A 57,671-nucleotide genomic window follows, 5' to 3' on the forward strand; every position below is an offset into this window, starting at 1 on the left:
AGCCTCCCGTTATGCTTCGAAATGGTGCGGTTTATCCCCCGGCACCTTTCATCATGCTATACATGGGTATTAGGCCTCGTCAATGGTGTTTAGACCATAAAGTCTAGTTCAACCTATCTCAATGGATAGGTTTAGGCTTTCAATAAGGGCTGTGAGGTCGTCGGGGAGGGGGGCTGTCGTCGAAATAAACGTACCTGTGTTTGGGTGCACAAACCCAAGGGTTCTGGCATGTAGGGCTTGTTTATTGAATGCGTTCAAAATTTCTTGCGTTTCGAAGTTGAACTTCTGTGAATGTTTATTTCTACCGTAAACAGGATCACACACAAGTGAGTGTCCGATATGGCTCATATGAACGCGGATTTGGTGGGTTCTACCGGTCGCGAGGCGGCATTCAACCAGTGATGCCAGCGAGTCGTCGCGTTTTTGCAGTAATTTGTATCTGGTAAGTGCGTATTTCCCCCCAGATTTCAAGACCGTCATCTTCTTGCGATTACGCGGACTACGCCCGATGTTTCCTTCGATTTCGCCGTCGCTTTTGGCCGGAACGCCCCACACAACCGCAAGGTATGCCCGGTCGATATTGTCTTTATCTTCGGAAAACAGGGTCGAAAGCCCACGGTGTGCAGCATCGTTCTTGGCAACCACCATCGCCCCGCTGGTGTCTTTATCAAGTCGATGGACGATCCCCGGGCGTCTAACCCCGCCAATCCCCGACAGGCTGTCGCCACAATGCGCGAGCAAGGCGTTTACCAGTGTGCCGCTTTCATTGCCTGCGGCCGGATGGACGACCATGCCTGCAGGCTTGTTGATCACCAGAAGGTCATCGTCCTCATAAAGGACATCAAGCTTGATATCTTCGGCTTCGGGCAGGGCTGGCTCAGCAGGCGGGATCGTAAGGACGAATTTATCGCCGCCTTTGACCTTTCCCGACATTTTCAGAACGGTTTGATCATTTTGCAAAAGATGCCCGTCTTCAATCAGGGACTTGATCCGGGAACGCGATTGTTCCGGCCATGCACCAGCCAGAACCTTGTCAAGGCGTGCACCTTCGTCCGCGGACGTGGCGGTATGTTCAAGGATCTCTGTACTCTGATCGGTTTCGTTCATCTGCCAAGTGTGTGTTGTTATGCCATGCAAGGCGACATCGTTATGACGTCAGGGCAGGCGTGATACCTTTGTTTTGCAGGTTTTAGCGCGTCTGACGTGTAATGCAATCAAATGAAATGTGGTGACAGACTTTTAATCATGCTTGATCCTCATCACAATCACGGATCAATCGCATTTTGGGAACTTGCAATTCGTTGATCATGGCGCTATGGCGTTGACATACGTTTTGCGTGATCGGTTTCACAAGGTCGAAAATGCAGCGATCACACAGTTTTATCGGTTGGAATTACGATGCGTATCGTTAAGGTTTTAGTTCTTTTTATGGGCGTGCTCATTGTTGTCGGCATTGGTCTGGTGGCCTATGGGCTGTCCCTTGACAAGAATGCAGATGATCCAAAAACGACATCGGTTTCACCCGTAAACCCGTCTGTTCCTTTGGCGGGGGATGTTGTGTCATCAAATGCGGCACCAATGATGCCCTCTGCTTCGCTGTCTGCATTTGGCGATATTGCGGTTGATATAGCCCCCGGCGAGAAACTTGTTAGCTATTCACGTCAGGGCAACGATGTGACCTTGCATATCGAGGGGGATGAGGGCAACGCTTCACGCCTTGTCATCGTATCGATTGAGAAAAAAAAGGTTCTGGGGCGTATCCTGCTTGGATCATCCGTGCAGTAGGCGGCCATACGGGCCAATCAAAAGGAAAATAATGCATGGGGGGGCAGGGCAGTGAAAAGAACCGGCAGAACCAAAACCGGGTTTACTTTTCGGCACGCCTGCATGGAGAAATTCGGGATCTTTGCGCCCTGCATTGGCCGGAGGAAACCTGTGGCCTTCTGATCGCTTCAAAGGCCGTTCCTGATCGCATTCAGCGCGTGGTTGTTGCCCGAAATGTTGCCGATGAACCGCAAAAGACCTTTGAAATTGATCCGCAAACCTTGATTGATACCCACCGGACCGTCAGGGAAACCGGCGAGGAAATTGTCGGATGTTTCCATTCCCATCCGAACGGCAACGCCTTACCATCCAATACCGACCGGGACCGGGCCGATGAACACGCATTCTTGTGGTTGATCATCGCGACCAACCACACCGGCGCACTGGCCAGTGGCATGTATCGGATCATGCATCAAAAAATGATCGATGCCGATAGTGGCGAAAACATCCGCTATTTCCAGCGCTGCAAACTGATTGAACAAGATATCTGATCAAGGAAACGCAGGCGATTTGATCGGTGTGCGCATGGGGCGGGGGATTGTCCTAGGCTTTCAGCGCGCCAGAATTTTTCGCATGCTCTGCCGGTGTCCAATGCTGGGTCATCACATGTGCAAGTACACGAACAAGAGCCCGCTCAACTTTACCGTCATCGGCCATCTTCATCAGAATGGAGGTGGATCTTTCGATGCTAAAAGGTGGCTTGTAGGACCGGTCTTCGAGCAAGGCGCCCATGATGTCACATATGGTTAAAATGCGCGTTAAATCGGGAATTTCGGGCGCAGACAGGCCATCGGGATAGCCACTGCCATTGAGATATTCATGATGATGCCGCACACCATGCAGGATCAACGGATCAATATTGCCCTGTGAGGACAGTTTGTTATAGCCATCCATCGGGTGACGCTTGACGATGTCAAACTCCTCAGCAGTCAGCTTTCCGGGTTTGTCGAGAATCTCCTCGGGTATCCAAACCTTGCCGATATCATGTAAGAGACCCGCTTGGGTCAGCTTGGCAATGTCTGAATTGCTCATGCCGGTGTTTTGCGCAAATGCACAGGCAATGCCGGTCACCAGCAGGATATGCTGGAATGTGGATTGGTGATAAACCCGGACTGTGCTGAGCCATTCTGAAATACCCAGATCAGCAATAGATGCCGCAATGTTCTTACCAGCTTCGCTTATTTTATCGGTATTGACCGGTGTATCGCCTTTGGCTTCGTCAAAACTGTCCTGAATGGCTTGTGCGCCGGCTTGTGCGGCGGTAATGGCTGTTTGCCCGGTCAGGCCCAAGGCAACGCGGCGTTCTTCAATATGTTTGGCCAATACTTTTTCGTTGATTGGCTTGGTAATGGTCTTTCTGGCTCCCAACGCGGTTGCCTGTAGTTCGTCTTGTAAATCGTTTTTGCCAATGGCAAAGATCTGATCCGAACCACGTTGCGTTACTTTGCGAAATTCGCGCAGTCGGGCGACCATTTCAGGATTCCGAAGGTCGACATCTACCATCAAAATCATTGTGCTGCCCGGGATTGGCTTGTGCGGATCAAGCAAACGCACCCCGAACCCCATAAGCGCTGATGGCAACATATGGCGGTGTTCTTCGTCGCAGAGGACATGGATAATGTTCTGTCTGTCGTTCACTGCGGCCCGTTATTTAAAGTGTTATCTTTGTTATTCCTGTCGACTTATACCTGTATGAGATGAAATTCAACTATAAGCATTTTTTCATGTTATCGAGACAATGCGGAAATAACTTGATCTCGGTCAATCAATCCCACCCGATTGTCATCTCGATCCATTACTGAAATGGTCTGTCCGGTTTTGAGTGATATGCTCACGATATCCTCAAGCCGTGTGTCGTCGCGAATGACAGGCGCATTACTGTCATCCTCAGATCGGTCTGACCCGGGTGTTAAACGCTGCATGACGCTTCGGGCCCGCAGCACACGCCCCCGGTTCACATCACGGGTAAAGTCTTGCACGTAATCATCGGCGGGATGAAGGATGATTTCCTCGGGTCGTCCGACTTGTACCAGTTTGCCATCTTTCAAAATTGCGATCCGGTCGCCGAGTTTAAGTGCCTCGTCTAGATCATGGGTAATAAACACAATGGTTTTATGAAGCTCTGCCTGAAGCTTCATCAACTCGTCTTGCATGTCGCTGCGAATAAGCGGATCAAGGGCCGAGAAAGCCTCGTCCATCAAAAGAACTTCCGGGTCGGTCGCAAGCGCGCGCGCAAGACCAACACGCTGTTGCATGCCTCCTGACAGCTGATCGGGGAATTTGGCTTCGTATCCGGCAAGTCCAACTCGCTCAATCCATTTTGATGCGGCGGCCTCACGGGATTTACGATCTGTACCCTGAATTTCGAGGCCATAGGCAACGTTATCCATCACATTGCGATGGGGCAACAATCCAAACCTCTGAAACACCATGCCAAGCCGTTTGCGCCGAAACGCATTCAAGGCCGGAATATCCATCGCAAGGATATCCTCACCGCCAAAAGAAACGCTTCCCGCCGTTGGGTCAATCAGGCGGTTTAAGTGTCGGATCAGGGTTGATTTCCCCGACCCGGAAAGACCCATGACGACAAAGGTTTCCCCCTGTTCAATCGACAGGGAAACATCATGCAGGCCAACCGTATGGCCTGTTTTGGCAAGGATTTCATCCTTATCAGAACCGGCCCTTGCCAGTTCAAGTGCCCCCTCGGGATCAGGGCCAAAGATTTTGAAAATATTGCGGATTTCGATGTAGCTCATCACACGTCCTCCGCATGGCTGCGTTGTGATCGTTTGCCATAAGCCTGTCCGATCCGGTCAAACACAACCGCCAGCAACACAATCGCAATTCCGGCTTCCATGCCGGCCCCAACGTCCAAACGTTGAATGCCCATCAATACTTGCTCGCCAAGGCCACGTGCCCCAATCATCGATGCGATCACGACCATTGAAATCGACATCATCGTGGTTTGATTGATCCCGGCCATGATATTGGGAAGCGCTAATGGCAACTGTACGCCAAACAGGATTTGTTTGCGGCTGGCGCCAAACGAGCGCGATGCTTCGAGAACTTCCTGATCGACAAGGCGAATGCCCAAATCGGTTAGTCGGATGACCGGTGGTGCGGCATAAATAACCGTGGCCAGAATGGCCGGAACCTTGCCCAAGCCAAACAGCATTAGGGCAGGGATCAGGTACACAAAGCTCGGCATGGTTTGCATGGTATCAAGCACGGGCAACATGATGGCCCTTAGGCGGTTTGACATCGCCATGGCAATGCCGACCGGTACCCCAATAATCACTGAAAGCGACGTGGCAACAATCATAAGGGCCAAGGTCTGCATCGCCTTGTCCCAAAGGCCAAGTGTGCCAATGGCAAACATCGCAATCACAAGGCCTGTCGCCAGTTTCCAGTTCTTGCTGGCATGCCACGTGATCGCGGCAATCGCAATCAGGACAACCCACCACGGGGCGCCGCGCAAAACTTGTTCTAGCGCGACCAGCACCGTTAGCAGGCTATCGGCAAAGGCCTCAAACGCCGCACCATAATTGATCACCAGCCAATCAACGAACTGATTGACCCATTTGCCCAACGGCACATTCAACTGTTCTGGAAACATGATGGCGCTTTGCCCGATTTGCTCAATAAATCAACGAGCGGAAGAGCCTAACAAGATCAATCTCGTAACACACGGTTAAAATGACCCGAGCACGGTGCTCCTGCCAGACGCTCCTGACATTCAGACCCTAGTGAAGCGTTGGGGAATGCAAATCTGCAATCAAGAGGCAGAAAGCGAATTTATCGAAATAATTTTAATTGATATCTGTGTGGCAATTCCCACGTCCAAACTTGTTTGTATTCATTGATGAATGCAGCCCACCTGTCGAACGTTGAAATGATCCGGGAGAGTATGATGTCACTGAAATTGGTAACGATAACGACGGCATGCGCACTAACACTTATGTCGTTTGTTAGTGTAGGTACCGTGCATGCCAATGAATATGAGGCCGAATTGAAAAGCTTCGCCGAGGACGTCAAAGGGTGGATCGGTGATCCGGTGGTGATTGATGCGGTCAAGATGCAGAACGAAAAGAATGCGTCACTCGGCCAGGCCGACATTGACGAGCTGGACAAACAGTGGCGGGCAGAAACATCCGCTGCAAGTCAGCCCATGATCGATGAGGTTCTTGGTCGTGATCTGTCGAGCTTCCTGAAACAGAAATCCGAAGAATCCGAAGGCCTGATTACTGAAATATTCGTCATGGATAACAAGGGCCTGAACGTCGGGCAAAGTGGCATCACCAGTGACTACTGGCAGGGTGATGAAGCCAAATGGCAAGAAACATACAGTGCCGGAAAAGATGCCATTCATCTTGGCGATGTCGAACTTGATGAATCGACCCAGACCTATCAGTCGCAATTAAGTCTTCCGGTGGTTGATGCCGCTGATGGCAGCGTCATCGGGGCGGTCACAGTCGGCATTAACGTCGAACTCTTGCAATAGAACCCTGATCAAAACAAATGCCGGATGGATATGCCCATGTCTCATCCGGCATATAAATTTTGCAATATGACCGGAGTGATGAGATGAGCCTGGCAGCGCAAAGTTCCAGTATCCCGGACTTTAAAAAAAGCGGGTGGTCGATCCGGGGGAAGTTGTTGGCAGTGGTCGCTGCCGTCGTGACAGTGGCGTTTTTGGCAGTGATCTATCTGGGGATCGCGTTCTCTGTTGACTCGGCCCGTACAAAACTGTCTGAAAGCAACCGGGTCGTTACGAACCTGATTGCCTCGCAGATTGGTGGCGCGGTCAAATTTCGCAAGGAAGATGCGATTGTTGCCAGCTTCGGCTCATTGATCGAAAATAGTGACAGTGGTCTGGCATCTGCGATTGTGTTTGATATTGCGGGCGAAGAAATAACCAGATTTCTCCAGCCTGATGAAGCCGCCCCTGACGTCGCAGAAGTTCAAAAAATGGTTGCTGCTGTGCTCGCCGGTGGCGCGCCGCAGGAAAAAATGATCGCCGGAAAGCAAGTTGTTGCATCGCCATCGTTTTTTGGTAAATCGGATGCGCCCAACGGTGTGATTGTATCGGGCTGGGGGTTTGATGCCCTTGAAGCGGACATGCGTGATAACGCATTTCGCCTTGCCGCAATTGCCTTTGTACTACTGGCGGTACTGTTGATTGTGCTGGTTGTTATCATTCAAAAGATCGTGGCAAGCCCCTTACAGTTGATGTCCGGGGTCATGACCGATCTTGCCGATGGTCATCTTGAGGTTGATATTCCGGCCTCAGGCCGCGGAGATGAAATCGGTGAAATGGCGCACGCGCTTAGTATTTTTAAGGCCAATGCCATTCGGGTCGAGCATATGCGTAAAGAACGCGATGAACTCGAAGAACGCAACCGTTCGGAAAATAAACAGCGGCTTGCAGACACGTCCGTGTCGTTCCGAAACACCATCGGGCAAATTGTCGATAGCGTCCGTAACGCGGCAAGCGCTCTGAGCGGCAATGCGCAAACACTGTTTACAACAACAGATGACTCTCGCCAGAAAACTGAAAAAGTCCTTGAACGGGTCGCAGAGGCGACCGCCGATGTGCGCTCAATCACCGAAGCCGCCGGAACGTTACGCATCGCACTCGAAGAGGTATCTCAGCAGGTGTTTGGCGCACGGGCGGTAATTGAAACGGCAGTTGATCAAACCCGCCACACGGATGAAACGGTCGCGAACCTTTCATCAGAAGCTGAAAAGATTGGCGATGTTGTAAAACTCATTCAGGACATTGCTGAACAAACCAACCTTCTTGCCTTGAACGCAACGATTGAGGCAGCCCGTGCGGGCGACGCTGGCAAGGGCTTTGCCGTTGTGGCCAACGAGGTCAAGACACTGGCAAACCAAACCGCCAAGGCGACGGAGGACATCACCCGTCAGATTGCATCTGTCCAGTCCATTTCGGGACAAACCGCCGATGCGATTTCCGAAATCCGCGAATGTATAGATCAGGTGCAGAGCGTTTCAATCGAGATTTCAAACGCGGTTGAACGGCAATCAAGTGCAGCAAACGATATCACAACAACAATTGAACACGCCGATACCACCATCCACCGGGTGAGCCGCGATATCGAAGACGTCTCAAGCTCAATCCATCACGCCAGCGAAATCACCGAAGAGGTCCGTCGGTCTTCGTCTGACTTAACCGGCGAGGCGGATCGCCTGCACCAAAATGCCAACAAGTTTATTGAAAACATTCACTAAACCTGTGTGAAAGGCAAAAGGGCCCGTGACGAACACCTCAGATAAGTCAAACACCCCGCAAGATGTCTCCTGCGGGGTGTTTAGTGATTGGCGATCAGGTTAAATCCTGATCGCGGTAGTCAATTGGATTACTTCGCCGCAGCGCGGGCTTCTTCGAGCCAGCCGTCGAAGGTTGCGCGATGGCCTTTGATCCAGGCATCGGCATGACGTGCGATGTCTTCGGCGGATTTTTCACCGTCGCGCATGGCAAGGTTTTCAGCCGAGATATCATTGGCCGACAGTTCCATGATTGCAAACAGCTTCGCCGCCGCTGGATTTTCATCGGTCCATGCTTTGTTGGCGATGATCTGCTGGTTGTTGACCTGGAAACCATAGTTGCTGCCGTCTGGAAGGGCGGTATCGGCATCCTTGTTTTCACCCGGAAGCGATGAGAACGGAACCTGCAACCAGGTCACGTCTTTACCCGGGACCAGAACGCCCGACACCCAATACGGGGTCCATGTGTAATACAGGACCGATTCACCGGCTTTGTAACGGGTGATCGTATCGGCGATGATGGCCGAATAGGAACCCTGATTGTGGGTAACGGTGTCGCGCAGGCCATAGGCATCAAGGTGGTTTTCAATCACACCTTCACAGCCCCAGCCCGGGTTGCAGCCCGAAAGGTCGGCTTTGCCATCGTCATTGGTATCAAACAATGCCGCGATTTTCGGGTCTTTAAGCTGTTCGATATTGGTAATGTTATATTCATCAGCCGTTTTTTTATCGATCAGATAACCCTGAAGCGCCCCCGGTGAATAAACACCTTCGCGATAGATTTTTTCAACACCGCCGGCGGCCTTGTAGAAATCGGCATGCAGCGGATTCCAGTGATCGGCCATAAAGGTCGCATCACCATTGCCAATGGCAACATGGCCAGCCGCATATTCGATTTCCTGGATGTCTTTAACGTCGTAACCAAGCTCTTCAAGAGCCTTCATAACCACAACGGTCTGAAAGGTTTCTTCAGCGATGGAGCTTTTAAGCGGCTGAACTTCAACGCCTTCACCCGGCATCATGTTGTCAGCAAACGCAGTGCCGGTCATCAGCATTGAGCCGGTAACGGCAATAGCAGCACCCGCAGAAAGTTTCTTCAGGAACGTCATGAACTTCTCCTTGTTGATAGATTGAGGTCGTATTGGTTGACCCCGTTCTCCAAACTGACGGAACCGCAAAAGGTTCCGCCCGCTATCTCGTTTATGTGTATTATTTTTTGCCCAGAACTGATCGCACAAGTGCCGCAGGACCAGCTTCATACCAGTGCCGTGTGCCTTTGGACCGCTGGTCCTTGCCCAGCGCCTGGGTCATGCGATCGAGAACGATGGCCAGCAGAACAATGCCAACCCCGCCAATCGTTGCCAGCCCCATATCAAGTCGGCCAATACCGCGCAGAACCATCTGACCAAGACCGCCAACCGCAATCATCGATGCAATCACAACCATCGAAAGGGCAAGCATCAGGGTTTGGTTGACGCCGGCCATGATGGTCGGCATCGCAAGCGGCAACTGCACACGAAACAGAAGCTGTTTCGGGCTGGCCCCAAATGAACGGGCGGCTTCAACCAGATCGCTTGGGACCTGACGGATGCCAAGGATGGTCAGGCGGATCAGGGGTGGCAGGGCAAAGATAATGGTCACCACAACACCCGGCACATTGCCGATACCAAACAGCATCACAATCGGCACCAGATAAACAAACGCCGGGGTGGTCTGCATTGCATCAAGGATTGGACGGACTGCATTCGATGCACGTTCGTTACGCGCCAGCCAAATGCCAGTCGGAAGACCAATCACAATACAGAAAAATACCGATGTCAGAACAAGCGACAATGTCACCATTGCTTCCGACCATGCGCCAATAAGGCCAACAACAATCATGGAAATCATGGTGCCAATGGCAAGGCGGCGTCCGGCCAGTTGCCATGCAATCAGTGCCATAACAATGATGACGATGATGGCTGGTGTTGCCTGAAGTCCGGTTTCAACGCCGGTCAGAACCGCATCAATTGGCCAGCGGATGGCCTGGAAAACACTGCGGAAGTGCGTGACAATCCAATCAAGACCATCATTGACCCAGCCATCCAGCGGGATCACGGCATCCTGAAAGGGATGCAGGATATCAAAATGCTTTTCCGGGGCAGGGGCGGCATTAGACAACCAATCGGTTGATGATGCCGCGTCGCCAGTGCCGCCGCCCGGACCAGATGGGGCCGCGGTGCCAGTAGCGCCACCCGGGCCAGATGCACCAGTTGATGCAGCCCCTGATGCGCTATCAGTACGTTCGGTAGTGGCGTTGGTCTGGCCCCAAGGATTACTGTTATCAGCCATTGGTGCCATCTCCTTCACGGTCGAGTGTTGCCAGCAGGTTGGCTTTCTTGATCACGCCCATATATTTTCCGTCATCACCAACAACAGGCACACCGCACGGGGCGTGCGCTACAGTTCCGATCAGTTCGGAAAGCTGTGTGTCATGGGAAACCGGTTCAACACCGGGTAAAAAGGCGGCTGAAAGTTTATCCGCGCCCGATTTAATGGCGGCATCAAGGGTATCGATCGAAATCACACCGTGGAAATCAAGCTTGTCGCCAACGATATAGGCGTATTCGCGGTCTTCCTTATTCAAACGGCTGAGCGCGGTTTTAAGGCCAACACCTTCGCGTTCGATCACGGTGACTTCGCGTTTTGACGCAATGTCCTTTGCGCTGAGGATGGTGGAAACATCAACCCCGCGGAAAAACGATTTGACATAATCATTGGCCGGATTGTTCAGAATTTCTTCTGGAGTGCCGACCTGAACGACAATGCCGCCTTCCATAATTGCGATACGATCACCGATCCGCATGGCTTCATCAAGATCGTGCGAGATAAAGATGATCGTGCGTTTATGTTCGCGCTGAAGGGTCAGGAGTTCATCCTGCATTTCCGTACGGATCAAAGGGTCCAGTGCGGAAAAGGCTTCATCCATCAACATCACAGCCGGATCATTGGCCAACGCACGCGCAAGGCCAACACGTTGCTGCATGCCGCCCGACAGTTCATCGGGATATGAATTGGCATGTGCGGGAAGGCCAACTTGCTCAAGTGCGACAAGGGCGCGTTTGTGGCGCTCTTTTTCATCCATACCCGCCAGCTCAAGACCAAACGATGCATTATCGATGACCGAAAGATGCGGCATCAGGGCAAAGGATTGAAACACCATCGCCATGTCGCGGCGGCGCAGGTCGCGCAATTCTTCGTCGGACATCGCGGCAATATCAACGCCATCATATAAAACCTGACCCGATGTCGGTTCAATCAGGCGGTTCAATAGTCGCACAAGGGTCGATTTTCCCGAGCCAGACAGCCCCATGACGACAAATATTTCACCTTGTTTGACGGTGAAGTTTGCCCCGCAAACACCAACGGTCTGTCCAGTTTTGTCAAAGATTTCGTCTTTGTCGACCCCGTCATTGATCATTTGCATTGCCTGATCAGGACGGTCGCCAAAGACTTTATAAAGGTCTTTTACAACGATTTTTTCGGTCATGAGTCCTTGTCGATTTTTGGCGACAAACAACGCACATCACGCAGGCAAACAGCCTTTGCGCGGCAAACATCGTTCATCAGTCTGTTTTTATGTCGATGGTGGCATAAGAGGCCAAAAGCCCCGCAGGTTTCCCCAAGCCATGTCTGAATTTGTCGGCAGATGGTTACAGGTCAAAACATTTGATGTCAAATTATAATCACGTTACGCTTCCGACGATTGGGGAACGAGGAGACGTGGTGTTATGGTTGAAAAACAACAAAAAAAGCGGGAATTTCTGGATGTTCTTGTTGCGTTGCGGCAGATTATCCGGGCAACAGACCTTCATTCAAAATATGTTATGAAAGTTTGTGGTCTTACTGTTCCGCAGCTTGTTGTTCTACTCGCGATTGAGGAGCTCGGAGCTGTGACGGTGCGGCAGATTTCCCACCACGTGTCGCTCAGCCAAGCAACGGTAACGACAATCCTGAACCGGCTTGAAACCCGTGATTTCATCAAGCGCACGCGCAATGCCACGGACAAACGCGTTGTGAACAGTTGTCTGACCGATAAGGGGCGTGAAATTCTTGTGGATACGCCGCCCTTGATGGACGGGCACTTCATGCGCCGCTATCAGATGCTTGATGTCGCCAAGCGCGGAGAAATTCTTGAGACACTTCAGCATGTCGCACACCTGATGGCGTCCGATGACGTCGACACCTGCCCATCGGTCAGTGATGATGAACTTGATCCGATATTATCGTCATTCCCAATCCATCTTGAACCCAGCCAAGATCGATGAACGCGCAAATAGTGTGATCAAAAGCTGACAAGGCGCAGATATTTCACTGCGCCTTGTTTGGAAAGTCTATTGGTATCAAGGGCCTTAAAGCGCGCTTTCAACCTTTTGCGCAACACTTTCAGGAACCCATGATTTCCAGATATCAGGTTTCTGTTTCAGGAAATAACGCGCAGCCCCATCTGGCTTTTCATCATTTTCCTGCATGTAGGCCAGCATTTCAGAAACCAGCGCATTGCTTGTTTCATAGTTGGTCAGGAACGTGATCAGATTGGGGGCTGCTTCCTTGAAATCATTATTCACACCCACTGTTACCGTGCTTTGCGGATAGGCTGTTGCTTTGGTCGGTGTGGCATCGGTTTTCAGCGCATCAAAGATTTCCTTGTCATACGCCGGTTCTTCAAGACGATAGCTGTCATAAAGACCCATCACCCACGTCGGCCCCCAGTAGTAATAAAGGGCTGGCTTGCCGCGTTTGTGTGCCGATGCGATGGCGGCTGAAAGTGCCGCCCCGGTACCAGGACGGAAATTGGTGAAGCTGTCATCAAGGCCATAGGCCGCAAGCTTACCCGAATTGACCTTTTCACAGACCCAGCCCGACGGGCAGTTGTAAAAACGTCCTTTTCCGGGTTCTTCAGCATCAGCAAACAGGTCGGTGTATTTGGGCAGATCATCGACCGATTTCAGATCAGGGGCCATCGGTTCGATACCACGTTCGGCATCGCCTTCAATAACATAGCGCGGGACAAACCAGCCTTCAACGGCGTCATCGAAATTAACCCCGATTTGGCTGACATTCCCGGCGGCCTCGGCCTTTTTCCAGGCGTCAGCAACATTGTCGCGCCAGATTTCCATGACGACATCAACATCGCCCTTGCCAGCCCCTGTCAAGAGCGGGATGACATCGCCGGGCAGGGCATCGGTTTTACAGCCGTAGCCTTTTTCTATGATGAAACGGGCCACGGCATTATGGAACAGGGCGCTGTCATAGTTCAGTCCGGCGAACATCACCGGCCGATCTATTTCACAGGATGCGTCCTGTGCCTGTGCTGTGGTTGCGAATGTGGTAAATGCGAGGCCAGCGGCCATCAACATTGCGGCTCCGGTAGGCAGGGTGTTCATCCTTCTGTCCCTTCGTTGTTGCGGTCCGGAATCGCATCAAATGCAATGTCTTGCAGGTTCGTGCCGTGATCTCGCGGGTTCAAACCAGACCTTGCCCCTGATACAGGTGATGTGAGTTTAACCGTGGGTTCAAAAGTCATGCAACCCTGCGCATTGGTATTTATCGCAAAGAATGCCGGACACGGTTTGAATGATCATCGCAGAAGGCTCCTGACATTCATGGCAGGAGCTGTCAGTGGAATGCATTTTTATGTGGCGATAATTCCGTGAGTTTAACGGGTTTTATCGTTATGTTGGGCAAAACAAACCTGTGGGGCCTGTCATGATGCATACCAGTCTGTTCGTCTTTGATATCGAAACCGTTCCCGATATCGACGTCTTGCCGCAATTGACAGGTGAAACCGCCCCGGACCCGGAAACCGGGCGCAAGATGCTTGAAGACTATCACCTTGAAATCACCAATGGACGCAATGGCTTTCCCCGTCAGCCGTTTCACAAGGTTGTCGCCATCAGTTTTCTACGCGCCACCATCCAGCGCGATGACAATCTTGAAATGTACGAAATCGAAGAACTGCGGTCGGGCGGTGATCTAACATCCGAGGAAAAGGATTTGGTCAACGGGTTCTTTGCCTATTGCGGGAAACTGTTCCCGCGTCTTGTCAGTTTCAATGGGCGGGGGTTTGATCTACCGGTTTTAAAATACCGCGCGATGAAGCACGGTGTGACGGCGCGCTGGCTGCATCAATCGACCAACAAGTGGGAAAACTATACCTCGCGTTATGCACCGAACTGGCATTGTGACCTGGCCGAAGTTCTGTCTGATTACGGGGCATCGGCGCGAACCAAAATGAACGAAGTCTGTGCCGCCCTTGATCTGCCGGGGAAAACCGGGGTCGATGGCAGTAAGGTGTCGGGCATGTTCGACAACGGCGAGATTGACGGCATTCGACGCTATTGCGAAACCGATGTGCTCAACACCTATCTTTTGTATTTGCGTCATGCGCTGCATACCGGGCTAACCGACCATGACAGCTATAACCATGCGATCAATCTAACAGTGTCGTGGCTTGAAGAACGCGCTGGTGATATTCCTGCCTATCAGGAATTCCTTGATGGATGGCGCGCATCAAGCGGTGGATCATTTAATGTTCTGTGATTACATCAGCCCGATTTGAGACAGTCTGATCAGCCTTTCCAAACTTATACGCTGTTCTGTGTATTAAGTGAAAAAGTTCACGTTCCCGGGTTGAATGAGCAGTTTCTTGTTGAAATTATTGGTGATGAGACTTAATTGCAGCAGGTGACTGCAACTGAGTTGCAGCCTCAAAGATCAGATACAAGGCAATTGAACTTCAAAAGGGAACGGTCTGATGGAAATCGGGAAACTTATCGGCGGTGCAGTCTTTGGCGCAGCAGCATTTGGTGCGGTGGCGGCATCCGCACAGGAAGTGAATGTTTATTCTTTGCGCCAGGCATTTTTAGTCGAACCATTGTTTGAAAAATTCACGGAGCAGAGTGGCGTAAAGGTCAATGTGATCTTTGCGGAAAAAGGTCTGGTTGAACGTATCAAGCAGGAAGGTGCCAACAGCCCGGCCGATATCCTGATGACAGTTGATATCAGCCGTATTCAGCAGGCGGTCGATGCCGGTGTCACCGAAGCCGTTTCGAACGACACCCTTGCTGCCAATATTCCGGCACATCTGCGTGACCCCGAAGGGCACTGGTTTGCCCTGACCCAGCGTGGTCGTGCGATCTATGCCTCCAAGGACCGGGTTGCAGAAGGCGAAATCACATCCTACGAAGATCTTGCCGATCCGAAATGGGAAGGCCGCATATGTACCCGTTCGGGCACCCATGTTTACAACGTTGCCTTGTTTGCTTCGATGATTGCCGTTCACGGTGAAGAAAAAGCCAAGACATGGCTTGAAGGCCTGAAATCAAACCTTGCACGCAAACCGCAGGGCAATGACCGCGCACAGGTCAAGGCGATCAAGGAAGGCGAATGTGATCTTGCCATTGGTAATACGTATTACTATGGCAAGATGCTTGAGAATGAAGAACAGCGTCCGTGGGCGGAAGCGGTCAATATCGTCTTCCCCAATCAGGACGGTCGCGGCATGTCGATGAATATTTCCGGCATGAGTCTGATCAAGGGTGCCCCTAATCAGGAGAATGCGGTCAAGCTGATGGAGTTCCTAAGCGACGACGTGGCACAGAAAATCTATGCCGAGGTAAATTACGAGTATCCTGTCAAATCGGGTGTCGAGTGGGCCGAAAACGTTAAATCATGGGGCACGTTCAAAGCTGATACCGTATCATTGGCCGAGATTGCCCGTCTAACGCCCGCGGCGATCAAGATGGTCGACGAAATCGGGTACAACGAATAGTCAGACAATTTGAGACTGCGTTGTTTTGCAAAGGGGATGGTCATATGCCATCCCCTTTCTACGTTCGTGATCACGTTATTTTGACAGAGTTTCGGCACGTGAGCATTGCTCATATGTGGTTTTGGGACTTGCAAAATGGGGGGCGAGGTCGTTAATTTCGGCCAAAGCAAATACAAATCATTCCTAATTGCTGCAAACCCGCGTGGCACACCCAAGAGAGGCATTCATGATTTCACTGCGCAAAACGGTCTTTGGTCTTGTCGCGGTCGCAATGGGCATATCGTTGAACCAGCCGGCCACTGCAGCAGAAGAAGTGAATGTCTATTCCTTACGCCAGCCATTTTTGATCGAACCGATGTTCAAACGCTTTACCGAGGAAACCGGTATTCGCGTCAATACGCTGTTTTCACAAAGTGGACTGGTTGAACGGATCAAACACGAAGGGCGTAACAGCCCGGCGGATTTGCTTTTAACCGTTGATATTGGCCGCATCCAGGATGCGGTTGATGCCGATATTGCCCAACCCCTTCAAAGCGATATAATCCGTAGCAACATCCCAGGTCAGTTCCGTGACGAGAATAATCTCTGGGTCGGGCTGACAACCCGCGCACGTGTCATTTACACCTCACTTGATCGTGTTGCCCCCGATGAAATCGCCACCTACGAAGACCTTGCAGACCCAAAATGGAAAGGCCGCATTTGTATCCGGTCGGGCATGCATGTTTATAACATTGCGTTGATCGCATCGATGATTGCCAATCATGACGAAGCATATACCAAAAAATGGCTGACAGCCCTTAAGGACAATCTTGCACGCAAGCCTCAGGGGGCCGATATCGACCAGATTGAAGCCGTGTCACAGGGCGTATGTGATATCGCGATTGGTAATTCGTATTATTACGGCAAGATGCTTGATGATCCCAACAAGGCACCGGCAGCCAAAGACGTGCGCATTGTCTTCCCCAACCAGGGGGATCGCGGTACACACGTCAATATTTCCGGCGTTGCCCTGATGAAGCATTCCCCCAATCAGGAAAACGCCATCAAGCTGGTGGAATTCCTGTCGGGTGATGAAGCACAACACATGTATGCCGATGTCAACTTTGAATATCCCGTCAAACCGGGCGTGGCCTGGTCGGAAATGGTGCGTTCATGGGGCACGTTCAAACACGACGATTTGTCGTTGAATGTCGTTGCCGCAAAACGTGGGGATGCGATCCGCATGATTGATGAAGTCGGATTTAACGAATAGACCCAGCGCATTAATCATATCGTCCGTCGTGTTGGGCGTATGTGTGGTCGAAATGTCGTGCAATGGTGCATTTACCGGGGTGGGTTGCGTCTGAACGTTTGCCTTTAAGCGCCATTGCAGGCTATCACGATGTGGCCTTCGACCAAGAAGACGAGAACGATATTGAACACCGCACGCCAAACAAGCCGCAAAATGAAAAGGGACGAAGATATTCGTCCGACCGTCGCCACGGAAACGTTTGATCCGATGCGGACACCAACCGGAAGCGTTGCCATGCGCTGGTTGCCGCGTGGGCAATCTGCGATCTGGTTGTTTGGCGCGTTTGTGATCGCCATTCTGGTGGCAGCCCCGATTGTCGCGGTGATTTATATCGCGCTCTTTCCGACCGAAAACATCTGGCCGCACTTGGCATCGACGATGCTGCCCCGATACCTCAAAAATACAGGCATTTTGATGCTTGGCGTCGGGGTCGGGGTGACATTGATCGGGGTTTCAAGCGCGTGGGTTGTCACCATGTGCAAGCTGCCGGGCAAGCGGTTCTTTGAATGGGCGATGCTGCTGCCGATGGCGGTTCCGGCCTATATCGTTGCCTATGTTTATACCGATCTTCTTGAATATGCCGGGCCGTTGCAGCGAATGTTGCGTGATGTCTTCGGCTGGCAATCCGCGCGCGATTACTGGTTTCCCGATATTCGTACCAAGGGCGGGGCGATTGTGGTGCTCAGCCTGACGCTTTATCCTTACGTCTATATGCTGGCGCGGGCCGCCTTTTTGGCGCAATCGATCTGTGTGCTCGAAGCCGCCCGCATACTGGGACGCAGTTCTTGGAATTCATTCATCACGGTGGCCTTGCCCTTGGCCCGTCCGGCGATTGTGGTCGGGGTTGTCATTGCATTGATGGAAACGCTCAATGATTTTGGCACGATTGACTTCTTTGCTGTCCATACCCTTACAGCGGGCATTTTCAATGTTTGGCTTGGGATGGGCAACGCCGGTGGGGCAGCACAGATTGCCTTGACGATGCTGGCTGTGGTGATTGCGCTTTTGGTGATTGAACGCTATTCACGTCGTCGCCAACGGTTCCACGATACCACCAACCGGTTTCAGGAATTACCGGGATATGATCTTGGTCCGATGGGCAAGGTGGGTGCCTTGGCCGTCTGTATCCTGCCGATCCTGCTTGGTTTTGTCGTACCATCAGCTGTTCTGATCTACTATTCCATCGGCTATTTTGATCAAAGCTGGACGTCAGATTTCTTTGAGTTTGCCGGGAACAGTCTACTGGTGTCGGGACTGGCAACGCTGGTTGCGGTTGGATGTGCGATTTTCATGGGCTATGCGCTGCGCCTGTTCCCGCAACCGTTGTTGAAATTCTGTGTTCGATTTTCATCGGTGGGCTATGCAGTGCCCGGCGCGGTTCTGGCGATTGGCGTTCTTATCCCGTTTGCCCGTTTTGATAATGCGGTTGATGCGGTCATGCGCGATACATTCGGCATTTCGACCGGTTTGTTGTTGAGCGGTACAGTGTTTGCGCTGGTCTTTGCATATGCCGTTCGGTTTATGGCGGTATCGTATGGTTCGATCGAGGCGGCATTGGGTAAAGTTCGCCCCAGCATGGATGACGCGGCACGTACTTTGGGCGAAAGCCCTTGGGGAACTCTAAAACGCATTCATTTCCCGATGGTGCGCGGTGGCATTTTGGCGGCATCGGTGCTTGTCTTTGTTGACGGAATGAAAGAACTCCCAGCAACCTTGATCCTGCGGCCGTTCAATTTTGATACACTGGCGACGTATGTCTATCAGTTTGCCAAGGATGAAATGATTGAACAGGCAGCTCTTGGGGCCTTGACCATTGTTGTGGTCGGGGTGATCCCGGTTATTATGCTCAGCCGCGCGATTTCACGGTCACGTCCTGGCCACGGCAAGTGATTTTGTCCTTGCGGTGACATCGCATCAGATTATCTAAGTCAGGTACATCACAACAGGCGCCCAGTTTTATGCAAACCATCAAACCCGGATTGACGACACTTTCCGATGCGCTTGATATCGCCTTTGCCGAGGTTGGTATTGTGCAGGATGTCGAACAACGTCCGCTTGACGACTGTTTTGGTGCGGTGTTGCGGCGTGATGTGATTGCGAAGGTTGCAGTCCCATCGGTTGATAATTCGGCCATGGATGGTTATGCGCTGCGGTTTGCTGACCTTGCGAATATGACGACGGGGGCAATTGATGTGATCGGCAGTTCCATGGCCGGTCATCCGTTCGAAGGCACACTTCCCAAGGGAAAAGCCATTCGGGTTGCCACTGGTGCCGCCATTCCGAATGGTGCGGATTGCGTGATCATTCAGGAAAATGTTTCCGCCAATGAAAATGAAACCATCATTGAAATTCGCGATGATGTGATTGCCCGCACCCAACTTGCGCAGAACATTCGCCGTGCGGGCGAAGATATCAAGCAAGGAACGGTGGTCCTTTCATCGGGCGGGGTCCTTCGACCCCAAGATATTGCGATTGCCGCCGGGCAGGGGCTTGGGACTTTGGTCGTGGCGCGGCCTTTGTCGGTCGCGGTGTTTTCCACCGGCGATGAACTGGCAAAGCCGGGTGACCCGTTGCCGCCTGGCGGGATTTATGATTCCAACCGATTTGCCATGATTGGCATGCTGCGTAATATCGGCTGTAAGGTTACTGATCTTGGTCTGCTGACCGATGATTTCGATGTTTTGCGCGATGCTTTGGATAGTGCGGCCAAGACCCACGATGTGATTATGACGTCGGGTGGAGTATCAGTTGGTCGGGCGGATTTGCTTAAGCCGGTTGTTGATCAACTTGGTGAAATTCACGCATGGAAGCTGGCGATAAAACCCGGAAAACCGTTAATGCGGGGCAAGATTGGGAGCTGTCTTATCCTTGGCCTACCGGGTAATCCGGTTTCGGTGCTGGTTGCCGGGCTGTTATTTGCTATGCCGTTGTTGCGCCATATGATGGGGGCGGATCGTTCGCAAACGGTCCCGGTAAGGATGCCCGTTCGTGCTGGATTTGATTTCAAACGGGGGACTGGACGGCGAGAATGGTTGCGCGCACGACTTGTGCAAAATGAGGATGGCGCGTTTGAAGCAATTGCCTTTAGTTCCACAAGCTCCGGGATGCTGTCATCGATGGTCTGGGCCGACGGTTTGATCGAAATACCGGAAGACTGCGGTCAAGTTGTTGTGGGTGATGAAGTCTTTTACCTTCCGTTACGTGGGCTCCAGTAAAGCAGTTCTGCGTGATCCATGTCATTGTGATGTCGTGATCTTTGCGTGATGGTGATGAGATAATCAGAAACCGATTGAGGATGTCATGACAGTATCAGTAACCTTTTGCGGTGCCGCTGGCGGTGTGACCGGATCGTGCTATTTCCTGCAAACAGATCAGGGTAACATCCTTGTCGATTGCGGGATGTTTCAGGGCAGCAAAACCGTTCGGGAACTGAATTACGAACCTTTCGCATTTGATGTCAGCTCAATATCGGCGGTCGTTCTGACACATGCTCATATTGATCATTCAGGTTTATTGCCAAAACTGGTCAAAGCGGGGTTCAAAGGGCCGGTTTTTGCGACGGAACCGACGTGCGATCTCCTGACATACATGTTGCCGGATTCGGGATATATTCAAGAATCAGAAGTTGAACGCCTTAATCGTCGCAATGCCCGACGCGGTCGTCCGCAGGTCACACCGATTTATACCCGTCACGATGCCGAAAATACGCTCAACCAGCTAAGTGTCGTTGAATATCACGTTTGGCAGGATGTTATTTCAGGGGTTAAGGCACGGTTTTGGGATGCAGGCCATTTGCTCGGATCGGCATCAATTGAAATCGAAGTGGCGGCCACGGAACCTGATGATAAGCCGACCCGTTTGCTGTTCTCTGGCGATATTGGAACCGGTGAAGCGGTCTTTAACAATGCACCAGAGGCCCCCACTGATCTTGATTATCTCTTTGTTGAAACCACCTATGGCGATCGCAATCGCGACGATATGACGGACGATGAACGTCGTGCTTTGCTCGGTAAGGAGGTTCGTGAGGCTCTAAAAGCGGGTGGAAATCTCGTTATTCCAAGCTTTGCTGTCGCGCGAACCCAAGAGTTACTGGTTGATTTGGCGCATTTGTTTAATCGTGGCGAATTGCCCGAGGCGACTGTCTTTGTTGATAGTCCGCTTGCGCAACGAGCAACCGACGTTTTTGCAAAGCATCTAACCGGCTCGGATGCACGTGCGTTAGCGCATCCAAAGTTTCACATGGTACCGGATGTCGAGGCCAGTAAGCAGCTTGCCTTGGTCAAAAGCGGTGCAATTATTATTTCCGCAAGCGGGATGTGCGATGCCGGGCGTATTCGCTACCATCTGAAGAACAACCTTTGGCGCTCGGAGGCGACAGTTCTGCTTGTTGGTTTTCAAGCGGCGGGGTCTCTTGGGCGGGTGTTACAGCGTGGTGCAAAACGGGTACGCATTCATGGTGAGGAAATTGAGGTTCTTGCGCGTATTCGTACCCTTGATGTCTATTCCGGTCACGCCGATCAGGACATGCTTTTGCGATGGACACGCGACCGCCTACCTGTCGGGAGGCGGATCTTTTTGACCCACGGCGAAGAAGGGGCGCGAACCGCCTTTCAGCAAGTGTTGCTGGCCGAAGGGATCGATAGTAAAAAGATAGCCTTGCCCATGCTTGACGAGACCGTAATCCTGAAGTCTGGGACAGTTGAAACGGCAAAAGTCCGACCGAGATTGTCGGGCGAAGAATTATCGCGGGATGACTGGCATAATCTGTATGCTGGAACGATTACGGCACTTTCGGAAAAACTGCGTTCTGTCGAAAACGATGCGCAACGTCGTGATCTGCTTGAAAAAGTCTTGCGCGATATTGCCTCTGTGTGAGAGCAATAGGGCGGATTAAAAATTACGGTTTAAAAGTGTATCCAAAACGGATTTACTTACCGATGAGGGATATCTTGCCATCCATATTTTTGGTTGAGTAGGTATCAGGGACCACTGCGTAAGCGGGCGAATATATGTCAATCGTAGGGAACTCAGGCTATCGGGTTCTAATCTATAGCCACGATACCTTTGGGCTCGGCCACTTGCGCCGGTGCCGGACTATTGCGCATGCGCTGGTCTCACGCAGGGATGATGTTTCTGTCTTGATTTTGTCGGGGTCTCCGATTATCGGCAGTTTCGAGTTCCGTTCGCGAGTCGATTTTGTTCGTATTCCCGGCGTGATCAAACTCTCGAACGGGGAATACACGTCACTTAATCTCAATATCGATGTTGATCAGATACTTGAGATGCGTGAATCCATCATCAAACATACCGCAGACGTGTTTAATCCCGATATTTTCATCGTCGATAAAGAGCCCCTTGGCCTGCGCGGTGAGGTTGAGTCCACCTTGCGTATGTTGCGCCATCGCCGCACCCGTCTTGTCATGGGATTGCGCGATGTGATGGATGATCCGGTTCATCTGCGCGAAGAATGGGACCGCAAGCAATGCGTGCCTGCCTTGGCCGAGCTCTATGACGAAATCTGGGTTTATGGTCTGCAGGAAATCTGTAACCCGCTTGAAGGGATTGATTTGCCCCCGGGTGTGGAAAACAAAATGGCCTATACGGGGTATCTGCCGCGTACCGCAACCCAGCGTCCAACACCGGAGCACGGGGCCCTTGGTCTTGAAGAACCTTATTATCTGGTGACCACGGGTGGTGGCGGGGATGGGGTTAATTTGGTCGATTGGGTGATCAGTGCCTATGAAGCCGATGAGACCATTGCCGTGCCGTCGCTTGTCGTGCTTGGACCGTTCATGGCCCCGGGCGAGCAGAAATCCTTCATGGAACGTGCTGAAAAGATCGACAAGCTGTCGGTCATTACATTTGATGCCAATGTCGAAATGCTGATGCATAATTCTGCCGGTGTCATTGCCATGGGCGGCTATAATACGTTCTGCGAAATTCTGTCATTTGATAAGCCCGCCGTCATTGTGCCGCGCACCGTCCCGCGTCTTGAGCAATATGTCCGTGCCTCGGCGGCGGAAAAGCTCGGTCTTGTCAAAATGCTCACGGAAGACAACGGTCGGGATCCGCGTCAAATGGCCGATGCGCTTCATGGATTGATTTCGCAGCCCAAACCGTCGCATGTGACTGTTCCCAACCTGATGGGCGGGCTTGATCGGGTCGGTGATCTTGTTGATCGCTGGCTCCCGCCGCAAATGGCGGCCGAATAAGTAACGCCGGGATGCCCAATTTATGACACGCGACACTCTTGCAATCGTGGTTAAAGGTTATCCGCGATTGTCGGAAACCTTTATTGCGCAGGAAATCCTCGGCATTCAGCAGGCCGGAATTCCCTATCGGATTGTCTCACTGCGTCATCCCACGGATAAAAAACGTCACCCGATCCATGAAAGGATCACGGGGGATATCGATTATCTTCCCGAATATGTCTATCAGGAACCGCTGCGTGTTGTGCGCAGTTGGTTAAAAGTCCGAAAATTGCGTGGCTATCGCCGGGCAGTCAATATCTGGTGGCAGGATTACCGCCGTGACCGCACACCAAACCGCGCCCGACGGTTTGTGCAGGCCATTGTCATGGCGGCTGAACTTCCCGATGACATCACCCGTATTTACGCCCATTTCCTCCATACACCTGCATCGGTCGCACGCTATTGCGCGATCATGCGGGGGATTCCATGGTCCTGTTCTGCGCACGCCAAGGATATTTACACCAGTGCGGATTGGGACATGCGCGAAAAGCTGCGCGATATGGATTGGTTGGTGACCTGTACCAAGGCCAATGTCGATTACCTGCAGGAGCTGGCCGAAGACCCGTCAAAGGTTCATCTGCTCTATCACGGACTTGATTTTTCGCGGTTTCCCGAAAAGCTGCCAGATCGTGAAATGCGCGATGGCGGTAATGCCGATCAGCCAGTAACGATCTTGTCGGTCGGGCGTTTGGTCGGCAAAAAGGGCTATGACGATTTACTGCGTGCCTTGGCCAAATTGCCCAAGGACCTTTCGTGGCGTTTTGTGCATATCGGTGGGGGAAGTGGCGATAAATACCGTAAAGTTGCCGCTGATCTTGGCATTTCAGGGCGTTGCGAGTGGCAAGGTGCCCGTGATCAGAAAGAAGTCATTGCCGCCTGTCAGTCTGCTGATTTGTTTGTTCTGGCCAGCCGGATACAAAAGGACGGTGACCGTGATGGTCTGCCCAACGTGCTGATGGAAGCACAGCTTTGTGGTCTGGCGGCCGTTTCAACCGCGATATCCGCAATCCCGGAACTGATCGAAGATGGTGTGAACGGCCTGCTGGTTCCTCAGCGCAATCCCGATGAACTGGCCAAGGCCTTGCAAACCATGATCTCAAACCCGAAACAGCGCGATGAAATGGGCCGGAAGGGTAATGAAATCGTACGACGCGATTTTTCCTTCTACAGCGGTATGAAGGATCTCGCCCATCGCTTTGGCGTAACGGACGTCAATCCGGAAAGCATTTCTTCCAGCCATTCTCAGAAACCCGCAGCAGAGTAGGAGGCTACCATCTTGAGGGTTGCCTTCTATGCTCCGCTAAAGACTACTGACCATCCAGTGCCGTCGGGGGACAGGTTGATGGCGCGGATGTTGGTTGCCGCCCTTGAAGGGGCTGACATGCAGGTCGATATTGCAGCGCGTCTGCGCAGCCGGGTTTCAGATGGCAATATCCTAAAACAAGCGCGTCTGGCCGAGTTGGGGACGAAGCTGGCTGCACGACTGTTGCGCCAATATCAAACCGGCTTTCGCCCAAAGCCCGACATTTGGTTTACCTATCATCTGTATTACAAGGCACCGGACTGGATCGGTCCGATTGTCGCCGATGCGTTGGACATCCCCTATGTCGTAGCCGAGGCATCCTTTGCGCCCAAACGCGCAGATGGCCCATGGCAACAAAGTCATCAGGCGGTCGAACTGGCTTTGCGTCACGCAGATGCGGTCTTTTCGCTTAATCGTGCGGATATGGAATGCCTAAGACCAATTTGTGATGCCAGAAAATTGCATTATCTCGCACCCTTTACCCAGATTGAAAACTGGCAGGTGGCCCAACGGGCCGATATCGATCCTGCCTGCATAAAACTTGTCACAACGGCAATGATGCGCGATGGCGACAAGATGAAATCCTTTGAGGTCTTGGCAAGCGTGCTGGGCCGCCTTAAACGCGAAAATGTTGAAAACTGGCATATGACCGTCATTGGTGATGGCCCGGAGCGGACATCGGTCGAAGGTTTGTTTGCCGCGCAAGGGATCACGACACAGAACCTTTGTTTCGCAGGGCTGTGTAGTTCAGGTCAAACACGCAAACATCTTGCGTCTGCCGATCTGTTTGTTTGGCCGGCGATTAACGAAGCATACGGTATGGCCTTGCTTGAGGCACAGACGGCGGGGTTGCCTGTGTTGGCGGGAAACACGGGCGGGGTGCCTGGTGTGGTGTCGGATCAGAAAACAGGTTGGCTTGTCCCGGTTGGGGATGAAGATGCTTTTGGTGCGCAGCTAACAAGATGTCTGACAGATCAGATTGATACACTGCGTTCTTTCGGGCGCAATGCGGCCGCAAAAGCCAAGCAGGATCACACAATCGGCGCAGCATCAAATGTATTGGGTTCTGAGATTCGAAATATCGTTGCGAATGCAACGGTGGGGCGCGCATGAACAAAATACGCTTTGCCCTTTTACGCCATGGGGTGACCGACTGGAATGTTGAAAAACGTATTCAGGGCCGTTCTGACATTTCATTGCGGGCTGATACCATCGCCAAATACCGGACCCGACGTTTGCCAAACGATTGGCAAGCCGTTCCATGGTTTTGCTCGCCACTGTCACGCACACGTGAAACCGCTGATGCCTTATCGATTTCACCGGTTACACCGCAAGCCGATCTGATTGAGATGGATTGGGGCGATTGGGAAGGCCAACGATTGCCCGATCTTCGTCAGTTGCTTGGGGCTACCATGGCACAGAATGAAGATCGTGGCTGGGCGTTTCGTCCGGATGGTGGCGAAAGCCCGCAAGATGTGCTTGTGCGTGTCCAGGGTTTCCTTACCAGACAGATAAGTACGCATGGCGCCGTAAAATTTGGCGCCATCACCCACAAAGGCGTTATTCGTGCTGTTTATGCTGCGGCACGTGGATGGGACATGATGGGGAAAATCCCTGATAAACTGGATTGGGAATGCCTGCATGTTTTTGACTGGTCTGAGCAAGACGGCTTTGAAGTTGTGAAACTCAACATCGCCTTAATTCCCGCTGGTGGGGGTAATGTATGAGCGACGTCATGGTCTATGTGCAGCATTTGCTTGGTATTGGACATGTCAGGCGCATGGCCCTGATCAATCAGGCGATGCGCGGGCAGGGACTAACGGTGACTGTTGCCAGTGGTGGTATTCCGGACCCGGCACTTGATTTTGCGGCGGACGAAATTGTGCAATTACCCGCATGCCGCACAGCCGACAGCAATTTTTCAGGCCTTGTTGACGCCAATGATTGTCCGATCAATGAGGATTGGAAAAGCCGCCGGACACAGGATTTGCTGGCGGCATTCAAAGAGGCATCGCCAAAACTTCTGCTGATTGAAATGTTCCCGTTTGGGCGGCGGGCGTTTCGGTTCGAATTGATCCCCTTGATGGATGCGGCAAAGAAGGCCGGTGTTCCCATTATCTGTTCGGTGCGCGACCTTTTGGTGCGTAAGAAAGACCCTGTAAAAACCAAGTGGATGCGCGATGTCGCCCGTCAGTATTTCGACAAAGTTCTGGTGCACGGCGATCCTGATCTGTTTGGCTTTGACCATAGTTTTCCATACGCCAATGATATCGCTGACCTGATTACCTATACCGGCTATGTGGCGCCAACCAACGCATCGGAATATTTGACCGGACAGGATGATACGCGAAGTGGGGTTCTGGTCTCGGCGGGCGGCGGTGCAGTTGGCGCGGAACTGATTGAAATTGCCATTGCTGCGCGGGCTCATTCCGAGCGGTTCCGTAATGCGTCGTGGGACATCGTTGCCGGGCCGCATTTCGCGCAAGAACGCTTTGACGCAGTATCGCAAACATTGCCGCCCGGCATGGTTTTGCATCGCTTCCTGCCAGACTTTCGCGCCCGTATGGCCAAGGCTGCAGTGTCCGTTTCACAAGCCGGGTATAATACGTTGATGGATGTTCTTTCGACAAAGACACCGGCGGTCATGGTGCCGTTTGCCGAAGGTGGGGAAAGTGAACAAAAAGAGCGCGGCGAAATTTTATCAAGTGCCGGTGTCATTTCCCTGCTTGATCTTAGTGGCCTGACTGCGCAATCATTAGCAAAACAAATAGATCGTGCCAATCAACCGCAAAATCTGAATATTGCGTTGGATGGCGCGCAAAGAACTGCGTCACTTATCGCAGCTTTGATAAAGGGATCGGCATGAGCAGTTGGGATCATTTGCGCGCAGAACTTGATCTGTGGCAATCCGAAGGACGGATTGCCACAGCATGGTGGCGCGATGATGATGCTGTAACGGTAACCCCGCAACTCGATACCATTCTGGCATTTGAACAGAAATACAAGGTGCCGCTTGCCTTGGCCGTGATTCCGGCAAATTTGCAAAACGATCTGGTCGAGCGGCTGGCAGAAACTCTTGATACCCGTGTGTTGCAGCATGGATGGGCCCACCAGAATCATATGCCCGATGGGCGCAAAAAACAGGAACTTGATGACGTACGCGATCTTGGTACCGTCGTTGCCGATTTGCGCAAAGGGTTTTCGGTGCTGTCATCACGGTTTGGGAACCGGTTCCTTCCGGTGGTTGTTCCGCCGTGGAACCGTATCGCCGACGATGTGGTCGCAACCCTAAATTCCCTGGGTTTCTGTGGTTTAAGCACCTTTAATGCGCGCCAAACTGCCGAGCCGTACAAGGGGCTGTTGCAGGTAAATACCCATGTCGATGTCATTGATTGGCGGGGCAGTCGTGGATTTGTTGGTGAAGACGTGGCGCTTGGGTCTATGATCGCCCATCTTGCCGCCCGTCGTACCGGTGCTGCTGACCCAAAAGAGCCGACTGGTATCCTGACCCATCATCTGGTCCATGACGGGGCAACAACACATTTTCTTGATAATCTTTTTTCGATGGAACATTCAGCACTCAGCTGGCTAAGAATTCCCGGAGTATTTCCATGGCAATAAGTCCGAACAAACATCCGGAGCTCGATGACGCGCCAGTCGTCGACGAAGCGATTGATCCGGTAAAACCAGCCGGGGTACATGATCGTGATGTGCAAATGCTGGCCTATCCGACAAAAACAATGGCGCCTGATTTGGCCAAATCAATTGTTGGTTTGCTGATTTGCGGGGTGATTGCCCTGATCCCGGAAATGCTTGCCATCATTCAATGGACCTCAGCCGGGCTGTCCTTGCTGTTCATTTTTTACTTTGTGCGGACTTTGCTGCGGTTCCAGTCGAAAATTTACATTTCCGAATATGGCATTCGTCTTTCAAGCATGCAGGGCGGGACGGCGTTTGCCTGGTCGGAACTTTCGAAGTTCCGTTTGCGTTACTTCAGTACCAAGCGCGATGGCAACAAAGGTTGGTTTGAACTTACACTGCAAGCCGGAGATGCCAAGATTGTAGCTGAATCCACCTTGGTTGGCTTCGACGAACTTCTTGATATTTCTCGTGATTGGGCGAAAGATAACCAACTTCTTGTGGACGACGTTACACGTACCAATCTGATGCGCATGGATGAGGCTGAAACGCTTGTTCGGGCTGTCGCATCAGAAAGGTCAAATGGTGGTGCCTAAGAAATTATGACTGACATTCTGCGTATCAAGGACCTGAAAGTTGAATTTGTTTTGCCCCATATGCGGGTCAAGGCAGTCGAAAACGTCACTTTTCGGATTGGTGCGCAGGAAACAGTCGCTTTGGTCGGCGAATCAGGGTCGGGCAAGAGCACAATTTCACAGGCCATCATGGGGCTGTTGCCCAAGGTCGCACAGATCACCAACGGTTCGATTATATTTGCAGACCCCGACAAGCCCGGAACGCGCGTCGATATTGCCATGCTAGATCGTTCTGGCGCGCAAATGCGATCAATACGCGGTGGCCGGATATCGATGATTTTTCAGGAGCCGATGAGCTCCCTGTCCCCGCTTCATACCATTGGTGATCAGATTTGCGAGGCTGTTCGCCTTCACCGAAAGGTCGGCAACAGCGAGGCCCGCGAACTTGCCAAGGAAATGCTAACGCTTGTCGGGTTTGCCGACCCAAAACGCGCGCTTAAGACATATCCGTTTGAATTGTCTGGTGGCCTGCGTCAGCGTGCGATGATTGCCATGGCCATGGTGTGTCGACCTGCCTTGTTGGTTGCGGATGAACCGACGACTGCACTTGATGTCACCATTCAGGCGCAAATACTGCGTTTGATCCGGGAAGTTCAAAGCGAACTTAAAATGTCGGTGCTGCTGATCACCCACGATCTCGGGGTGGTGGCCAATATGGCCGATCGCATGGTGGTTATTTATGATGGACGGGTAGTTGAGTCGGGCAGGACCGACGATGTGTTTATCAATCCGGGCCATGCCTATACACAGTCGTTGCTCGCTGCTGTACCACATTTTGACATGGGGCCCGACGAACGACTAAAGCCGTTGCGTGAAATCAAACCAAAGACCGGTAGTCTTTTAGCACTTAACGAGTCCGAAGATGATCCACGCGAACAAACCGAAGTTCCGCCGTCATTGGCCTTACATCCAAGCATGGCGAGCGAGCCGGTTCTAGCCGTGCGCCACCTCAGCAAAAGCTTTACCCAGCGTAAGGGCAACTGGTTTAAGTCCGAACATCATTCAATCCCGGCAGTGTCGGACGTATCGCTTACGGTGAACCGCGGCGAATGCGTTGGTCTGGTTGGCGAAAGTGGTTGTGGCAAGACAACGCTGTCCAAACTGATTATGCGGGCGATGGACCCGGATGATGGATCGATCCTGTTTCGCGGTGAAAGCGGTCAGATGACCGAGCTGACGGGCCTTGATGAAGATCAGCTAAATCCATATCGCAAACGCATCCAGTTTGTTTTTCAGGACCCGTTTGGATCACTTAATCCACGCATGACAGTGCAGGATATCATCACAGAGCCAATGATCATCCATGGGGTCGGCAATAGCGCCTATCACCGTAAGATGGTGCTCGAACTGATGGAAGTTGTCGGGCTCGACCCACGTTTCCTGAGCCGTTATCCGCATAGTTTTTCTGGTGGTCAACGCCAGCGTATCGGCATTGCACGTGCGCTCAGCCTTAAGCCGGACCTGTTGATCTTTGACGAACCGACGTCGGCACTTGATGTGTCAGTTCAGGCGCAAATACTTAATCTTTTAAAAGATTTACAACGTGATCTTAATTTGACTTATCTGTTTATCTCGCACAACCTTGCGGTCATAGATTATGTCGCGGATCGCATTGCTGTGATGTGTGCTGGTCGTATTGTTGAGTCTGCACCACGTGAACAACTGTTCCGCAACCCGCTGCATCCATATACGCAGGCGTTGCTCAATGCTGTTCCGTTTGCTGATCTGGACCATCCACTTGATTTCAACAAGATCATGGATGGCAAGGCGTCTGATCCGGCGCGCTGGCCTGCACCCTTTACGATTAACCGTAATAGCGACCCGAAAATGATGCAGTTTGCCGAAGACCATTTTGTACGCGCCGAGCGTGCCGATTTTACGGAGATAGCAATATGACCCGGTGGCCCAATGACAAAGGTTGTGTTTTTCGCCATGCCATCATGGGGGCTATCTTCGCCGGTGGGCTTTGCTCCGGTGGGGCAGTTCTTTCGACATCAGCGCAGGCCGAGGTACCGTATTTTGAGGATGCTGTTGCCAGTGGCGACTTGCCACCGATGCTTGATCGGTTGCCAGAACATCCCAAAGTGATCGATTTCGACGCCGAAGATAAAACTGTTGGCAAGTATGGTGGCCAGTTCGTGACCATCATGGGCCGGTCAAAAGACATCCGCATGGCGGTTGTTTACGGCTATGCGCGGTTGATCGGCTATGATGAAAACCTTGATCTGAAGCCTGACATTCTTGAAAGTCTTGACGTGAATGACGAAGGGAATGTTTTTACCCTTCATCTTCGCAAAGGTCATAAATGGTCTGACGGCGAACCCTTTACCGCCGAAGATTTCCGCTACTACTGGGAAGACATTGTTAACAACGATGAACTGTTTCCGGTCGGGCCGCCGCGGTTCCTGTTTGTCGGCGATGAACCCGCAACCTTTGAAATTCTTGACGAATTTACCGTGCGATATAGCTGGTCACAGCCCAATCCGTTCTTTTTGACCGAACTTGCCGGTACAAGGCCACCATTCATTTATCGCCCGGCGCATTACCTAAAACAGTTCCATGAAAACTACCGCGATGCGGCCGAACTGGATGCCATGGTCAAAGAACGCGGCTTGCGCAGCTGGGCCGTGTTGCACACCGATATTGACCGGCCCTACAAGCTTTCAAATATCGACCGTCCGTCGCTTGAGCCATGGTTGATCACCACCGAAGAACCGTCTGATCGGTTCGTCTTTGTGCGCAACCCGTTTTATCATCGGGTTGATCCGGCCGGGAACCAGCTTCCCTATATCGACAAGATGATCTTTAACATCGCCAACTCCAAATTGGTCCCGGCAAAAGTCGGAGCAGGAGAGGTCGACCTGCAAAGCCGTATTCTGTCGCTAAAGGATTACACCTTCCTCAAACAGGCCGAACCACAACAAAACTATAACGTCCGCCTGTGGGATGTCGGGGCCGGTGCCTATGCCGCACTTTATCCAAATCTGACCTGCTCTGATCCGGTGTGGCGTGGTGTATTACGCGATGTTCGATTCCGTCGGGCATTGTCGCTTGCGATCAACCGCACCGAAATCAACCGCGTTATGTTCTTTGGTCTGGCACAGCCAACCAACAATACGGTTCTGCCAAAAAGCCCGTTGTATAAGCCGGAATATCGCGAAAACTATATCCAGTTTGACGTTGATAAGGCCAATGCCCTGCTTGACGAGATGGGGCTTGATGAACGCAATGGTGATGGCATCCGGCTTTTGCCTGATGGTCGGCCAATGGAAATCATTGTTGAGACAACAGGCGAGAACCCCGAACACGACGATATGCTTGAGCTGGTTGGCGACAGCTGGCGTCAGGTTGGGATTAAGATGTTTGTCAAAGGGCTACAGCGCGAAGTTTTGCGCAACCGGGCCTATACTGGCGAAACCATCATGTCGATTTTCAATGGCATCGACAACGGTTTGGCAACACCCAATTCCGTTCCGTCCGAATTTGTCCCGGTACAGCAAGACACCCTGCAATGGCCGAAATGGGGGCAGTACTATCAAACCGACGGCGAAGCTGGCGAAGCACCAGATATGCCTGCGGCCAAGGAATTGATGGTGCAATACCGCAAATGGCAAACTGGCAATGACGCTGCACGGATGGCGGCTTGGCAGTCGATCCTTGATATCAATTCGGAAAACATGTTTTCCATTGGATTGATCGGGAATGTACCGCAACCGGTTGTTGTGGATAAAGATATGCGCAATGTGCCGGAAAAAGGTATCCATAGTTGGGAACCGGGTGCCTTCTTTGGCATTTATCGACCAGATACATTCTGGTGGGATCGATAAGACGAACAATTTGATTATTCGACGGTTTGTTCCTGATGTGGGATTGGGAATAAAACGTTTGGGGGAGCGTAACCGCCGATGCTGACCTTTCTGGCTAGACGGCTTTTTGTAATGGTGCCGACACTGATTATGATCAGTGTTCTGGTGTTTGTGATCATTCAGCTTCCCCCCGGGGATTTTCTGAGCACGTATCTCAACGAGCTGCAGTCACAGGGTGAGGCGGTTGATCCGGCAAAAATCGAATTCTTAAAGCACCAATACGGCCTTGATCAGCCGCTTTACGTACAATATTTTGATTGGGCTTGGGGGCTTTTGCACGGCGATCTTGGCTTTTCATTCGAATATAACCTGCCGGTGACCGAAGTTGTCGGCGACCGGCTATGGTTGTCGCTGGTTCTGAATTTCAGCACCATTTTGTTCATCTATATCGTCAGCTTCCCAATCGGCATTTATTCCGCCACCCGGCAATATAGCTGGGGCGATTATGGTTTTACGCTGCTTGGTTTCCTTGGCCTCGCGATGCCAAACTTCCTGTTTGCTTTGATATTGCTGTATTACGCCAATGTGGTGTTTGGCACCTCAATCGGCGGGCTGATGGATCCGGAATTCATCAATCAGGGTTGGTCGTTTGCCAAGATCATGTCCGTTGTCGAACATTTATGGGCGCCGGTGCTCGTCATCGGGACATCGGGAACAGCATCCATGATCCGGCGCTTGCGCGCCAATTTGCTTGATGAGTTGGGCAAGCAATATGTGGTCACCGCCCATGCCAAGGGCCTGTCACCGCTCAAGGTGCTGTTTAAATATCCGCTGCGCATGGCGCTTAACCCGTTCATTGCCGATATTGGCAATATCCTGCCGCAGGTGGTTTCGGGTTCGGTCCTTGTATCGGTTGTCATGTCCTTACCGACAACCGGGCCGATGTTGCTGACTGCCTTGCAAAGTCAGGACATGTACCTTGCTGGTTCGTTCCTGATGTTCCTGGCCCTTCTGACGGTTGTGGGGATGTTTGTTTCCGACGTGTTACTGGCCTGGCTTGATCCACGCATTCGATTGCAGGGAGGGGTCGGCAAATGAGCAGTGACGAAGAAAAGCGCAACGCGCATTTTGTCGATAAAGCACCCTTTAATCCCTATGAACGCGATGCCCTGACGCCAGAACAGGAAAAATACTATCTGGCATCGCAGTGGCGTTTGACGTGGTGGCGCTTAAAACGCCATCGGTTGGCCTATGTCTCACTGATCATTTTGGCTGTGATGTATGCGTCGGTGTTTATTGTCGAATTCATCGCACCTTATGCGCAGGAAACCCGCAATTCGAACTTTATCCATCATCCGCCGCAATCCATTCACCTGTTCCATGACGGTGAATTTGTTGGGCCATTTACATATGGCACGGATTTCTCTGTCGATATGGAAACGCTTAAACCGAACTACGTCCCAAACATGGACCGGGTTGATCGGCTTCGGTTCTTTTGCTCTGGCGATGATTACGAATTCTGGGGCCTGATTAAAACCGATTTTCATTTCGTATGTCCGGCGCAAGACGGCACCTTGTTTGTCTTTGGCACTGACCGACTTGGACGCGATATGTTTTCACGCATCATTTATGGTGCGCGGGTCTCGTTGACCATCGGTCTTGTCGGCATTACCGTCAGTTTCTTCCTTGGGATCGTGATTGGCGGGGCGGCAGGCTATTACGGTGGTTGGGTTGATGCAACCGCGCAGCGCGTGATCGAGGTGATCCGTTCCTTGCCAGAAATCCCGCTTTGGATGGCGTTATCAGCAGCCTTACCGGTCACCTGGAGCCCGATCCTGATCTATTTCGGGATAACGATCATTCTGGGGCTGATTGACTGGACCGGGCTTGCACGTGCGGTACGTTCCAAGCTTCTGGCTCTGCGAGAAGAGGACTATGCGCTTGCCGCCCGTCTGATGGGTGCCAAGCCTAAACGGATCGTTGCACGCCATCTTCTGCCAAACTTTGCCAGCCACTTGATTGCATCCGTAACCCTGTCGATCCCCAACATGATCCTTGGTGAAACTGCGCTTAGCTTCCTAGGGCTGGGCCTGCGCGCACCGGTGACAAGTTGGGGCGTGTTGCTCAATGATGCGCAAAACATCAACGCGGTTGCGGTTTATCCATGGCTGATGTTGCCTGTGGTGCCTGTGGTGATTGTTGTTCTGGCGTTTAACTTCCTGGGCGACGGCCTGCGCGATGCAGCTGATCCCTACAAGAATTAGGCGGGATTAAGCAGCGTTCATTTACACCAAAGGGCAGCTGAGAGAGCTGCCCTTTGGTGTCTGTATAAGCTTGGTCTATGGGTGCGTTATTTCTTATGCAGCCACAGGCTGGTCTCTATCGCTCCCCTTGGCAGATGGATGCTCTTTGCCGGTGACGCATCGACAAGCTCTTGAAGCCTTGTCGTCGCATAGGCACTCGACCACAATATTTCAAAGCCGTTCCCGGCCAGAAGGGACGCGACACCCTGTTGTTCGTTATATCCGCGCCACTGCCATTCTGACGGATAATCATCGGGCAAGGTGATGTCGTGGATATGAAGGATCGTGCCGCTGGGCAATGTCGGGATAACTGATGAGAACAGCAAATCAACATCGGTGCCGGGCATCAGAATGTGGCTTGAATCAATCGACAGGATATCGGCCCCTTCGATGGTCTCAAAAACTGTCTGGTCGGCCTTTTGCACGATGGTTTTCTCAACCGTAATCGGCAGTTCGGCAATATCGGCGCGTGGTGCCGGGTCAATTGCGTGAAACGCGGTTTCAAGGTCACCGTCACGGATTGCACGGTGATAGAACCGGGTTGAATGACCCGATCCGATTTCAACAATCCGCTTGGGACGAAATTCACGCGTCATGACATAGGCCATCATGCCATCAAGGCGCGGGAACCAACTTTGCTGCCAGCGCGGTTCGGGCGGCACGGCATCGTTTAGCGTATCAAATATGCTTTGGTATTTTTCCGCCTTGGTCAGCCATGCTTTCATGGTTGGTGCTGCATGATCCATCATGCGTTCAATCGCCGGGTATGTCGGTTTCCCAACTGCCTTGGCGGTTTCATCGGCATAGCGATACGGGATGAAATATCCCGCAGGTGAACTACCAAACAGGGTTTTCAGACCGAATTTCCAGCGGCGTATTCGGCGTGATAACGGCATTGACGTCATGAAGGCTCCCGTTTGGCGGATTTGTTTGTGTTCATTGAAAATCTGTCAGTCACAGAATGTTTTGTCCTCGCCGCGCCAACTTTGCATAAGCCAGAAGGCAAATACCAGCGCAATCCCTGAAAGTCCGGCCATGGCGTAATAGGCGTGCGATCCGAAATGTTCATACAGCGGTCCGGATGCCCAGATGCTGCTGCCCAGAAATACCCCCATCGACAAGGTCGCCATCAAGCTTTGTGCCGAGGTCGCCAATTGCTGCGGAATGGCCCGTGCGATAAAGCTGACGGCTGCCAGATGGGTGATGCCAAAGGTCATGGCGTGTAACGGCTGTACAAGCACAATCATCCAGAATGCATCACTGCTGCCCAGCACAATCCAGCGCACAATACCCGCTGTTGCACCAAGGGCAAAAAGGATCCCCGGATGGCGGCCGCGCACAAACTTGCCCGCAACTGCAAACAGCGCGATTTCGGCAATCACCCCGATGGACCAGAATGTACCGATCATTTCATGGGAATAACCAACCGTTTCCCAATGGACAGAAGCAAAGCTGTAATAAGTTCCGTGGGACCCTTGGGCAAAGCCGATACAGCCAAGATAGATCAGGAAAACTGGCTTGCGCAGTAGATAAATAAGTGAGGAGCCGGACCGTAAAGAACGGTCTGTTTGCGGATCGGGCATGCGAGTTGTGATGGCAAAATTGACAATGCCAGCAACAAATAGCATCCAGACAATCCATGTGGTCGAGGTTCCATCTAGAACCCAACCCGCACCATAGGATGCAAAAATAAACGCAAGTGATCCCCAAAGCCGCACGCGCCCGTAATCAAGATCGCGGGTTTTGCATTCATGCACGGTAATCGTCGTGCCGAGTGGCAACAGCGGGGAGAACGTAAAGCCAATGACCACCGATAACCCGGCAAGCCACCAAAAGTTGCTTGAAACCGGAAACGCCAGAACGGTCAGGACATAAATACCCGCCAGCCACATCATGGGTGTTTTACGATTGCCCGTATGGTCGGCGCGCTGGGCAATCAATGGATCGGCAAACACCCGCACCCAGTTTGGCAGCGACAGCAAAATACCAATTTCACCCGCCGACAATCCTTGCGCCTTCAACCACACCGGCCAATAGGGCAGGAAAACACCTTGGATCAGGAAAAGCCCGACGAAAAACAGCGCAAGGATCGTTGCTGTTTGCATCCGTTCGGACGATTGCAGGGGGAGTTTTCCGCGCATACTCATGCCGTGATTTTCCGCCGTTTCAGTCCGCGAATGATGAACCGTGCTGGATGGATCGCATGCATCAGCTGTTTTTCCAATGGCAGGGGCATGGCGCAAATCTCACTGGCAAGAATTTCGGCGGCAAGCGGGGCGGCAATCAAACCGCGCGCCCCAAATCCGGTACAGATATACACGTCCTTGTAGTAGGGCGCATTGAAATATCGCGCGTAATTTTTACCTTTGTCCAGATCGGGATAGGCCAGTAGAAAGGCATCATAATCAGGGGCCGGACCAACAATGGGCAAATGATCAGTTGTGACAGTACGAAGGGCCGCACGCCCCCCAAGATCGCCGGGCGAAAGCACCTTTGCCACATCGGGTAACACATCGGCCAGTTGGGCAATGTTAACCGCATGGTCGCTTTCGCGCAGATCTGTTCGTGTGTCATCACGTGCAAATGTTGCCCCGAATACATGAACACCTTTGCGCGCCGGGGTGATGTATCCCTTATGGCTCAACACACAGCGGATGGTCTCGCGGCCATGTGCATCGCTGACAAGGTTTTGCGGAAATGTACTGATCTGGCCGCGCACGGGTTGCATATGCGCGCTAAGCCACGCCGTTTGTGAAAGTTGCCCGGTTTCGGTGGAACCGGCGATGATCACGGCATCAAACGGGCCGTGCTGCACCCCATCACGGGATGTCAAAATCTTGCCCGATGTATCATCGGAAATTGTAACGATTTCTGTGGAAAGATGGATGGAAGTCCCATCAGACAAGGCGTTGACAAAGGACGGTGGATTAACCCAGCCAGCATTCGGGTAAAACAACCCGCCCGCAGGAAGGGGCAAACCAAATGCTGTACTGGCCTCGTCACGGTTAAGGGCTTTGACCAAATCGGGCTTGTCAGGCAGGCGGGCCATCAGGCCATTTTGACGTTCTTGCGTGCGCGGGTCCGTTACCATGGAAAGCACACCACAGAAATCAGCATCAACCAGCCCTGCCTCCGCAAGGCGTTTGATCATGTGATGGCTAAACCGGAACCCGGCTTCGTAAAACCGCCCCATAATCGCGTTATCGACGGTTAAATAGGGTTCGAGCATCGCAACCGCATTGCCCGATGCCGCACTTGCCGTATGGGTATTCTTTTCAAACAGATGGACGTCGCACCCACGGTGTCGCAGGGCTTGCGCACAGGCCGCACCGGCCATGCCAGCCCCGATAACCGCGACTGATTGGTGCGCGTGGGCTTTGGGCAGGATAAACCACGGATCATCGGCAATCTTTAATCCGGTGTCTGGCGGTGCCTTAGCGGGGAGGGTGGCGATGATCATGTTTCGCTTGTGATTGAACCCTTGGAGTTTTCTGACCGCGAATCCAACATCTTTGAGCCCGTCACGCACAATGCGCGCGGAGCTAAAGGTCGCTAGTGTTGCACCATCATCACTTGACGCCGACGCAAGGGCATCAAACAGCTTTGGCTGCCACATGTCGGCATTGCGCGATGGGGTGAAGCCATCAAGGAACCAGCAATCAACCGTACCGTCATAATCACCAAAACAGTCAGCCGCATCACCGATCAGAACTGTCAGACTGATCGCACCCTCGTTAAGGATGAAACGATGGGTGCCGGGTAACATGGTCTCATTCGGCCAGATATCGACAAGTTGGTGTGAGAAATCCGAAAGCTCCGGCCAACTTTGATGGGCACGGATCATGTCGTCGTGCGAAAGCGGGTATTTTTCGACAGTCACGAAATGCAGGCGTTTGGATCGCTTGGGGGCTTGTGTCCAACACTGCCAGGCCGCCAAAAAATTGAGCCCGGTGCCAAACCCGGTTTCCCCAATCGTGAAATTATCGCGCGTTTGCCATGCAGCTGGCAGGTTGTTGCCATCCAGAAAGACATAGCGTGATTCTGCCAGACCATCTTTGGGACTGAAATACACATCGCCAAAATGCGGTGAAAACGGCACATTGCCGTCGCGCCAAGTTATGTCACCGGCAATGGCATCGGTGTTTTCACTCGGCGTACCGGATGTCATGCCGAAAGTACTTCGTCTTGCAGCTCGGGCACTAGGGCGAGTGCTTCACGTACTACCTCTGTCCCGGCCCCTTTGCGGTGTGCATTTTCGCTTAAATACCGGCGCCATTGTTTGGCTCCACGCATCTGTTGAAAAATGCCCAGCATATGACGGGTGACATGACCAATCGTGCCGTTTTCTTCACTAAGATGCTGCTCTATATAGGGCAACATCGCCTCAACTACCTGATGGCGGGTCAGGGGCGGGGTGTCATCACCATAAAACCGCTGATCGACATCCGATAAAACATAGGGGTTTTGATAGGCTTCGCGCCCGATCATTACCCCATCAACGTGTTTAAGATGATTTTCGGTTTCATCAAGGGTTTTGATACCACCATTGATCAGGATTTCCAGTTCGGGAAATTCCTGCTTAAGTTGATAGACCAGCTCATAGCGAAGTGGCGGTACTTCACGGTTTTCCTTCGGCGACAGACCTTTAAGCCACGCCTTGCGGGCATGGACGATGAACGTCTTGCACCCGGCATTGGCAACCGTTTCGGTAAACCGTTTGAGCGACGGATAATCTTCCTGATCATCAATGCCAATTCGATTTTTGACTGTGACTGGCGCCTCGCTGGCCGCAATCATCGATTTAACGCAATCGGCAACGACATCCGGTGTCGCCATCAAACACGCGCCAAACGCCCCATTTTGCACCCGATCAGATGGGCAACCGCAATTAAGGTTGATCTCGTCATAGGCATATTGATTTGCGATGGCACACGCACGCGCCAGATCATCGGGATCACTGCCACCAAGTTGTAAGGCAATCGGATGTTCCGCATCGTTAAAACGTAAATGCCTGTCCACACCGCCATGAATGATCGCACCTGTTGTGACCATTTCGCTATAAAGCAACGTATGCCGACTGATCTGCCGCAAGAAAAAGCGATCATGCCGGTCCGTCCAATCCATCATCGGGGCGACGGAAATACGTCGATTAACAGTCATATCTGTGCCGTCCGTCATCAAATCGGTGTCAATGGGGTTGCCGTCGTCAAGGCGTGGTCTTTATATAGGTTCAATGATTTAGGGTCAAAACCGTTTACATGATGCATGGCTGCATCGCACGGATATCAAAACAGGAATGAACATGGTTACGATTTACGGCATCAAGAACTGCGACACGGTGCGCAAATCCCTGAAATGGTTTGACGCCAAGGGTGTTGAAAACAAACTTCATGATTTCCGTGTCGATGGCATTGATGTCAAAACCATTGCGGGCTGGTTGGATGAAGTTGGTGGCAAGGTGCTGATCAATAAACGCGGGCCAAGCTATCGCAACCTGTCAGACGCCGATAAGGCAACGCTTGAGCAGGGCGGACCAGTGGCGGCGGAAATCCTTGCGGCCAATCCAACCGTGATCAAGCGTCCGGTGGTTGATTTTGGAAACACCCGCACCGTCGCCTATGACGAAGCCCGGTGGGCAGAACTGGCTGGTGTGTAAGGATAATCAAAACATGACCAAACCAGTTGTACGCGGTGTAATCTTTGATTGCGATGGTGTTCTTGTTGATACTGAAACTCTTGCATGTCGTGTCTTGACCGAGCAGCTATGTGGCTATGGTTGCGATATGGATATGCAGAAAACCCATGATCTTTTCATCGGCGGCACACTTGCGATGGTGCCACCCAAAATGAAAGACCTGTTTGGCATTGCCTTGCCAGAAGACTGGCTGTCAGAATGCTATTCGCGGACTTTTACGGCATTTCGCAACGACCTTGAACCCTATGCCGATCTTGCCCCGATCCTTGATCTTCTGGATGCCAAGGGCATCCCTATGGCGGTTGGCAGCAATGGTCCACATGACAAAATGGAAGTGTCATTGGGCAAGGTTGGGCTTAAAGAACGCTTTAACGGCAATATTTGTTCGGCCCACGATGTTGCTAATGCTAAGCCACACCCGGACGTATATTTACTGGCAGCTAAAAAGATAGGTGTTCCGATTTCAGAATGTGTCGTCGTTGATGACAGTCAGAACGGTGTGCGTGCAGGTGCTGCGTCCGGTGCGACCACCATTGGTTTGGTTGATATCACGCCCGCCGACATGCTGCGCGCAGCGGGGGCCGATTACATCGCAAGCGACCATAAAGAGCTGAATGCCCTTCTTGATGATTGGCTAACTGGCAGCTAAGCCTGAATGTATGACGTTTCCAATGAAAAACGGGCAGCCACACTATGTGCTGCCCGTTTTGTCTGACCAAGGTGGTTACTCCCCGATCACGATACCTTCGCGCCGTGGATCGGCGCCACCAATCAGCCCATCCTCGGTGATCATGATGGCATGGATACCGGAATTGAGATCCCGAATGCTGGTCTCAAAGCCTATGTCCTCAAGGGCCGGGGCAAGGTCCTCGGCCCAGGTACCTGCTTCCAGATCAAAGGTACCGAACCGATTGACCAAATGGGGCATGGTGACCGCGGCCTGAGGATGTTGTTGCCAGTCAATCATGGCGATGATTGATTGTGTGACATAGCCAATGATCCGTGACCCGCCGGGCGATCCGGTTGCGATATATGGTTTGTTGTCCTTCATGACGATTGTCGGCGCCATTGAAGAGCGGGGGCGTTTGCCCGGTTCAAGCCGATTGGCGATGGGAACGCCGTCCGTGTGCGTGCGGAAGGAAAAATCAGTTAGTTCGTTATTGAGCATGAAGCCCCGCACCATCAGGCGTGAGCCAAACCCGTTTTCAATCGTGGTCGTCATAGATGCAACGTTGCCGTAGGCATCAACAATGGAAAAATGGCTTGTGCTGGGAAATTCGATGGCGTCGTCGTCAGAAAGGTTCATCGCGTGGCTAAAGGCTGGCGTTCCCGGTGCGACATCTTCAAGGGCTTTATCGCGGTTAAGCTGTTCGGACCTGTCTGCGAGATAGTCCGCGTCAAGCAACCCGGTTAGTGGCATAGGAACGAAATCAACATCGGCCATATAACGCCCGCGATCCGCAAAGGCCAAGCGGGATGCATCCCCAATAAGACGCCAGCTTTCTGCTGAATTCGGACCAAGCGATGCAATGTCATAAGGTTCGAGTAGCCCAAGCGTCTGACCAACCGTGAGGGCACCTGACGACGGCGGGCCCATGCCGCAAACATCATATGCACGGTAGGTCGCGCAAACCGCAGCGCGTTCTTTGACGTGATAACGGGCAAGATCGCTAAGCGATAAAACACCGGGGTTCCAGCTTGCACCGGTGACTTTGGCGACGATGTCTTTCGCAATCTGTCCGGTATAGAAGTTCGTTGTACCGTTTTCGGCCAAATCTTTTAGGGTCGTGGCATATTGTGGGTTTTTTAAAACCGTCCCGACTGTCAGTGGCGCACCGTCTTTGTCAAAGAAATAGCTTTTCGCAACCGGATCACGTGAAAGCTTTTCTTGGTCACTTTCGATCAGTTCTGCTAGTCGCGGGGAAACTGAGAAGCCGTTGGTCGCTGTGTTAATTGCCGGGGCAAGCAAATTTTCCCATGGGAGTTGCCCCCACTTTTCGTGGGCGGATTTCATCAAGGCCGGAGTCCCCGGTGTTCCGACCGACCGTCCACCAACAACTGCATCATAGAATTCAAGCGGTTCGCCGTTTTCATCTTGAAACAGGGTCGGGGAGGCATTTTCCGGCGCGGTTTCACGCCCATCCAGCGTTGTAAGCTTTTCCGAACTGGCATCATAATACACCAGAAAAGCACCCCCGCCGAGGCCCGAGGACTGCGGTTCTACAAGGCCAAGCATTGTCTGTACGGTGACCATTGCATCAATCGCATTGCCGCCACGGCGCAGGACGTCTGCCCCTGCCTGAACTGCAAGCGGGTTGGCCGCCGCGATCATCCAGTTATCGGATGTGATCGACTGGCTAAGCCCGATGCGTTGTGTGCTGCCGGTTTCTGGCGCGACGGCGTCGGTGGCCTGCTGGGCATGTGCCGAGGGTATGGACATGCTGGTTAAGCAAGCAATCGTAATAAAGGACGCAAAGCGGAAAGATCTATTTTTGTGGGGCATATCAACAACCTTTTATCTGGTGAGACACTAAATCCAGAGGTTGTTCATGCTTCCAGAATTTCCACAAAATGGAAAGCGCTTGTTTTCGCCGTTGTCATGCTGCGCTTTTGTTGCCCTTGCGACGTTCCTGAGTGACGAGAGTGACTTCAAGCCATTGCAGGATAGTTTCTGCAACTTTTTCCCAGTTTTTATCAAGCATCATGGCATGCGCAATATCATCAATCAGCGCATAGTCGGCGTTATAGCGCCGGGCAGTCCGATGGATCAACTCGCTTTGGATGATCTCGTCATTGCGTGCGCCAAGAACAAGCATCGACGGTACTTCTGTGGATGACAGGAAAACAGGATTTGCCCCCATCATGTCCATCAACGCCCGATGACTTTCGGTCTCGAGCCGCCCGAAATAGATCATCCCTTCATCTTCGGCGATGTCAGGCGATAGCATCGCACGGCCAAGACGCTCACGCAGCAATGTATGGGGCCCGATGGCCTGTAACCAGAACATCTGGAAAAACAGATCAGGCTGGGCCATCGCCATCATTGCGTTGCTTGCCAAAAGTCCCTCTGGCGGCACGGACGCCAAAAGAACTGCCGCCTCGGCGGTATGGCGTTCAAGATATTTCTGAATGACGTAGCCACCCATCGAATGACCGATCAGGATAGGCTTTTTGCCGAGTGTCTCGACGATTTCTTCTAAGTCCTCGACGTAGTCGTCAATTGAGGCAAGGCTGCGCAATGCGCGACCACCACTGCCGCCATGACCACGAAGAGAGAAGGATATTGTTTCAAACCCCTGATCTGCAAACCAGGTGAGGAAATGCTCGTTCCAGCACCACGCACCAGTATAGGCACCATGGACAAAAACGATTGGGTTTTTGCTTTTGGCTTTGCCAGTCGGGCTGCGGCGAAAGATTTCCAACTCCGGACTCATGGTCGGTCTCCTTGGTAATGGGACGGACGAAAGATCAAGCCTTGTCTGAAAACGTCAATCACATGTTCGCACATGCAGCATGGATAAGTCTATCTTGATCTGGTTTTGAACATTTCAATGCGCAATGATTGTCAGTCTACTTTTGTTTGCATATGATCAAAGTTGATACTGCAATGGGGTGGACCTTCCTGTTTTAGACAATGGGCTGTTCTTATAAAAACAACACAAAGGCGAAAAGCACGGACACATGGTTAAATTATCTGTCGTCGGGATTTTAGCGGGTTTGGACGAAGATGCGCTTACTGATGTGGAGCGCCACATTAACCGGAAAAACTTCTCGGCCGGGGCACAAATGATCGAACCGGAAGCTGACAGTTCAGATGTTTATCTGATCTTGTCTGGTCGGGTGCGGATCGTAAATTACTCGCTGTCCGGGCGTGAAATCACGCTTGAAGAAATCGGGGCAGGCGGCTGTGTGGGACAGCTTTCAGCCATTGATGGGCAGCCAAGATCTGCCTGTGTGTTTGCTGTGAACGACACAGAAGTCGCCATCCTAAGTCCGGCCAATTTTGAAACGGTTGTCAAAAGCCATCCGTCGGTCGGTTGGAACGTCATTCGCGAACTCGCACGCATTGTACGCACATCCACACGGCGCATTGTCGATGTCAGCACCCTTGGTGCCAACGAACGGGTGGTTGCCGAAATCATGCGCCGTGCACAGCAAGTCTCAGACGATACAGGCGCCGCAGTATTGTCACCGGTGCCGGTGCATTCCGAAATCGCCGGACGTGTCAGCACATCGCGTGAAACGGTGGCCCGCGTTATGGGCAGTCTTGGCCGCAAGGGGCTTGTGAACAAAGTCGATAACGGCCTGCATGTCCCTGATGTGCGTCGACTTGAAGAATTCCTGAGTGAGTCAATCCACTAAGCTGCGATCTGCTCTGACTTGTGGCTTTGAGTGAATGTTGCGGATGGAAGGTCATCCCTGAAAATTATTTTCTAATTGTGATGGTTGTCACAGAAATTCGATGATCGCGGGGGTAGTAATAGTCTTGTGACGGACATTTAGATTGTTCGACACATCTCCCCCAAGAGAGTTTACTGGCCGTACATTTTTATGTACGGCCATTTTTTTTGCGTTATCGCATGGCTGTTTTCCCAATCGCCCGGTAATGTTGCGCATGACTTTCGTGGCGTAGCCAAGCAGGAGAAAACTCACCATGCGTATGTCTGTTATTCTGGCGGGGCTGAATGGCGCGATAGCGGTCGGAGTGGGCGCATTTGCTGCCCACGCGATGGCCGGAAGCGACATGGACTATGCACGCAGTCTTGTGGAAAAGGGCGCACATTATCAATTGATCCATGCCGTGGCCCTTGTTGCAATCGCGGCAGTTGTTCGCCATGTGCCCGATGAAAAGCTTTTGCGGACTGCTGCCTATGCCATGCTGGTTGGTATCGTGTTCTTTTGTGGCGCGCTTTACGTGATTGCGTTTACCGGCTTGTCAGTTTTTGGCGCCGTAGCACCCATTGGGGGGATCGCATTTATTGTCGGCTGGTTGTTGCTTGCTGTGGCTGGGTACCGGCAGTTTTCGTCTTAGGCGACGTGCGGGTGTGGGCAGGACGTAATGTCGTCCTTTAAAGGCGGGTGTCATTCCGTTGGAGCAGACACAACCTTCCGGGACCAATAAAAAAAGACGTGCCCAGAAGGACACGTCTTTTTTAAAGTCTGAGTGCAATCAAGTTCCGAAGAACCAGATTACTTCATTTTCGCTTCTTTGAACACGACGTGCTTACGCACGACGGGGTCGTACTTGCGAAACTGGAATTTCTCGGTGGTATTCCGCGGGTTCTTCTTAACAACATAGAAGTAACCGGTATCTGCGGTGCTTACCAACTTTACGAGGATCGAAGCGGGCTTCGCCATGTCTCTGCATCCTGTGTTCAGGTGTATCTCAGGCGCCGGAACATAAAGGTTATCGCCAGACTGTCAAGCCATTTTGGCAAAAAATAATGCATTTTTACTCGACGTCAAAAATGTCCGCGATTTCCTGTTGTCCAGCAAAGACGAGCGTCCTGTAATAAGGGTGGTTTTTGATCAATTCAAGGGCAACTTCAACGTCAAATCCTGTGCCATGCGTATCGGCCGGGCAGACGTCCCGAAGCTGTCGCCGGGTTGCCTCATCCTGATAATCAAGACTGCGCCACTTTGTCATGATCTTGGTGATCTGATCGTGATGGGCCAGTGCATTTGTTACTTGATCGGACGCATTGATTTTCTGCGTCGCTGGTGTACCTGTACAGACCGCCGGGAACAGGCCAATTCGATCAAATGTATAGCCAGAAGGTGCCGTCATGCGTGACCACGTGAACGTAAGCGTACCTTTGTTAGGAAGATCGTTGATGGCCTGAACAGAACCCTTGCCAAAACTGGTCGATCCAATCAGCACGGCGCGATTGCGATCTTGAAGTGCTGCTGCGACTAACTCCGCCGATGATGCCGTGCGCCCATCAATTAACACGACCAGCGGGACGCCAGAACTGACATCACCTGTTTCAGCTTTAAACACATGGCGTGCGGCCATCACGCGCGAGAACGTGTTGCCAATGGGACCGTTTTCCAAAAACAGGTCGGCAACCGCCACACCCTGCTGCAGAAGGCCACCACGGTTGCCACGAAGGTCAAGGATGACCCCCTTGAGCCCGCCAGGACGTAATTGAGCCGTTAGAAGGCTGTCACCAAGGGCAGAAGCCGTCGCATTGTTAAAACTGCTCAGGCGCGCAATCAGCACATTGTCGCGAAACTCGGTAAAGACTGTCCGGTCAATCACCCGTTCACGCACAATCTCCATCGGGATGATTTGTGGTGAACTGGCGGTATTGACCTCCATGCGGACACTGCTGCCTTCTTCGCCATGCAATAGGTCGGCTGTGAACTGGCTGGTCTGGCCATACATGTCATCGCCATTGACCGAGATGATCTCATCACCGGGATGCAAACCGGCCAAATCGGCTGGACTATCAGGATGGACCAGTTTGACCACAGGGTATCCTTCCCCGCCAATCACACGAACCCCGATCCCGATATAGCCATCGCGGCGGTTGCGTGCCGTTTCAGCCTGCTTTGGGCCTTCATAACGGCTGTAGCGATCCAGATTGCGGATCGCACCGCTGATCAATGCCGATTGAATGTCGAGTGTCGAACTGGAACGCAAATATGGCGAATAGGCCCGATATGTACTCAGTCCCTTAATGGTGATCTCTGACCACCCCATCGGGCTGCCGCCACTGTCGGGCGTTTTGGGAAGCTCAATGGTTTGCACCGTTTGCGTGCCATAGTTCAGAACAAGGTCATCAGGGGTAATATTTACCCGAATGTTGTTATCCAGATCAGAAAGGCCATCAAGTGTGTTAACCAGAATCTGTTCACGGCTGATCGGATCAATATAGCGTGTCGCAACCAGTTCAATGGTCTGGTTAAGCAGATCTCGCGTTTGCGGATCATCAACTGATGTTATTGCGGGCTGGTTGGATGTGGCGCATGCTGCTTGCCAAAGACAGGCACCAACAAGTACGACCATACGCAAATGTCTTCGCGGACGGCACGTCAAGGAGCAGGTGTCGGTGATTGGCAAAGCAGCTGTAACCAATTAAATGTTCCGGTTCAAATAAAGTGCCAAGAGGACTAATTCTAAAGGAAAATTGCCATCAGGCCAATGGCTATCCTTTGATCCCCATGGCCCATTGTGTGCCCAGAACAGCTCCCTTGACGAAGGGCAGAATGCCAAGGCACAACACAACAGTTGTCGGCAGCCAGACAACCAATTGAAGTGTCATCGATGGGCTCATGGATTGTTCCATGGTAAGGGCGCCTGACACAACAATGTGTCCCACCAGAAAAATGGTGAAATAGGGCGGGGCATCGTCACAGCGGTATTCGCCAATCGGATGTTCGCAGACGTCGCATTCAGATCGAAGTTTAAGATAGCCGCCAAAAGCAAAACCTTGTCCGCAATTGGGGCATTTGCGGCGAAAACCACGGCGCAGACCTGTCATTAATCGGCTGCCACGGCTTTGGTGTGGGGCGTGGGCGTCAGTCATGGGGCGAGAACTCCGGTTTCTTTTTTGTCCCCTTGATCCGGGGGCTAAAAAGGAGCATTGAAACGTCAAACTATCATCATGATGTTCAATAGCGTAAGCAAGAGAATTCGTTCCAGCTAATTCAGCTCCTGCGCGAACTAAAGATTATTGAACGTTATCAAATACCTGCCAAAGGAGTCGCCCAATGGGAAATGCTGACGATATCGTCGCCAGTCTTAAACAGGACTTCATTGAGGATACCGTGGACCGGGTCGACCGGATTGAAACCACAATTGATCGTATCGCAGGTGGTATGGATGAAGCCGGACCGGGGATTGCCGAATTGCGCCGCGAAGCCCATACTGTAAAGGGACTTGCGGGATCATTTGGTTTTCCACTTGTCGGGGCAATTGCCCATCGTCTGGAAGACTACATTGCCGAATTGACCGAGATTAATGATCTTGAGGCGGCTTCCCTTGTCGATTTCACCAGTTGGATCCGCGAGATCATTGAAAGTGGCACCAACCCGGCTGCGGACGAAGAAACGCGCATTCTTCGCTCTTTGCCGACCCGCAGTGTCCCGACCGAAGATGTTGGAACAAAAAGTGCTGCGGTCACGGCCAATGACAAGGAAGTCCTTTTGGTGACGGCGACGGCTGTACAGGCACGTTTTCTGCAGCGCGAGTTGCGCGAAAAGGGTTTCCGCACCATCACGGCACGCACTGCGGTCGAAGCATTTGAAACCGTTGTGCAATCACATCCTGATGCCGTGATCACAGCCGCCGTTCTTGATGGATTAAGCGGTATTGAACTGATCCGTGCACTGGCTGCGATGAAAACTCTGGCCAATAAAAAACTTGGTTTGCTGACAAGCTTTGATGCCGGTCATCCCGACCTTGAAGGTTTGCCGGGCAATGTCGCGATTATCAGTAACCGTGGCAAACAAACGGCCGACCAACTTGCAAAATTCATCGATACAATGATGTAATAAATGTTTGTGGGAACCAGACAGATGCGAAAAAGGGCGGCCACCTAAACGGGCCGCCCTTTAAACGTCTTAAAAGATGTCTTGGGTCTTATTGCGGTTTGTCGCCGCGTTTTGCATTGCTGCGTGCGACGCGGTCTGACGCGACCATTTTACGCTGCTTTTTCGGGGTTGTTTTCTTTTTACCCCCGGGCTTGGCCGCACCTTTCCCCTTCGACTTTGTCGCTGACGCTCCACCCGGACCAGCGGCATCACGTGGGCCAGATCGGAAACCGGGCTTACTGCCGTGACGGTGGCTGCGATCCCCCGGGCTGCCACGGCGATTTTGCTGGCCGCGACGGCCACTGCGCGGGCGTTCTTCCAGATCGCGTGCGGTGATATCGGCATGCTCGGCCAAACGCAGTGCCAGCGACCCCGTTGCCGCATCAGCATCGGCGATGCGCACAACAACCTGATCCCCCAGACGGAACGTCTTGCCACGATTTTGGCCAACCAATGCGTGGTTGGCGGGGTCGTGAACGTAATAGTCGTCGGGCAGGGTGGAAATCGGTACCAGACCATCCGCGCCGGTTTCCTGCAGCGAAATGAACAGGCCAAAATGCGTGACGCTGGAAATCTTGCCGGGGAATTCGGCCCCGACCTTGTCAGACATATAGGCAGCAACATACCGGTCAACCGCATCGCGTTCTGCCATGGCTGCCCGGCGTTCGGTGCCGGAGATGTCTGCACCGATTTGTTCGAACCGTTCACCTTCTTCTGATGGCAGGCCACCTTCACCAAGTTTCAGTCCGGCAATCAATGCGCGATGAACCAAAAGATCGGCGTAGCGTCGGATCGGAGATGTGAAATGCCCGTATTTGTTCAGTGCCAACCCAAAGTGCCCGATGTTGTCGGGGCTATACATTGCCTGTGACTGACTGCGCAATACCACGGTATTGATCAGTTCGGCCTCTGGCGTGTCTTTGGCTTTTTCAAGGATCTGGTTGAAGTCACGCGGACGCAGAACCGCTGCCTTATTCAGCGTATAGCCAGCCCCTTCAAGGAATTCACGCAGCGCTTCGAGCTTTTCCTCGCTTGGTGCATCATGGATACGATACATGCAAGGTTGTTTGAGGCGTTCAAGTTCCTCGGCGGCACAGACATTGGCCGCGATCATGAACTCTTCAATCAGTTTGTGACTGTCAAAGCGCGCACGCGGTGCAATGGCAACGATCTGACCCTGTTCGTTCAGTTCTATCTTGCGTTCGGGAACATCAAGTTCCAAAACACCACGGCGTTTGCGTGCCTGCAGGAAGGCGTCAAACGTGCCATAAAGCGGTTTGATAACCGTATCGACCAACGGACCCGTTGTATCGTCTGGCTGGCCATCCACGGCGCGCTGAACCTGATCATAGGTCAGACGGGCCGCAGACCGCATCATCCCGCGACAGAACTTATGTCTGAGTTTATGGCCATTCTTGTCGAGCCACATTTCCACGGCCATACAGCCGCGGTCTTCATGCGGAACAAGCGAACACCAACCGTTTGACAGTTCAAACGGCAACATCGGCACCACGCGGTCAGGGAAATAGCAACTATTGCCGCGTTTTACCGCCTCGCGGTCAAGCGCATCGCCCGGGCGCACATACCAGGACACATCGGCAATCGCCACCATAAGGTGCCAGCCGCCTTCGTTTTCCGGGTCGGTGTCGGCTTCTGCCCAGACCGCATCATCAAAGTCGCGCGCATCGGCGCCATCAATGGTAACAAGCGGGATGTTGCGCAGATCTGTACGTTTGTCCATCGGCGTTGCCTTGGACTCACGGGCCTGCAATTCGACTTCTGGCGGGAATTCAAACGGAATACCGCGCGCGTGGATCGACACAAGGCTGATCGACTTTGGTTCGTTGATATTACCAAGGACTTCGGTGATGCGGCCTTTGCGCAATCCGAAATGTTTGCCCGGCAGAATTTCTGTCAAAACCAGCGCGCCACTTTCAAGATCGGGGTGATCGTCAAGTGGCACGGCGATTTCGCCGCTATCCTTGCGGTCTGTTGGCACAACACGGCCTTCGCGCTCGTTCGGTCGATAAAGACCCAGAACGCGTTGAGGACCGCTGCCCAGAACCTTCATGATGCTGGCTTCGTAGGTCTGCTTGCCGGTATAGCGCAACTTGGCGAGGATTTTGTCACCAACGCCCGGTGCACTTGGTCCGCCGCGACGGATTGACTTGACCGTGATTTGCGGCGGTTCGTAGTCGTGCTTCCAGACATTTGGCTTGGCAAGAACTTCGCCGTCGTCATCAATGCCGGTGATTTCAAGAACATCGACCGGGGGCAGGCGGTCAGGTTTATCAAACCGCCGGCGTCCTTTAACGACGTCGCCGCCGATGTTCAGGTTTTTGAGGACCTTTTTAAGTTCAATTTTGGCTGCACCCTTAATGTTAAAGGCCCGCGCGATTTCGCGCTTACCGACCGGGGTCGGGCTCATGCCGATGAACTCAATGATTTCTTCCCGTGTCGGGAAGTGCTTCTTATCGTCTCTATCGTTCGCCAACTTTGCGGCGTCCTTTCAATCGTGTCACCCGAAAAAGGAAGGCGGCGATTACGTCGCCGCCGCCTTTTTCGTGGTTGTCTTTTTCGCTGCAGGTTTCTTTGCAGCTTTCTTTTTAGCGGGGGCTTTCTTGGCCGATGTTTTCTTCGGAGCCGCTTTCTTCGCCGTGGCTTTGGTGGTTTTGCCCGACTTGGCTTCCTTTTCCTTAATCGCCTTGATCGCCATCTCCAGCGTGATGTCGTCACGTTCAACATCGCGGATATTGGCGATGGTCTTTTTGTGCTTCACAAACGGACCCCAGCGACCAACCGCAACAAAGATCGGTTCATTGTCGTCAGGATGCTTGCCAATTTCCGTACCAGCCTTTTCGCGTTTGTCTGCAATCAGGGTAATGGCGCGGTTTTCGCCAATGGTCAAAACGTCATCATCGGCCTTCAGGGACGCAAATATGCTGCCTGCCTGAACATAGGGGCCGAAACGACCAACATTGGCTTTCATTTCTTCACCGGTATCAGGATAAATCCCGACCAGACGCGGCAACGTCAGAAGCTCCTCAGCTTTTGACAGGTCAACCACCGATGGCTCCAACCCCTTGGGCAAAGACGTTCGTTTCGGCTTGACCTTTTTAGGCTTGCCGTTTTTGCCTTCGACTTCTTCTTCTTCGCCAAGCTGGACGTACACCCCGTACGGGCCTTTGCGCAGTGTAATTTCCTTGCCAGTTTCCTTGTCGACACCAAGAACCTTTGGTCCGGCATCAAGTTCGGAATCGCTGCCATTTTCATTGGCAACCAACGGACGGGTGAAATTACATTCTGGATAGTTTGAGCAGCCAAGGAAGGCGCCAAACTTACCCAGTTTCAGGCTCAGCTGACCGTCTTCGCATTTCGGGCATTTGTGTGGATCTTTACCGTCTTCGCGGGTCGGGAACAGATAGTTTTCCAGCATCACCTGAAGCGCATCAAGCACTTCGGTGATTTTAAGTTCCTTGGCTTCGTCAACGTTACCTTTGAACGAAGACCAAAAATCTTTCAGAACATCTTTCCAGGCCAGTTTGCCCATCGAGACTTCATCAAGCTGGTTTTCAAGATCGGCCGTGAAGTTGTACTGCACATAACGTTCAAAGAATTTCGACAGGAACGCTGTGACAAGACGCCCACGGTCCTGCGCGACAAAGCGACGACGCTCCAGCAGAACATAGTTTCGATCCTGCAACACCGAAATGATCGACGCATAGGTCGACGGACGGCCAATGCCGAGTTCTTCCATCTTTTTAACCAGGCTCGCCTCGGTATAGCGGGGCGGCGGCTGGGTGAAGTGTTGATCAATGCTGACTTTGCCAAGATCGGGTTTCTGGCCTTCTTTTAACGGCGGCAGACGGCGGTCTTTTTCATCGTCTGAATCATCATCTTTGCCTTCCTGATACAGTTTCAGGAAGCCGTCAAACTTAACGACCGAGCCATTGGCACGCAAAACAACGTGATTGTCATTCGATGACAGATCAACCGCAACCTGATCAAAACGCGCGTCTTCCATCTGACAGGCGACGGTCCGTTTCCAGATCAGGGTATAAAGGTTCAACTGATCTTTATCGAGGTGTCGCGCCACCTGATCGGGGCGACGGAACAGATCGGTTGGACGGATGGCTTCGTGGGCTTCCTGCGCGTTCTTGGATTTGTTGGCAAAGCTGCGCGCGCTTGCGGGCAGATACTGATCGCCGTAGTCCTTGCCGATCAGGCGACGTGCCGCGGCCAATGCTTCTCCCGACAGGATGACGGCATCGGTACGCATATAGGTGATCAGGCCAACGGTTTCGCCGCCAATATCAATCCCCTCATATAGGCGCTGGGCGAGCTGCATGGTGCGTTTGGCGCCAAAGCCAAGCTTACGCGATGCTTCCTGCTGCAAGGTTGATGTGGTAAACGGCGGCTGCGGACGGCGTTTAACGTCTTTGCGCTCAACCTTGGAAACCGTGTAGCTACGCGATTCGACTTTTTCCTGCGCAATCTTGGCGGCGTCTTCGTTGCCAAGGGCGAGTTTATCGAGTTTTTCACCATTCAAATGGGTGAGGCGGGCCGAAAAATTGCCTTCCGGGATCGTAAACCCAGCTTCAAGCGACCAGTATTCATCGGCGCGAAATGCTTCAATCTCGATTTCGCGTTCGCAAATTAGACGAAGTGCGACCGATTGCACACGGCCAGCCGACCGTGAGCCGGGCAGTTTACGCCACAGAACCGGCGACAGGTTAAACCCGACCAGATAATCCAATGCGCGGCGCGCCAGATAGGCATCGACCAGCTCTTTATTAAGCTCACGCGGATTGGCAATTGCCTCGGTAACAGCCTTTTTGGTGATCTCGTGAAACACGACGCGATGGACGTCACGCCCACGGAGCAATTTTTTCTGCTCAAGCACCTCAAGAATGTGCCACGAAATGGCTTCACCTTCACGATCCGGGTCAGTCGCGAGATAGATGGTGTCGGAGTCTCGTGCCGCTGACGCAATTTCACGGATCTGTTTTTCAGATCGACCGTCTGTTTCCCAGATCATCGAAAAGTCGTTATCGGTATCGACCGAACCGTCTTTGGACGGAAGGTCGCGGATGTGACCGAAAGAGGCCAGCACCTTAAAATCATCACCGAGATATTTGTTGATCGTCTTGGCTTTGGCCGGGGATTCGACGATGACAAGATTCATTACGTTTTTCGTGTCCGGTTCTTGCGCCCGAAGGCGATCATTATGTTGTGCTTCGAATAATCCGAATGAGCGACACATATATATAGTGTATCGGAAGTCCAGACCAGATTGCGCAAATTGCAGCAAATCACAACAATATTTGTCACGCCCGATTTCGACGCGACTCTCATTTGGCGATACGCGATACCCTATTTCCGGGGTGACGTTCAACCCTTCCTGCAAGTTCGAGTTCAATCAGAATGCTCGAAATGCTGTTTGCCGGAAGCTCAGACGCCCGAATAAGGTCATCAATCAGAAGCGGTGTGGTCGATAAAAGATCAAGAACTTTGCCACTCTGATCCGCATCGGTGTCGATGGGGGATAAATCCCCCAGTTCGCTATCAATTTCAATGCTTTGTGACGGTTCTTTTGATCCGGAATTTTCCGCATCCTGAACAATCGATTGTGCGATGTCATCATATCGCGCCGGATCGCTATTTACCTCAGGGCTGCGTGCGGTCGTGTTAAATTGATGAAAATCTTCAAAAAGGTGCGTGTTTTGCGTCGCATCACGCAAAGCATCCAAAATCACATCCGCAGAGTCGCATAATATTGCGCCGTCCCGGATCAGGCTATTTGGGCCTGCTGCACGCGGATCGGTTGGGGAGCCGGGAACGGCAAACACATCGCGTCCCTGTTCACCGGCAAACCTTGCCGTGATCAAGGATCCGGAATTTCGGCCCGCCTCAATCACAACCGTTCCGTATGATAGGCCTGAAATAATGCGGTTCCGCTTTGGGAAATGACGCGCTTGTGGCTGTAAGCCGGGCGGCATTTCTGAAATAACACAGCCCTGTTCGCACAGTTTGCCATAAAGATCGCGATGTTCGCGTGGATAGATGACATCAACCCCACCGCCCAGAACGGCAATGGTGCCACCATGTGCATTTGGATCGGCCTTAAGGGCCGCTTCATGGACTGCCCCATCAATGCCGCGCGCCATGCCCGACACCACAACATACCCCGCATCACATAGGCTGTGGCTAAGCTTTCGGGCAAATCCGCATCCGTTGGCCGATGCGTTGCGTGCCCCGACCAGCCCAATCGCAGGGCGTGCTAAAAGCTCAACACGGCCGATGGCATAAAAATAGGGAGGGGCATCTTCGATCCGGGCCAGAAGGGCGGGATATTCCGGGTCGCCCCAAATAACCGGTTTTGCCCCGCATTTTTGGGCCAATTCGATTTCCAAAACCGTATCGTTCCTGCTGGCCAGAACGATTTTACGAAATCCTTTGGTTTTGGCAATAATGTCAGGCAACTGTTCGATCGCATCACGGGCCGTGCCAAATCGATCAAGAAGTTTGCGAAATGTGATCGGGCCAATATTGCTGCTGCGCGCCAGTCGTATGCGCGACAGACGTTCAGATTGCGATAATCGCGAAGGTTGCTCATGATCAAAAAACATAACGCCCGGATTGTGCTCATCCGGGCGTTAATTCGTCAAGTACTTCAAAAGACTGTCGCTCAGCTCGCTTGGATATCTTCGTCCTTGTCGCTGTCTGCTTGTGCGTCTTTTTTCTTTTGCCCGATTTTGGGTTCTTCACCGCGCAGAAGGCGGCTGATGTTGGCGTGATGGGCCAGCCAGACAATCACCGCCAAAAATACGCCAAGCCATCCAGCACCCGGATCATTGGCAATAAAGAATGCCGCAAGTGGGGCTGCGATCATCGCAATCAGCGCCGAAAGCGATGAGATGCGGAATATCAGCGCCATCACCAGCCATGTAAGTGCTGCGCAAAGCCCCATGATCCAGTTTACGGCGGCCAGGGTTCCAAGGGTCGTGGCAACACCTTTGCCGCCCTTAAACCGCAGCCAGACCGGAAACATGTGGCCAATCACAGCAGCACCACCGGCAAAGATGCCCTGTTCGACGCCGACAAGGTGGGTGAAAATCAGAACCGCAAACGCACCTTTGCCCGCGTCCCCAATCAGGGTCAGGAAGGCAAGGCCCTTGCGTCCAGTGCGTAAAACGTTGGTTGCACCAATGTTGCCCGACCCGATTTTGCGGATATCGCCAAGGCCTGCCATACGGGTCAGGACAAGGCCAAACGGAATGGACCCCAGCAGATAACCGCAAACTGTTGCGACCTGAAGCGACATCAACATTGCTTTGTAGGTGGCATCAAGTTCCATTTCAGGCGCCTTCCGTAAACACTTCGCGGCCGTCAATCAGGGTGCGCAAGACGCGCCCCTGTGTCAGGCGACCATCAAAGGGCGAGTTTTTTGATTTGGACTGGAATTGGTAAGGATCAATTTTCCACGGACGGTCCGGATCAAAGATCACCAAATCCGCCGGTGTTCCTTCTTCAAGCGTGCCAGCCCCCTTGATGCGGACAAGCGCTGCGGGAACACGGGTCAATTTCGTGATGACCTCAAGCAGTGACATATGCCCGTTGTGATAGAGCTCAAGTGCGATGGGCAGCAACGTTTCAAACCCGACACCACCTGCGGCGGCCTGCGCAAAGGGCAGGCGCTTTGAGTCAACATCTTGCGGGTTATGGTCCGACGCAATGGCATCAATCGTGCCATCGGCCAAACCGGCAACAATCGCCTGACGGTCGTCTTCGGATCGAAGGGGTGGGGACAGTTTGGCAAATGTCCGGTAATCAGACACCGCGTTTTCATTGAGCGCAAAGTAAAACGGTGCCGTGTCACACGTGACTTTTAGGCCACGTTTTTTGGCCTTGCGGATCACCTCAACCGATTCACCGGTCGAAATATGGGCAAAATGCAAACGTCCACCCGTCATTTCAACAAGCCGTAAATCGCGTTCTATCTGAATAACCTCGGCCAAGGGCGACACACCCGAAAGACCAAGACGGGTGGCAAGTTCTCCACTGTTCATCGCCGCCCCCCTGGAAAGTTCCGGTTCCTCGGGATGCTGAACAATCATGCCATCAAAGAAGGTCGAATAGGCCAGTGCCTGACGCAAAAGGCGTGCGCTGGCAATCGTCTGAATGCCATCGCAAAAGGCAACCGCACCGGCCTGATGCAATAGACCAAGTTCGGTAATTTCCTTGCCTTCAATGCCTTTGGATACCGCGCCGTAGACAAAAACTTT

At 52.4% G+C, this 57,671-nt stretch carries 49 protein-coding genes (1 of these 49 cut by a window edge); 27 read left to right on the forward strand and 22 right to left on the reverse strand.

From position 1 onward, the window contains the following. Positions 1-108: 108 nt before the first annotated feature. Positions 109-1,107, reverse strand: coding sequence for an RluA family pseudouridine synthase (locus tag AMM48_RS17105; protein ID WP_102785019.1), 999 nt, complete (start codon positions 1,105-1,107; stop codon positions 109-111). 291 nt (positions 1,108-1,398) lie between these two features. On the opposite strand from AMM48_RS17105, the gene AMM48_RS17110 reads away from it, so the two are divergent. Together AMM48_RS17110 and AMM48_RS17115 are read left to right on the forward strand one after the other, a co-directional pair. After that, positions 1,399-1,785, forward strand: coding sequence for a hypothetical protein (locus tag AMM48_RS17110; RefSeq protein WP_102785020.1), 387 nt, complete (start codon positions 1,399-1,401; stop codon positions 1,783-1,785). 35 nt (positions 1,786-1,820) lie between these two features. Then, a complete protein-coding gene (locus AMM48_RS17115) occupies positions 1,821-2,315 on the forward strand; it encodes a M67 family metallopeptidase (protein WP_102785021.1) in 495 nt (164 codons plus the stop codon). A gap of 52 nt (positions 2,316-2,367) precedes the next feature. Here the strand turns inward: AMM48_RS17115 and AMM48_RS17120 are convergent, their stop codons facing one another. The 3 genes from AMM48_RS17120 to AMM48_RS17130 form a co-directional block, all read right to left on the reverse strand. After that, complete coding sequence (locus tag AMM48_RS17120; protein ID WP_102785022.1) at positions 2,368-3,462, reverse strand: HD domain-containing phosphohydrolase; 1,095 nt, start codon at positions 3,460-3,462, stop codon at positions 2,368-2,370. A gap of 89 nt (positions 3,463-3,551) precedes the next feature. Then, positions 3,552-4,580, reverse strand: a complete 1,029-nt coding sequence (locus AMM48_RS17125; RefSeq protein WP_102785023.1) for a glycine betaine/L-proline ABC transporter ATP-binding protein — start codon at positions 4,578-4,580, stop codon at positions 3,552-3,554. Further along, positions 4,580-5,440 (reverse strand): proline/glycine betaine ABC transporter permease, encoded by an 861-nt coding sequence (locus AMM48_RS17130; protein WP_102785024.1) that lies wholly within the window; start codon positions 5,438-5,440, stop codon positions 4,580-4,582. The genes AMM48_RS17125 and AMM48_RS17130 overlap by 1 nt, the downstream gene beginning before the upstream one ends. 294 nt (positions 5,441-5,734) lie before the next feature. Between AMM48_RS17130 and AMM48_RS17135 the strand changes: the two genes are divergently transcribed. Continuing rightward, positions 5,735-6,325: a PDC sensor domain-containing protein gene (locus tag AMM48_RS17135; protein ID WP_198413550.1), complete on the forward strand. Its 591-nt coding sequence runs from the start codon at positions 5,735-5,737 to the stop codon at positions 6,323-6,325. A gap of 83 nt (positions 6,326-6,408) precedes the next feature. Then, a complete protein-coding gene (locus AMM48_RS17140; protein WP_102785025.1) occupies positions 6,409-8,076 on the forward strand; it encodes a HAMP domain-containing methyl-accepting chemotaxis protein in 1,668 nt (555 codons plus the stop codon). A gap of 128 nt (positions 8,077-8,204) precedes the next feature. On the opposite strand, the gene proX is transcribed toward AMM48_RS17140, so the two are convergent. The 3 genes from proX to proV all read right to left on the reverse strand — a co-directional run bounded on the left by proX (position 8,205) and on the right by proV (position 11,641). Further along, the gene (proX, locus tag AMM48_RS17145; protein WP_102785026.1) at positions 8,205-9,221 is read right to left on the reverse strand and encodes a glycine betaine/L-proline ABC transporter substrate-binding protein ProX; all 1,017 of its coding nucleotides are present in this window, start codon (positions 9,219-9,221) and stop codon (positions 8,205-8,207) included. Positions 9,222-9,321: 100 nt separating this feature from the next. Beyond that, the gene (gene proW / locus AMM48_RS17150) at positions 9,322-10,443 is read right to left on the reverse strand and encodes a glycine betaine/L-proline ABC transporter permease ProW (RefSeq protein WP_102785027.1); all 1,122 of its coding nucleotides are present in this window, start codon (positions 10,441-10,443) and stop codon (positions 9,322-9,324) included. Further along, complete coding sequence (proV, locus tag AMM48_RS17155; protein ID WP_102785028.1) at positions 10,436-11,641, reverse strand: glycine betaine/L-proline ABC transporter ATP-binding protein ProV; 1,206 nt, start codon at positions 11,639-11,641, stop codon at positions 10,436-10,438. Before proV ends, proW begins: the two co-directional genes overlap by 8 nt. A gap of 241 nt (positions 11,642-11,882) precedes the next feature. Here proV and AMM48_RS17160 point away from each other — a divergent pair, with 241 nt between their 5' ends. Continuing rightward, the gene (locus AMM48_RS17160; RefSeq protein WP_022730624.1) at positions 11,883-12,419 is read left to right on the forward strand and encodes a MarR family transcriptional regulator; all 537 of its coding nucleotides are present in this window, start codon (positions 11,883-11,885) and stop codon (positions 12,417-12,419) included. Positions 12,420-12,503: 84 nt separating this feature from the next. Here the strand turns inward: AMM48_RS17160 and AMM48_RS17165 are convergent, their stop codons facing one another. Then, positions 12,504-13,538, reverse strand: a complete 1,035-nt coding sequence (locus AMM48_RS17165; protein ID WP_101300188.1) for an ABC transporter substrate-binding protein — start codon at positions 13,536-13,538, stop codon at positions 12,504-12,506. A gap of 322 nt (positions 13,539-13,860) precedes the next feature. Between AMM48_RS17165 and AMM48_RS17170 the strand changes: the two genes are divergently transcribed. The 17 genes from AMM48_RS17170 to AMM48_RS17250 all read left to right on the forward strand — a co-directional run bounded on the left by AMM48_RS17170 (position 13,861) and on the right by AMM48_RS17250 (position 35,114). Beyond that, positions 13,861-14,694 carry a 3'-5' exonuclease gene (locus tag AMM48_RS17170; RefSeq protein WP_198413551.1) on the forward strand — a complete coding sequence of 278 codons (834 nt, stop codon included), beginning with the start codon at positions 13,861-13,863 and terminating at the stop codon, positions 14,692-14,694. 214 nt (positions 14,695-14,908) lie between these two features. Then, the gene (locus AMM48_RS17175) at positions 14,909-15,925 is read left to right on the forward strand and encodes a Fe(3+) ABC transporter substrate-binding protein (protein ID WP_102785029.1); all 1,017 of its coding nucleotides are present in this window, start codon (positions 14,909-14,911) and stop codon (positions 15,923-15,925) included. A gap of 226 nt (positions 15,926-16,151) precedes the next feature. Next, positions 16,152-17,177, forward strand: a complete 1,026-nt coding sequence (locus AMM48_RS17180) for a Fe(3+) ABC transporter substrate-binding protein (RefSeq protein WP_102785030.1) — start codon at positions 16,152-16,154, stop codon at positions 17,175-17,177. Between the two features lie 192 nt (positions 17,178-17,369). Beyond that, positions 17,370-19,106: an iron ABC transporter permease gene (locus AMM48_RS17185; protein ID WP_102785140.1), complete on the forward strand. Its 1,737-nt coding sequence runs from the start codon at positions 17,370-17,372 to the stop codon at positions 19,104-19,106. Positions 19,107-19,174: 68 nt separating this feature from the next. Further along, positions 19,175-20,431 (forward strand): gephyrin-like molybdotransferase Glp, encoded by a 1,257-nt coding sequence (gene glp, locus AMM48_RS17190; RefSeq protein WP_102785031.1) that lies wholly within the window; start codon positions 19,175-19,177, stop codon positions 20,429-20,431. An 85-nt stretch (positions 20,432-20,516) separates the two neighbouring features. Continuing rightward, complete coding sequence (locus AMM48_RS17195) at positions 20,517-22,091, forward strand: MBL fold metallo-hydrolase (protein ID WP_102785032.1); 1,575 nt, start codon at positions 20,517-20,519, stop codon at positions 22,089-22,091. A 134-nt stretch (positions 22,092-22,225) separates the two neighbouring features. Further along, positions 22,226-23,428, forward strand: a complete 1,203-nt coding sequence (locus AMM48_RS17200) for a glycosyltransferase (RefSeq protein WP_102785033.1) — start codon at positions 22,226-22,228, stop codon at positions 23,426-23,428. Positions 23,429-23,450: 22 nt separating this feature from the next. Continuing rightward, complete coding sequence (locus AMM48_RS17205) at positions 23,451-24,731, forward strand: glycosyltransferase family 4 protein (protein ID WP_102785034.1); 1,281 nt, start codon at positions 23,451-23,453, stop codon at positions 24,729-24,731. Between the two features lie 78 nt (positions 24,732-24,809). Further along, a complete protein-coding gene (locus tag AMM48_RS17210; RefSeq protein ID WP_244271274.1) occupies positions 24,810-25,883 on the forward strand; it encodes a glycosyltransferase in 1,074 nt (357 codons plus the stop codon). Further along, positions 25,880-26,497, forward strand: a complete 618-nt coding sequence (locus tag AMM48_RS17215; RefSeq protein ID WP_102785036.1) for a histidine phosphatase family protein — start codon at positions 25,880-25,882, stop codon at positions 26,495-26,497. The genes AMM48_RS17210 and AMM48_RS17215 overlap by 4 nt, the downstream gene beginning before the upstream one ends. Further along, positions 26,494-27,636 (forward strand): glycosyltransferase, encoded by a 1,143-nt coding sequence (locus AMM48_RS17220; RefSeq protein WP_102785037.1) that lies wholly within the window; start codon positions 26,494-26,496, stop codon positions 27,634-27,636. Before AMM48_RS17215 ends, AMM48_RS17220 begins: the two co-directional genes overlap by 4 nt. After that, complete coding sequence (locus tag AMM48_RS17225) at positions 27,633-28,391, forward strand: polysaccharide deacetylase family protein (protein WP_102785038.1); 759 nt, start codon at positions 27,633-27,635, stop codon at positions 28,389-28,391. The genes AMM48_RS17220 and AMM48_RS17225 overlap by 4 nt, the downstream gene beginning before the upstream one ends. Next, positions 28,382-29,005, forward strand: a complete 624-nt coding sequence (locus AMM48_RS17230; RefSeq protein WP_102785039.1) for a hypothetical protein — start codon at positions 28,382-28,384, stop codon at positions 29,003-29,005. Before AMM48_RS17225 ends, AMM48_RS17230 begins: the two co-directional genes overlap by 10 nt. A gap of 6 nt (positions 29,006-29,011) precedes the next feature. Further along, the gene (locus AMM48_RS17235) at positions 29,012-30,940 is read left to right on the forward strand and encodes an ABC transporter ATP-binding protein (RefSeq protein ID WP_102785040.1); all 1,929 of its coding nucleotides are present in this window, start codon (positions 29,012-29,014) and stop codon (positions 30,938-30,940) included. Beyond that, entirely contained in the window at positions 30,937-32,871 is a 1,935-nt protein-coding gene (locus tag AMM48_RS17240) for an ABC transporter substrate-binding protein (RefSeq protein WP_198413552.1), read from the forward strand. The genes AMM48_RS17235 and AMM48_RS17240 overlap by 4 nt, the downstream gene beginning before the upstream one ends. Before the next feature lie 78 nt (positions 32,872-32,949). Next, positions 32,950-33,948 (forward strand): ABC transporter permease, encoded by a 999-nt coding sequence (locus AMM48_RS17245; protein ID WP_102785041.1) that lies wholly within the window; start codon positions 32,950-32,952, stop codon positions 33,946-33,948. Next, the gene (locus AMM48_RS17250) at positions 33,945-35,114 is read left to right on the forward strand and encodes an ABC transporter permease (protein ID WP_022730642.1); all 1,170 of its coding nucleotides are present in this window, start codon (positions 33,945-33,947) and stop codon (positions 35,112-35,114) included. Before AMM48_RS17245 ends, AMM48_RS17250 begins: the two co-directional genes overlap by 4 nt. 86 nt (positions 35,115-35,200) lie before the next feature. On the opposite strand, the gene AMM48_RS17255 is transcribed toward AMM48_RS17250, so the two are convergent. From AMM48_RS17255 to dusA, 4 genes are read right to left on the reverse strand one after another with little or no spacing between them, the layout of a single operon-like run. Beyond that, entirely contained in the window at positions 35,201-36,058 is an 858-nt protein-coding gene (locus tag AMM48_RS17255) for a class I SAM-dependent methyltransferase (RefSeq protein WP_102785042.1), read from the reverse strand. Between the two features lie 45 nt (positions 36,059-36,103). Beyond that, positions 36,104-37,300, reverse strand: a complete 1,197-nt coding sequence (locus AMM48_RS17260) for an MFS transporter (protein ID WP_102785043.1) — start codon at positions 37,298-37,300, stop codon at positions 36,104-36,106. Next, entirely contained in the window at positions 37,297-39,321 is a 2,025-nt protein-coding gene (gene mnmC, locus AMM48_RS17265) for a bifunctional tRNA (5-methylaminomethyl-2-thiouridine)(34)-methyltransferase MnmD/FAD-dependent 5-carboxymethylaminomethyl-2-thiouridine(34) oxidoreductase MnmC (protein ID WP_102785044.1), read from the reverse strand. Before mnmC ends, AMM48_RS17260 begins: the two co-directional genes overlap by 4 nt. After that, on the reverse strand, positions 39,318-40,313 hold the full coding sequence (dusA, locus tag AMM48_RS17270) for a tRNA dihydrouridine(20/20a) synthase DusA (protein ID WP_102785045.1): 996 nt from the start codon (positions 40,311-40,313) through the stop codon (positions 39,318-39,320). Before dusA ends, mnmC begins: the two co-directional genes overlap by 4 nt. 142 nt (positions 40,314-40,455) lie before the next feature. Here dusA and AMM48_RS17275 point away from each other — a divergent pair, with 142 nt between their 5' ends. Both AMM48_RS17275 and AMM48_RS17280 read left to right on the forward strand, forming a co-directional pair. After that, complete coding sequence (locus AMM48_RS17275; protein ID WP_102785046.1) at positions 40,456-40,809, forward strand: ArsC/Spx/MgsR family protein; 354 nt, start codon at positions 40,456-40,458, stop codon at positions 40,807-40,809. Positions 40,810-40,822: 13 nt separating this feature from the next. Then, on the forward strand, positions 40,823-41,497 hold the full coding sequence (locus tag AMM48_RS17280) for an HAD family phosphatase (protein ID WP_102785047.1): 675 nt from the start codon (positions 40,823-40,825) through the stop codon (positions 41,495-41,497). A 75-nt stretch (positions 41,498-41,572) separates the two neighbouring features. On the opposite strand, the gene ggt is transcribed toward AMM48_RS17280, so the two are convergent. Continuing rightward, positions 41,573-43,288: a gamma-glutamyltransferase gene (ggt, locus tag AMM48_RS17285; RefSeq protein ID WP_102785142.1), complete on the reverse strand. Its 1,716-nt coding sequence runs from the start codon at positions 43,286-43,288 to the stop codon at positions 41,573-41,575. Positions 43,289-43,445: 157 nt separating this feature from the next. After that, complete coding sequence (locus tag AMM48_RS17290) at positions 43,446-44,282, reverse strand: alpha/beta hydrolase (RefSeq protein WP_101300219.1); 837 nt, start codon at positions 44,280-44,282, stop codon at positions 43,446-43,448. 247 nt (positions 44,283-44,529) lie between these two features. Here AMM48_RS17290 and AMM48_RS17295 point away from each other — a divergent pair, with 247 nt between their 5' ends. Then, positions 44,530-45,210 carry a Crp/Fnr family transcriptional regulator gene (locus AMM48_RS17295; protein WP_102785048.1) on the forward strand — a complete coding sequence of 227 codons (681 nt, stop codon included), beginning with the start codon at positions 44,530-44,532 and terminating at the stop codon, positions 45,208-45,210. A 292-nt stretch (positions 45,211-45,502) separates the two neighbouring features. After that, a complete protein-coding gene (locus tag AMM48_RS17305) occupies positions 45,503-45,880 on the forward strand; it encodes a DUF423 domain-containing protein (protein WP_102785050.1) in 378 nt (125 codons plus the stop codon). Between the two features lie 158 nt (positions 45,881-46,038). Here the strand turns inward: AMM48_RS17305 and rpmG are convergent, their stop codons facing one another. The 3 genes from rpmG to AMM48_RS17320 all read right to left on the reverse strand — a co-directional run bounded on the left by rpmG (position 46,039) and on the right by AMM48_RS17320 (position 48,380). Next, complete coding sequence (gene rpmG / locus AMM48_RS17310; RefSeq protein WP_008890790.1) at positions 46,039-46,206, reverse strand: 50S ribosomal protein L33; 168 nt, start codon at positions 46,204-46,206, stop codon at positions 46,039-46,041. 94 nt (positions 46,207-46,300) lie between these two features. After that, complete coding sequence (locus tag AMM48_RS17315) at positions 46,301-47,860, reverse strand: S41 family peptidase (RefSeq protein ID WP_102785051.1); 1,560 nt, start codon at positions 47,858-47,860, stop codon at positions 46,301-46,303. Between the two features lie 139 nt (positions 47,861-47,999). Continuing rightward, entirely contained in the window at positions 48,000-48,380 is a 381-nt protein-coding gene (locus AMM48_RS17320; RefSeq protein ID WP_102785052.1) for a DUF983 domain-containing protein, read from the reverse strand. A 184-nt stretch (positions 48,381-48,564) separates the two neighbouring features. Here AMM48_RS17320 and AMM48_RS17325 point away from each other — a divergent pair, with 184 nt between their 5' ends. Further along, on the forward strand, positions 48,565-49,347 hold the full coding sequence (locus AMM48_RS17325) for an Hpt domain-containing protein (protein ID WP_102785053.1): 783 nt from the start codon (positions 48,565-48,567) through the stop codon (positions 49,345-49,347). Between the two features lie 88 nt (positions 49,348-49,435). Here the strand turns inward: AMM48_RS17325 and rnr are convergent, their stop codons facing one another. The 5 genes from rnr to pyrC all read right to left on the reverse strand — a co-directional run. Then, positions 49,436-51,880 carry a ribonuclease R gene (rnr, locus tag AMM48_RS17330; RefSeq protein ID WP_102785054.1) on the reverse strand — a complete coding sequence of 815 codons (2,445 nt, stop codon included), beginning with the start codon at positions 51,878-51,880 and terminating at the stop codon, positions 49,436-49,438. Between the two features lie 48 nt (positions 51,881-51,928). Next, the gene (topA, locus tag AMM48_RS17335) at positions 51,929-54,571 is read right to left on the reverse strand and encodes a type I DNA topoisomerase (protein ID WP_102785055.1); all 2,643 of its coding nucleotides are present in this window, start codon (positions 54,569-54,571) and stop codon (positions 51,929-51,931) included. Between the two features lie 166 nt (positions 54,572-54,737). Beyond that, positions 54,738-56,015 carry a DNA-processing protein DprA gene (gene dprA, locus AMM48_RS17340; protein ID WP_244271275.1) on the reverse strand — a complete coding sequence of 426 codons (1,278 nt, stop codon included), beginning with the start codon at positions 56,013-56,015 and terminating at the stop codon, positions 54,738-54,740. A 59-nt stretch (positions 56,016-56,074) separates the two neighbouring features. Continuing rightward, a complete protein-coding gene (plsY, locus tag AMM48_RS17345) occupies positions 56,075-56,743 on the reverse strand; it encodes a glycerol-3-phosphate 1-O-acyltransferase PlsY (protein WP_181951587.1) in 669 nt (222 codons plus the stop codon). 1 nt (position 56,744) lies between these two features. Next, positions 56,745-57,671, reverse strand: the 3' portion of a protein-coding gene (gene pyrC / locus AMM48_RS17350) for a dihydroorotase (protein ID WP_102785056.1). The gene runs 396 nt beyond the window's last position; 927 of the gene's 1,323 nt are visible here — the last part of the coding sequence; the start codon falls outside the window, past its right edge — the gene reads right to left on this strand; it ends in the stop codon at positions 56,745-56,747.

It is taken from the genome of Thalassospira sp. GB04J01 (assembly GCF_000751115.1).
GTDB classification, from domain to species: Bacteria; Pseudomonadota; Alphaproteobacteria; order Rhodospirillales; family Thalassospiraceae; genus Thalassospira; species Thalassospira lucentensis.

What these genes read in the sequence shown, in the direction of transcription:
- AMM48_RS17105 (WP_102785019.1), bottom strand. Translation starts at nt 1,107, where the DNA reads ATGAACGAAACCGATCAGAGTACAGAGATCCTTGAACATACCGCCACG.
- AMM48_RS17110 (WP_102785020.1), top strand. Translation starts at nt 1,399, where the DNA reads ATGCGTATCGTTAAGGTTTTAGTTCTTTTTATGGGCGTGCTCATTGTT.
- AMM48_RS17115 (WP_102785021.1), top strand. Translation starts at nt 1,821, where the DNA reads ATGGGGGGGCAGGGCAGTGAAAAGAACCGGCAGAACCAAAACCGGGTT.
- AMM48_RS17125 (WP_102785023.1), bottom strand. Translation starts at nt 4,580, where the DNA reads ATGAGCTACATCGAAATCCGCAATATTTTCAAAATCTTTGGCCCTGAT.
- AMM48_RS17130 (WP_102785024.1), bottom strand. Translation starts at nt 5,440, where the DNA reads ATGTTTCCAGAACAGTTGAATGTGCCGTTGGGCAAATGGGTCAATCAG.
- AMM48_RS17135 (WP_198413550.1), top strand. Translation starts at nt 5,735, where the DNA reads ATGTCACTGAAATTGGTAACGATAACGACGGCATGCGCACTAACACTT.
- AMM48_RS17140 (WP_102785025.1), top strand. Translation starts at nt 6,409, where the DNA reads ATGAGCCTGGCAGCGCAAAGTTCCAGTATCCCGGACTTTAAAAAAAGC.
- proX (WP_102785026.1), bottom strand. Translation starts at nt 9,221, where the DNA reads ATGACGTTCCTGAAGAAACTTTCTGCGGGTGCTGCTATTGCCGTTACC.
- proW (WP_102785027.1), bottom strand. Translation starts at nt 10,443, where the DNA reads ATGGCTGATAACAGTAATCCTTGGGGCCAGACCAACGCCACTACCGAA.
- proV (WP_102785028.1), bottom strand. Translation starts at nt 11,641, where the DNA reads ATGACCGAAAAAATCGTTGTAAAAGACCTTTATAAAGTCTTTGGCGAC.
- AMM48_RS17160 (WP_022730624.1), top strand. Translation starts at nt 11,883, where the DNA reads ATGGTTGAAAAACAACAAAAAAAGCGGGAATTTCTGGATGTTCTTGTT.
- AMM48_RS17165 (WP_101300188.1), bottom strand. Translation starts at nt 13,538, where the DNA reads ATGAACACCCTGCCTACCGGAGCCGCAATGTTGATGGCCGCTGGCCTC.
- AMM48_RS17170 (WP_198413551.1), top strand. Translation starts at nt 13,861, where the DNA reads ATGATGCATACCAGTCTGTTCGTCTTTGATATCGAAACCGTTCCCGAT.
- AMM48_RS17175 (WP_102785029.1), top strand. Translation starts at nt 14,909, where the DNA reads ATGGAAATCGGGAAACTTATCGGCGGTGCAGTCTTTGGCGCAGCAGCA.
- AMM48_RS17180 (WP_102785030.1), top strand. Translation starts at nt 16,152, where the DNA reads ATGATTTCACTGCGCAAAACGGTCTTTGGTCTTGTCGCGGTCGCAATG.
- AMM48_RS17185 (WP_102785140.1), top strand. Translation starts at nt 17,370, where the DNA reads ATGAAAAGGGACGAAGATATTCGTCCGACCGTCGCCACGGAAACGTTT.
- glp (WP_102785031.1), top strand. Translation starts at nt 19,175, where the DNA reads ATGCAAACCATCAAACCCGGATTGACGACACTTTCCGATGCGCTTGAT.
- AMM48_RS17195 (WP_102785032.1), top strand. Translation starts at nt 20,517, where the DNA reads ATGACAGTATCAGTAACCTTTTGCGGTGCCGCTGGCGGTGTGACCGGA.
- AMM48_RS17200 (WP_102785033.1), top strand. Translation starts at nt 22,226, where the DNA reads ATGTCAATCGTAGGGAACTCAGGCTATCGGGTTCTAATCTATAGCCAC.
- AMM48_RS17205 (WP_102785034.1), top strand. Translation starts at nt 23,451, where the DNA reads ATGACACGCGACACTCTTGCAATCGTGGTTAAAGGTTATCCGCGATTG.
- AMM48_RS17210 (WP_244271274.1), top strand. Translation starts at nt 24,810, where the DNA reads ATGGCGCGGATGTTGGTTGCCGCCCTTGAAGGGGCTGACATGCAGGTC.
- AMM48_RS17215 (WP_102785036.1), top strand. Translation starts at nt 25,880, where the DNA reads ATGAACAAAATACGCTTTGCCCTTTTACGCCATGGGGTGACCGACTGG.
- AMM48_RS17220 (WP_102785037.1), top strand. Translation starts at nt 26,494, where the DNA reads ATGAGCGACGTCATGGTCTATGTGCAGCATTTGCTTGGTATTGGACAT.
- AMM48_RS17225 (WP_102785038.1), top strand. Translation starts at nt 27,633, where the DNA reads ATGAGCAGTTGGGATCATTTGCGCGCAGAACTTGATCTGTGGCAATCC.
- AMM48_RS17230 (WP_102785039.1), top strand. Translation starts at nt 28,382, where the DNA reads ATGGCAATAAGTCCGAACAAACATCCGGAGCTCGATGACGCGCCAGTC.
- AMM48_RS17235 (WP_102785040.1), top strand. Translation starts at nt 29,012, where the DNA reads ATGACTGACATTCTGCGTATCAAGGACCTGAAAGTTGAATTTGTTTTG.
- AMM48_RS17240 (WP_198413552.1), top strand. Translation starts at nt 30,937, where the DNA reads ATGACCCGGTGGCCCAATGACAAAGGTTGTGTTTTTCGCCATGCCATC.
- AMM48_RS17245 (WP_102785041.1), top strand. Translation starts at nt 32,950, where the DNA reads ATGCTGACCTTTCTGGCTAGACGGCTTTTTGTAATGGTGCCGACACTG.
- AMM48_RS17250 (WP_022730642.1), top strand. Translation starts at nt 33,945, where the DNA reads ATGAGCAGTGACGAAGAAAAGCGCAACGCGCATTTTGTCGATAAAGCA.
- AMM48_RS17255 (WP_102785042.1), bottom strand. Translation starts at nt 36,058, where the DNA reads ATGACGTCAATGCCGTTATCACGCCGAATACGCCGCTGGAAATTCGGT.
- AMM48_RS17260 (WP_102785043.1), bottom strand. Translation starts at nt 37,300, where the DNA reads ATGAGTATGCGCGGAAAACTCCCCCTGCAATCGTCCGAACGGATGCAA.
- mnmC (WP_102785044.1), bottom strand. Translation starts at nt 39,321, where the DNA reads ATGACATCCGGTACGCCGAGTGAAAACACCGATGCCATTGCCGGTGAC.
- dusA (WP_102785045.1), bottom strand. Translation starts at nt 40,313, where the DNA reads ATGACTGTTAATCGACGTATTTCCGTCGCCCCGATGATGGATTGGACG.
- AMM48_RS17275 (WP_102785046.1), top strand. Translation starts at nt 40,456, where the DNA reads ATGGTTACGATTTACGGCATCAAGAACTGCGACACGGTGCGCAAATCC.
- AMM48_RS17280 (WP_102785047.1), top strand. Translation starts at nt 40,823, where the DNA reads ATGACCAAACCAGTTGTACGCGGTGTAATCTTTGATTGCGATGGTGTT.
- ggt (WP_102785142.1), bottom strand. Translation starts at nt 43,288, where the DNA reads ATGTCCATACCCTCGGCACATGCCCAGCAGGCCACCGACGCCGTCGCG.
- AMM48_RS17290 (WP_101300219.1), bottom strand. Translation starts at nt 44,282, where the DNA reads ATGAGTCCGGAGTTGGAAATCTTTCGCCGCAGCCCGACTGGCAAAGCC.
- AMM48_RS17295 (WP_102785048.1), top strand. Translation starts at nt 44,530, where the DNA reads ATGGTTAAATTATCTGTCGTCGGGATTTTAGCGGGTTTGGACGAAGAT.
- AMM48_RS17305 (WP_102785050.1), top strand. Translation starts at nt 45,503, where the DNA reads ATGCGTATGTCTGTTATTCTGGCGGGGCTGAATGGCGCGATAGCGGTC.
- rpmG (WP_008890790.1), bottom strand. Translation starts at nt 46,206, where the DNA reads ATGGCGAAGCCCGCTTCGATCCTCGTAAAGTTGGTAAGCACCGCAGAT.
- AMM48_RS17315 (WP_102785051.1), bottom strand. Translation starts at nt 47,860, where the DNA reads ATGGTCGTACTTGTTGGTGCCTGTCTTTGGCAAGCAGCATGCGCCACA.
- AMM48_RS17320 (WP_102785052.1), bottom strand. Translation starts at nt 48,380, where the DNA reads ATGACTGACGCCCACGCCCCACACCAAAGCCGTGGCAGCCGATTAATG.
- AMM48_RS17325 (WP_102785053.1), top strand. Translation starts at nt 48,565, where the DNA reads ATGGGAAATGCTGACGATATCGTCGCCAGTCTTAAACAGGACTTCATT.
- topA (WP_102785055.1), bottom strand. Translation starts at nt 54,571, where the DNA reads ATGAATCTTGTCATCGTCGAATCCCCGGCCAAAGCCAAGACGATCAAC.
- dprA (WP_244271275.1), bottom strand. Translation starts at nt 56,015, where the DNA reads ATGTTTTTTGATCATGAGCAACCTTCGCGATTATCGCAATCTGAACGT.
- plsY (WP_181951587.1), bottom strand. Translation starts at nt 56,743, where the DNA reads ATGGAACTTGATGCCACCTACAAAGCAATGTTGATGTCGCTTCAGGTC.